Origin of the sequence: Pseudofulvibacter geojedonensis (assembly GCF_042675745.1) — a bacterium.
GTDB classification, from domain to species: Bacteria; Bacteroidota; Bacteroidia; order Flavobacteriales; family Flavobacteriaceae; genus Pseudofulvibacter; species Pseudofulvibacter geojedonensis.
The window spans coordinates 1-57,671 of the sequence record NZ_JBHTJM010000005.1; the positions used below are offsets into that span (position 1 = coordinate 1).

General features: G+C 30.5%; 50 protein-coding genes (1 of these 50 running past the window's edge). 11 read left to right on the forward strand and 39 right to left on the reverse strand.

From position 1 onward, the window contains the following. Nucleotides 1–250, forward strand: a 250-nt coding sequence (locus tag ACFQ1O_RS03745; protein ID WP_377713493.1) for a T9SS type B sorting domain-containing protein, incomplete at its 5' end; no start/stop codon positions are given. 373 nt (nt 251–623) lie between these two features. Here ACFQ1O_RS03745 and ACFQ1O_RS03750 read toward each other — a convergent pair. Beyond that, a complete protein-coding gene (locus ACFQ1O_RS03750) occupies nt 624–2,000 on the reverse strand; it encodes a M28 family metallopeptidase (protein WP_377713495.1) in 1,377 nt (458 codons plus the stop codon). Nucleotides 2,001–2,178: 178 nt separating this feature from the next. On the opposite strand from ACFQ1O_RS03750, the gene ACFQ1O_RS03755 reads away from it, so the two are divergent. Both ACFQ1O_RS03755 and ACFQ1O_RS03760 read left to right on the forward strand, forming a co-directional pair. Further along, nucleotides 2,179–2,544 (forward strand): BlaI/MecI/CopY family transcriptional regulator, encoded by a 366-nt coding sequence (locus ACFQ1O_RS03755; protein WP_377713497.1) that lies wholly within the window; start codon nt 2,179–2,181, stop codon nt 2,542–2,544. Between the two features lie 3 nt (nt 2,545–2,547). Further along, a complete protein-coding gene (locus tag ACFQ1O_RS03760) occupies nt 2,548–4,338 on the forward strand; it encodes a M56 family metallopeptidase (protein WP_377713499.1) in 1,791 nt (596 codons plus the stop codon). A gap of 71 nt (nt 4,339–4,409) precedes the next feature. Here ACFQ1O_RS03760 and ACFQ1O_RS03765 read toward each other — a convergent pair whose 3' ends face one another. Further along, the gene (locus ACFQ1O_RS03765) at nt 4,410–5,252 is read right to left on the reverse strand and encodes a hypothetical protein (protein WP_377713501.1); all 843 of its coding nucleotides are present in this window, start codon (nt 5,250–5,252) and stop codon (nt 4,410–4,412) included. 265 nt (nt 5,253–5,517) lie between these two features. On the opposite strand from ACFQ1O_RS03765, the gene ACFQ1O_RS03770 reads away from it, so the two are divergent. Beyond that, nucleotides 5,518–6,621, forward strand: a complete 1,104-nt coding sequence (locus ACFQ1O_RS03770) for a DUF4407 domain-containing protein (RefSeq protein ID WP_377713503.1) — start codon at nt 5,518–5,520, stop codon at nt 6,619–6,621. Between the two features lie 17 nt (nt 6,622–6,638). Here the strand turns inward: ACFQ1O_RS03770 and ACFQ1O_RS03775 are convergent, their stop codons facing one another. From ACFQ1O_RS03775 to ACFQ1O_RS03835, 13 genes are all read right to left on the reverse strand, one after another. Next, nucleotides 6,639–8,384, reverse strand: coding sequence for a DUF6119 family protein (locus tag ACFQ1O_RS03775; protein WP_377713505.1), 1,746 nt, complete (start codon nt 8,382–8,384; stop codon nt 6,639–6,641). A gap of 120 nt (nt 8,385–8,504) precedes the next feature. After that, the gene (locus tag ACFQ1O_RS03780) at nt 8,505–9,281 is read right to left on the reverse strand and encodes a GH25 family lysozyme (protein WP_377713507.1); all 777 of its coding nucleotides are present in this window, start codon (nt 9,279–9,281) and stop codon (nt 8,505–8,507) included. A gap of 25 nt (nt 9,282–9,306) precedes the next feature. Next, nucleotides 9,307–10,926, reverse strand: a complete 1,620-nt coding sequence (locus tag ACFQ1O_RS03785; protein WP_377713509.1) for a hypothetical protein — start codon at nt 10,924–10,926, stop codon at nt 9,307–9,309. Nucleotides 10,927–11,016: 90 nt separating this feature from the next. Further along, nucleotides 11,017–12,555, reverse strand: a complete 1,539-nt coding sequence (locus tag ACFQ1O_RS03790) for a hypothetical protein (protein WP_377713511.1) — start codon at nt 12,553–12,555, stop codon at nt 11,017–11,019. Nucleotides 12,556–12,692: 137 nt separating this feature from the next. Beyond that, the gene (locus ACFQ1O_RS03795) at nt 12,693–14,024 is read right to left on the reverse strand and encodes a hypothetical protein (protein ID WP_377713513.1); all 1,332 of its coding nucleotides are present in this window, start codon (nt 14,022–14,024) and stop codon (nt 12,693–12,695) included. A gap of 259 nt (nt 14,025–14,283) precedes the next feature. Next, on the reverse strand, nt 14,284–15,147 hold the full coding sequence (locus tag ACFQ1O_RS03800) for an abortive infection system antitoxin AbiGi family protein (protein ID WP_377713515.1): 864 nt from the start codon (nt 15,145–15,147) through the stop codon (nt 14,284–14,286). 219 nt (nt 15,148–15,366) lie between these two features. Next, entirely contained in the window at nt 15,367–17,061 is a 1,695-nt protein-coding gene (locus ACFQ1O_RS03805; RefSeq protein ID WP_377713517.1) for an AIPR family protein, read from the reverse strand. Nucleotides 17,062–17,264: 203 nt separating this feature from the next. Then, the gene (locus ACFQ1O_RS03810) at nt 17,265–18,500 is read right to left on the reverse strand and encodes an NAD(P)/FAD-dependent oxidoreductase (protein WP_377713519.1); all 1,236 of its coding nucleotides are present in this window, start codon (nt 18,498–18,500) and stop codon (nt 17,265–17,267) included. Nucleotides 18,501–18,640: 140 nt separating this feature from the next. Next, on the reverse strand, nt 18,641–18,931 hold the full coding sequence (locus tag ACFQ1O_RS03815) for a four helix bundle protein (protein WP_377713521.1): 291 nt from the start codon (nt 18,929–18,931) through the stop codon (nt 18,641–18,643). 106 nt (nt 18,932–19,037) lie between these two features. Further along, nucleotides 19,038–20,051, reverse strand: a complete 1,014-nt coding sequence (locus ACFQ1O_RS03820; protein WP_377713523.1) for a 4-hydroxyproline epimerase — start codon at nt 20,049–20,051, stop codon at nt 19,038–19,040. 1 nt (nt 20,052) lies between these two features. Then, nucleotides 20,053–21,576, reverse strand: coding sequence for an aldehyde dehydrogenase (NADP(+)) (locus ACFQ1O_RS03825; RefSeq protein WP_377713525.1), 1,524 nt, complete (start codon nt 21,574–21,576; stop codon nt 20,053–20,055). 60 nt (nt 21,577–21,636) lie between these two features. Next, on the reverse strand, nt 21,637–21,906 hold the full coding sequence (locus ACFQ1O_RS03830; RefSeq protein ID WP_377713527.1) for a DUF1272 domain-containing protein: 270 nt from the start codon (nt 21,904–21,906) through the stop codon (nt 21,637–21,639). 19 nt (nt 21,907–21,925) lie between these two features. Continuing rightward, complete coding sequence (locus ACFQ1O_RS03835; RefSeq protein WP_377713529.1) at nt 21,926–22,855, reverse strand: dihydrodipicolinate synthase family protein; 930 nt, start codon at nt 22,853–22,855, stop codon at nt 21,926–21,928. Between the two features lie 144 nt (nt 22,856–22,999). Between ACFQ1O_RS03835 and ACFQ1O_RS03840 the strand changes: the two genes are divergently transcribed. After that, nucleotides 23,000–23,860, forward strand: coding sequence for an AraC family transcriptional regulator (locus ACFQ1O_RS03840; protein ID WP_377713531.1), 861 nt, complete (start codon nt 23,000–23,002; stop codon nt 23,858–23,860). Between the two features lie 16 nt (nt 23,861–23,876). On the opposite strand, the gene ACFQ1O_RS03845 is transcribed toward ACFQ1O_RS03840, so the two are convergent. The 17 genes from ACFQ1O_RS03845 to ACFQ1O_RS03925 form a co-directional block, all read right to left on the reverse strand. Continuing rightward, the gene (locus tag ACFQ1O_RS03845; RefSeq protein WP_377713533.1) at nt 23,877–24,251 is read right to left on the reverse strand and encodes a hypothetical protein; all 375 of its coding nucleotides are present in this window, start codon (nt 24,249–24,251) and stop codon (nt 23,877–23,879) included. A gap of 66 nt (nt 24,252–24,317) precedes the next feature. After that, complete coding sequence (locus ACFQ1O_RS03850; RefSeq protein WP_377713535.1) at nt 24,318–24,692, reverse strand: MmcQ/YjbR family DNA-binding protein; 375 nt, start codon at nt 24,690–24,692, stop codon at nt 24,318–24,320. Between the two features lie 5 nt (nt 24,693–24,697). Then, entirely contained in the window at nt 24,698–25,225 is a 528-nt protein-coding gene (locus tag ACFQ1O_RS03855; RefSeq protein ID WP_377713537.1) for a hypothetical protein, read from the reverse strand. A 12-nt stretch (nt 25,226–25,237) separates the two neighbouring features. Further along, entirely contained in the window at nt 25,238–25,837 is a 600-nt protein-coding gene (locus ACFQ1O_RS03860; protein WP_377713539.1) for a DUF4230 domain-containing protein, read from the reverse strand. After that, nucleotides 25,837–26,586: a cyclase family protein gene (locus tag ACFQ1O_RS03865; RefSeq protein WP_377713541.1), complete on the reverse strand. Its 750-nt coding sequence runs from the start codon at nt 26,584–26,586 to the stop codon at nt 25,837–25,839. Before ACFQ1O_RS03865 ends, ACFQ1O_RS03860 begins: the two co-directional genes overlap by 1 nt. A 148-nt stretch (nt 26,587–26,734) precedes the next feature. Further along, complete coding sequence (locus ACFQ1O_RS03870) at nt 26,735–28,819, reverse strand: tetratricopeptide repeat protein (protein WP_377713945.1); 2,085 nt, start codon at nt 28,817–28,819, stop codon at nt 26,735–26,737. A gap of 3 nt (nt 28,820–28,822) precedes the next feature. Further along, nucleotides 28,823–30,721 carry a histidine kinase dimerization/phosphoacceptor domain -containing protein gene (locus tag ACFQ1O_RS03875; RefSeq protein ID WP_377713543.1) on the reverse strand — a complete coding sequence of 633 codons (1,899 nt, stop codon included), beginning with the start codon at nt 30,719–30,721 and terminating at the stop codon, nt 28,823–28,825. A 60-nt stretch (nt 30,722–30,781) separates the two neighbouring features. Continuing rightward, entirely contained in the window at nt 30,782–32,962 is a 2,181-nt protein-coding gene (locus ACFQ1O_RS03880; RefSeq protein ID WP_377713545.1) for a tetratricopeptide repeat protein, read from the reverse strand. Between the two features lie 21 nt (nt 32,963–32,983). Continuing rightward, complete coding sequence (locus ACFQ1O_RS03885; RefSeq protein WP_377713547.1) at nt 32,984–34,840, reverse strand: tetratricopeptide repeat protein; 1,857 nt, start codon at nt 34,838–34,840, stop codon at nt 32,984–32,986. Nucleotides 34,841–34,897: 57 nt separating this feature from the next. After that, entirely contained in the window at nt 34,898–38,017 is a 3,120-nt protein-coding gene (locus ACFQ1O_RS03890; RefSeq protein WP_377713549.1) for a ligand-binding sensor domain-containing protein, read from the reverse strand. A 13-nt stretch (nt 38,018–38,030) separates the two neighbouring features. Continuing rightward, complete coding sequence (locus ACFQ1O_RS03895; RefSeq protein ID WP_377713551.1) at nt 38,031–39,956, reverse strand: tetratricopeptide repeat-containing sensor histidine kinase; 1,926 nt, start codon at nt 39,954–39,956, stop codon at nt 38,031–38,033. Nucleotides 39,957–40,279: 323 nt separating this feature from the next. After that, entirely contained in the window at nt 40,280–41,017 is a 738-nt protein-coding gene (locus tag ACFQ1O_RS03900) for a T9SS type A sorting domain-containing protein (RefSeq protein WP_377713553.1), read from the reverse strand. 184 nt (nt 41,018–41,201) lie between these two features. Continuing rightward, entirely contained in the window at nt 41,202–42,389 is a 1,188-nt protein-coding gene (locus ACFQ1O_RS03905) for a sensor histidine kinase (protein ID WP_377713555.1), read from the reverse strand. A gap of 77 nt (nt 42,390–42,466) precedes the next feature. After that, nucleotides 42,467–43,603 (reverse strand): radical SAM family heme chaperone HemW, encoded by a 1,137-nt coding sequence (gene hemW, locus ACFQ1O_RS03910; protein ID WP_377713947.1) that lies wholly within the window; start codon nt 43,601–43,603, stop codon nt 42,467–42,469. Between the two features lie 11 nt (nt 43,604–43,614). Then, nucleotides 43,615–44,145, reverse strand: coding sequence for a YfiT family bacillithiol transferase (locus ACFQ1O_RS03915; protein ID WP_377713557.1), 531 nt, complete (start codon nt 44,143–44,145; stop codon nt 43,615–43,617). A gap of 1 nt (nt 44,146) precedes the next feature. Beyond that, entirely contained in the window at nt 44,147–44,701 is a 555-nt protein-coding gene (gene ruvC / locus ACFQ1O_RS03920; RefSeq protein WP_377713559.1) for a crossover junction endodeoxyribonuclease RuvC, read from the reverse strand. Nucleotide 44,702: 1 nt separating this feature from the next. Next, nucleotides 44,703–45,344 (reverse strand): outer membrane beta-barrel protein, encoded by a 642-nt coding sequence (locus ACFQ1O_RS03925; RefSeq protein WP_377713561.1) that lies wholly within the window; start codon nt 45,342–45,344, stop codon nt 44,703–44,705. Nucleotides 45,345–45,421: 77 nt separating this feature from the next. On the opposite strand from ACFQ1O_RS03925, the gene ACFQ1O_RS03930 reads away from it, so the two are divergent. From ACFQ1O_RS03930 to ACFQ1O_RS03945, 4 genes are read left to right on the forward strand one after another with little or no spacing between them, the layout of a single operon-like run. Continuing rightward, nucleotides 45,422–46,411, forward strand: a complete 990-nt coding sequence (locus ACFQ1O_RS03930) for a hypothetical protein (protein ID WP_377713563.1) — start codon at nt 45,422–45,424, stop codon at nt 46,409–46,411. After that, nucleotides 46,408–47,529, forward strand: coding sequence for a glycosyltransferase (locus ACFQ1O_RS03935; RefSeq protein WP_377713565.1), 1,122 nt, complete (start codon nt 46,408–46,410; stop codon nt 47,527–47,529). The genes ACFQ1O_RS03930 and ACFQ1O_RS03935 overlap by 4 nt, the downstream gene beginning before the upstream one ends. A gap of 59 nt (nt 47,530–47,588) precedes the next feature. Further along, nucleotides 47,589–48,467, forward strand: a complete 879-nt coding sequence (locus ACFQ1O_RS03940; RefSeq protein WP_377713567.1) for a hypothetical protein — start codon at nt 47,589–47,591, stop codon at nt 48,465–48,467. Nucleotides 48,468–48,480: 13 nt separating this feature from the next. Further along, nucleotides 48,481–49,218: a Bax inhibitor-1/YccA family protein gene (locus ACFQ1O_RS03945; protein ID WP_377713569.1), complete on the forward strand. Its 738-nt coding sequence runs from the start codon at nt 48,481–48,483 to the stop codon at nt 49,216–49,218. Between the two features lies 1 nt (nt 49,219). On the opposite strand, the gene ACFQ1O_RS03950 is transcribed toward ACFQ1O_RS03945, so the two are convergent. Next, nucleotides 49,220–49,726 carry an acyl-CoA thioesterase gene (locus tag ACFQ1O_RS03950; protein WP_377713571.1) on the reverse strand — a complete coding sequence of 169 codons (507 nt, stop codon included), beginning with the start codon at nt 49,724–49,726 and terminating at the stop codon, nt 49,220–49,222. 105 nt (nt 49,727–49,831) lie between these two features. Further along, the gene (locus ACFQ1O_RS03955; protein WP_377713573.1) at nt 49,832–50,779 is read right to left on the reverse strand and encodes an HU domain-containing protein; all 948 of its coding nucleotides are present in this window, start codon (nt 50,777–50,779) and stop codon (nt 49,832–49,834) included. Between the two features lie 128 nt (nt 50,780–50,907). Here ACFQ1O_RS03955 and dprA point away from each other — a divergent pair, with 128 nt between their 5' ends. Then, the gene (gene dprA, locus ACFQ1O_RS03960; protein ID WP_377713575.1) at nt 50,908–52,011 is read left to right on the forward strand and encodes a DNA-processing protein DprA; all 1,104 of its coding nucleotides are present in this window, start codon (nt 50,908–50,910) and stop codon (nt 52,009–52,011) included. Between the two features lie 126 nt (nt 52,012–52,137). Here the strand turns inward: dprA and trpS are convergent, their stop codons facing one another. Next, nucleotides 52,138–53,106 carry a tryptophan--tRNA ligase gene (gene trpS / locus ACFQ1O_RS03965; RefSeq protein ID WP_377713577.1) on the reverse strand — a complete coding sequence of 323 codons (969 nt, stop codon included), beginning with the start codon at nt 53,104–53,106 and terminating at the stop codon, nt 52,138–52,140. A 116-nt stretch (nt 53,107–53,222) separates the two neighbouring features. Between trpS and ACFQ1O_RS03970 the strand changes: the two genes are divergently transcribed. After that, entirely contained in the window at nt 53,223–53,972 is a 750-nt protein-coding gene (locus tag ACFQ1O_RS03970; protein ID WP_377713579.1) for a lysophospholipid acyltransferase family protein, read from the forward strand. 76 nt (nt 53,973–54,048) lie between these two features. Here ACFQ1O_RS03970 and ACFQ1O_RS03975 read toward each other — a convergent pair whose 3' ends face one another. The 4 genes from ACFQ1O_RS03975 to recA form a co-directional block, all read right to left on the reverse strand. Continuing rightward, nucleotides 54,049–55,947, reverse strand: a complete 1,899-nt coding sequence (locus ACFQ1O_RS03975) for an outer membrane beta-barrel protein (protein ID WP_377713581.1) — start codon at nt 55,945–55,947, stop codon at nt 54,049–54,051. 2 nt (nt 55,948–55,949) lie between these two features. Next, on the reverse strand, nt 55,950–56,489 hold the full coding sequence (locus tag ACFQ1O_RS03980) for an RNA polymerase sigma factor (protein ID WP_377713583.1): 540 nt from the start codon (nt 56,487–56,489) through the stop codon (nt 55,950–55,952). A gap of 9 nt (nt 56,490–56,498) precedes the next feature. Then, a complete protein-coding gene (locus ACFQ1O_RS03985) occupies nt 56,499–56,918 on the reverse strand; it encodes a hypothetical protein (protein WP_377713585.1) in 420 nt (139 codons plus the stop codon). A gap of 157 nt (nt 56,919–57,075) precedes the next feature. Next, nucleotides 57,076–57,671 carry the 3' portion of a recombinase RecA gene (gene recA / locus ACFQ1O_RS03990; protein ID WP_377713587.1) on the reverse strand. 409 nt of this gene lie beyond the right edge of the window, so 596 of the gene's 1,005 nt are visible here — the last part of the coding sequence; the start codon falls outside the window, past its right edge — the gene reads right to left on this strand; its stop codon occupies nt 57,076–57,078.

Consider the following 57,671-nt stretch of genomic DNA (forward strand, 5'->3'; position numbering starts at 1 on the left):
CTTCTCTCCTAACAGCGATGGAGCTAATGACACTTGGATGATTCACGGTATAGATGGTATTCCAATCTCTCAGATTTACATCTTCGATAGATTTGGTAAACTATTAAAACAATTAGATCCAGATGGAGCTGGTTGGGATGGTACCTATAATGGTAGCCCTATGCCTTCTACAGATTACTGGTTTAAAATTATATATATAGAAAATAATCAGCAAAAAGAATTTAAAGCTAACTTCTCGCTTAAAAGATAAATAGCATTCTTTTAGATGAAATAAAAAAATACCCGATATCGGGTATTTTTTTATTCAGTAAACTTACGTATATTTATAACACGCTTAATTACAAGCATATAAAGTAATTTTTTTGGGGTGAAAAAACCACTAGTTTACAAACTAATGGTTTTTTTTATAATAACAAATTGTACCTTAAAGCTAACGTAGTTATCAAGAAAGTGTAGTGGCTTACCTGTTATTTACCAACTAAGAACCACAGGAGATATTTATACCCTTTTCTATTTAGCTAATCTTATATATAGTATTTGAATTTGACAATCTAACATTTGAAACTAAAAAAGCCACCTCTAATGAAATGGCTTTCTATGTTTTGAAATGTTTTTTTAAATATTTATTCTTTTATAAACTTTAACATTTTCTCTTTACCATTATCTAAACTAAGCTTTATTAAATATGCTCCATTCGCCAACGATTTAATATTAACTTCTGGTTTGTTTCTATCTAATTTAGTTTTTAAAACTTCTTGACCGTTGATTGCTTTAATGGAAATATCAATATTAGAATAAGTATCATTTAAACCTTCTATTTGAATAAGCTCTTTAGCAGGATTAGGGAATACTGTAATATTTTTTAATTCATAATCTTCTGAAGACAATACAACAAAAGCTATACAATCTGATGTTTTAGTACAATTACCTTTGGTTATCTGAACAGCATAAGTCCCACTAGATGAAGGTGCAAATGTTTGATTTGTAGCTCCAGCTATTGGGGCATTAGAATTATTACAATCTACCCATTGGTAAGATGTAGCAGAAGTTTCGTTAGCGGTTAAATTTGATGCGTTTTGAGCAACTGTTTTATTAATGAAAATTGGATTTACCATAGTTGCCATAGATGCAACGACCAATTTAAACATTTCATAATAATAAGGATAATTGAACAAATTATCTCTATCGTTTGATGTGTGATAACCAGTAGTTTTATCATTATTATGCCATGATTCTCCAAACAAAAGAGCAGAATAATCTTCATTCCAGAAAGAACCATGATCACTTGCCCCTGTTCCTGGATTAACCACATTAACATTTAAATTAAATCCGTAAGTTGTATCATTTAACACTGCTACTATTTGATCTTTAAACGCTACTGAACCAGCAATATTTCTAACATCAATATCAAAATCATTATCATCATCACCATCAAAAGCCATCATATCTATGTTCATAACACCTAAAACATTTGCCCCTGCTGCTTTTAAAGCTTGAGCATGAGCTCTACTTCCTCTCAAACCTATTTCTTCTTCATCCCACAAAGCATATATTAAGGTCTTATCTAAACAATGAGGAGCTAACATTCTTGCCAATTCAATTACGGCTGCCGTACCACTTGCATTATCGTCTGCACAATAATTAGCTACAGAATCATAATGGGCTCCAATAATATAAATATCGTTAGGATTATTAACACCAGTTTGAGTTGCAATAATATTTCTACCGCCCGATGAGTAATTATTTTCAACTACTGTTAAACCTGTAGCTTCTAATCGCTCCTTAATATAATTGGCTGCTAAATTATTATCATTATCACTAACTCTATGGGTAATAGTTACGGGAGATCCTCCAACTGTAGTAGCTTGTTCTCCAGATAATTCTTTTACCAAAGTAGTTATATTGGCATTATTCGTTTGATTAACTAAATCTAAAATTGATTGTTGAGCATTTACATTAGCTAAAAAACAAATAGCTAATAATAGTAGTAGTTTTTTCATGTTTACGTTTTTTTCGGGGTCATCAATTTACAAAAAATAAAATCCATTATAAAATTATAATACATAAGCCTTTAAATTCTATACAAATGTTATAAGAATAACCAAAAAAACACCTCTACATTTGTAGAATATGATTTTATTCTCTACATTTGTAGAGTAAGTTCTAATACTGTAGAATATGAAATTGAGTAAAACAGAAGAAACATTAATGAATAACTTATGGAAGCTAGAAAAAGCTTTCATGAAAGATTTATTAGAAGCATATAAAGATCCTAAACCAGCTACAACTACATTAGCAACGCTTTTAAAAAGAATGAGAGAAAAAGGTTTTATAGATTATACCTTATATGGTAAATCTAGAGAATACTATCCGTTGATAAAAAAAGAAGATTATTTTTCTAGTCATGTAAATAGTTTGATAAAAAACTTTTTTAACAATAGCACTTCACAATTTGCCTCATTTTTTACCCAAAAAACCAATATGAGTAAGGAGCAATTAGAAGAGTTGAAATCTATTATAGACAACGAAATTAAAAAGAAGTAACTTATGGGAGTCTATTTATTAAAATCTGCTGCTTGTTTAGCTATTTTTTTGATCTTTTATAAACTGTTATTAGAGAAAGAATCTATTCACAAATTAAAACGTTATTACTTACTAGTAAGCTTACTGCTATCTTTTATAATACCCTTAACTAGTTATACTTCTTTTGAATATGTAAAGGCTATGGAAGTACTACCTAATTCAAATACAATCTCTATAATTGAAGATATTCCAGAAGAGAAAACTCTAAGTATAGAGATTATATTTTTAACTATTTACGCTTTCATATCGGGAATATTTCTATTCTTCTTTATTAAGAACCTTTGGTTAATGGCAAAAAAGATACAGGCAAATGAAAAAAACACTTCAGAAAACACAACCAAAGTGTTATTAAAAGAATTGATAGTTCCTCATACTTTTTTAAAATACATATTTATAAATAAAACGGAATATAACAATAATAGTATTCCTAAATCAGTAATAGCACACGAAGAAGCACATGCTAAGCAGAAACATAGTGTAGATATTTTATTACTAGAGTGTTTACATATACTATTTTGGTTTAACCCACTTATTTATTTATACAAAAGAGCTATTAAACTAAATCATGAGTTTTTAGCAGACGAAGCAGTTATAAATAAAGGATATGAAACTAAAGCCTATCAACAAACTTTACTAGCATACTCATCACATGCTACTCTAGAATACTCGAATTATTTCGGGTTGGCTAATGCCATCAATTATTCATCAATCAAAAAACGTTTAACAGTCATGAAAACTAAAACCACAAAAAAAACGGTTTGGCTACGTAGTTTATTAATACTACCTCTAGTAGCTTTATTACTCTTTAGCTTTAGCACTAAAGAAATTATTTATCAGGAAAAAGCAACCAAACAAATGGTAGCTGAATATAATAAACTTGCAAAGAAGTACAATGCGCAAGATAAAAACAACAGAGTTGTACTCTTAAAAGATATACAAAGGTTGGAGTACATTTATAAATTAATGACTCCTGAGCAAAAGAAAAACGCAGAACCTTTTCCTGATTGTCCACCACCGCCTCCACCTCCGCCTCCATACCCTGAAGACGCAGATTATTTCATCAATGATCAAAAAGCATCTATAAATGAGGTGAACGAAATAAATCCTGAAAATATTCAGAGTGTGTTTGTTAGTGGTAAAGACAAACCCGGAAAACCTAGGTTAGATGTTTTTACCAAAGACTATAGAGGTGTTGTTGCTCCTAAGCCACCTAAAATCCTTAAGCTTCCTAAAAATGATGGAACTAAATTTTTACCAGCTCCAGAATACCCCGCAGATGCATACTGCTATATTAATGGTAAAAAAACTTCTATGAAAGAAGTAAAAAAATTAGATTCTGAAACTATAAAAAGAGTTATTATTAGTGGAAAAGACGAATCTGGAAAGGTCTTAAAGAAACCCATTTTAGAAGTATATACAATCGACTATAAAGGGCCAGAACCAAGCCCATCAAAATACACAAATAGACCTGGAGCTAAAATAAACGGTAAAGTTTGTGAAGGCTGTATGTTACAAATGACTAAAGAACAATTAAAAAACTCTTATTTATCATTACAAGAAAATGGTAAAATAATTATGCAATTTAGAGTTAAAGCTCCTAAAAAACCTACTGTAACGTGTATTGGTAGCATATTAAATGACGAAGCAATAAAAGTTATCGATAATGCTAATAAAGGTCAAATAATTCAATTATTTGATATTAGGGTAGATGGCTTAAAAACAAAACCACCTATTTTAATAACCTTACTAGACTAATCTTTTACTTTTAAATATTAAATAAGTGTCCTTTTATGATTAATAAAAGGACACTTATTATTTTCTGATTGTTACTTTTTAGGTACTGATGAACTCTTTGCTAATTCTGGCACAGATTTATACACATAATCTCCATGATAACCTGTAAAATATTTGGCTACTTTTTTATCCCAAGTTTTTTGATCAGCCTTATTTTTAAATCGAGCTTTGTTTAAATTCCCCATTTCTTCTAGTGCTTTTTCTAAATCGGCTAAAGAATTTACTACAAAAACTTCTACATAATCGCGCCTGTCAGACCCCCAAGCATGTGCATATGGGTAATACCCCTTTATATACTGGTTTTTATGAATTACTTCTTTTAAAAATCCATCTCGCAATTCATTAAACTCTTTATCGGTTCCTTCTTCTGAAAATGCAAAATGACTTTTACGGACGTAAAACAATACGGGGTCATTGGAAACCTCAGCCCTTTGTTTAGCTCCAGACATAGTAACATAAATTTCATCGGAATGTTTATCTGCATAATAAGCACTTCGCTTTTTAAAATAGGCCTCTCTTTTTGTTTTATCTGGCCAAGCAGCTTTAATTAACTCGCTATTTTTTTCTCCAGCTTTCTCAATATCTGACCACGACTTATACAATTGCACATATACCAACTCTGTATTGTCGGCTGTCATGTGATGTAAGCCATAATTAGTAGCTAATATGTATTCATTTTTAGAGGTGACCTTATCTAAGAATTCTTTTTCTACAGCTTTCCAGTCTTTCATAGAAAAATCTTCCTGATCCATATTCCAATGCATCGTAGTAACCGTTAAATACATGGGGTTTTCCTTTTCTTGAGCTAATAATGGATAAATGCTAAATAGCATAAAAATCAAGAAAATACCGAGCAGTTTACTTGTCTTTTTCATAATTCTAAATTTTATGGTTAGTATATACTTATTGGTTATTTACTAATCTGGTTTAGAGTTATGCCGATGCAAAAGAATTGTATCGAAGACCGCGGATGCAAATGTACGAAAATATAAAGGTTTTCTTGTTATAAAAAAGAAAATCACACATCGCAAAATATTAATTAACAGTGTATTACGATTTGTATAAACAAAATATTTTCATTTTTAATGTAACAAATCAACACATTTAGCGTTCTAATACATATCATCAATCAATCACATCATGTTACAACGCTTTTTTATTATCTGCTCTGGAGCAGATACCCTACTGTTATCTCATTGTTCTAACGGAGAAAAAAACAAATACGCTGGTATTGGCGCTACTGTATTCTTTACAGCTTTAATGGCTACTATTGCAGCTAGCTATGCTTTATATACCGTTTTTGATAATTACCTTACTGCTGTTTTTTTTGGTATAGTTTGGGGTTTGCTTATTTTTAATCTAGATCGTTTTATTGTATCTACTATCAAAAAGAGAGAAAGTTTTCTTGACGAATTATTACAAGCTACACCTAGAATTATATTGGCCATTATTATTGCGGTTGTAATTTCTAAACCCTTAGAGTTAAAAATATTTGAGAAAGAAATTAACCAAGTGTTGTTGACTGAAAAAAACCAAATGACCTTAGATAATAAAGACCAAATTGCTTTACAATATACACCTAAAAAAGAAGCATTATCTAATGATATAACTGCTCTTAAAAACGAAATAACAAGTAAAGAAGCAGAAGTAAATGCTTTATACAACACCTATATAGCTGAGGCCGAAGGTAGAGAAGGAACCAAACTATTAGGTAAAGGGCCAGTTTATAAAGAAAAACGAGAAAAGCACGATACTGCATTGCAAGAATTACAAAGTTTAAAAGAGGATAACCAAGCAAAAATAACAGCTAAAGAAGCAGAGCTATTAGCTTTAGACAGCGAGTATAAAAACCAAGTAAGTACATCGCAACCTATTATTGACGGATTTGATGGTCTAATGGCACGTGTAAACGCTTTAGGCAAGTTGCCTTGGCTACCTTCGTTTTTTATTTTCTTGTTGTTCTTAGCCATAGAAACCTCTCCTATTATTGCTAAGTTATTATCTCCTAAGGGTGAGTATGATTATAAACTAGAAGATGCAGAAACAGCTGTTAAAACATGGGTAACTCAAAACATAAAAGAACGTGAAGTTATTTTACAGACAGATCAAAACTTAAATAACAAAATATACAACGATATAGCCGAAGAAGATGAACTGTATAGCTACAAACGAAAAAAGGCTCGCGAATTAATGCAAGCCCAAGCCGATGCCTTTTTTGAAAAACAAAAAAGAGGATTGTTTTAGTAAAATATTTTAAACATTTAAGAAAAACAAGCGTCATTTTTTATTATTTCAAATGACAAATCATAATATTCTGTTCTCATTTCTGTATAACATTGAATTAAAGAAAGTTTAGCAACATTTGATCTATATTTATTAATTTTATTTTGTAATGGTTTGTTCTTTAAGTGACTTGTAATACACATTACATACCTGATATTATCAGTAGTTTTGAACAAACTTAAAAACTCATTTTCTGATAGATTTCTATTTTTACCTTTGGATTCTAAACTTTTATATACAGCTCTTAAATAATTATTTTGATTGTCCTTTAAATCATTTTTCAATCTTCTTGCAGAAGAAATTATTTGACTATAAAGTTCTCTCATTTCCGTACTAAACCCATACTTTACATGACAAATATAAAGAGTATTATTATTAAAATGTATTATATCTCCCAGTTCAATTGAATTGGGAGATATTGTATCTAAAACCCAATAACCTTCTTTATCATACTTATCATTATAAACCCCTTCATTTTCTCTTTTACCACTTTCCTTCTTTCCCCATTCTTCATTTAAAACCTGATTTTTTAAATCATTAGCATTTAAAATTTCTGTACACCGATCATTCATTTCATTTATAAAGATTTCGCGTAATTTATACCATTTAGAATCTAAGTATATATAATTCCCTAAACCTTTAATATTTATCTCTGTATTTAGGTGATAAATTAATGCTGTTTTTAGTATTGGAGTACTATTTTGATTTTTATAAGTGTAAATGTAAAAGTTGTATATTTTATTACTAAAGTTATTTAAATTTTTATCAAACCCCTCTTCATTTAAATAAGTTAAAATAATTTTTAAAATTTCACTTTTATCAGCTGTTCTACTAATTTTTTTATATTTCCTTTCTCCTTCTTTTAACTTTATTTCATACTCATCAGCACTATAAAAATCTTCAATTTTATTAGGATAGCAAATATCAAAATTAGAAACTGTATTTGAAATAATATCATTTCTTTTATTGAATAATTCATTAATTATCGCAGGTTTCAATGAATTAGCAATTTGATCCTTGTTAGTTATTTCTTTATAAGAACTAAAGAAATCATCAGCTTTTTGAGTTTCAATATGTTCCAATATTTGAATTAAAAGACCTAATTCTTGAAAAGAAAGTTTTTTATTAATATTAAAACCATTTGATATATTTAAAATTATATTGGGGGACCTATTAGTCAAAAATTGATTAAAATAAAGGTCAGCTGTTTCACTTGATAGTTTTATTTTTAGTTCAGTAGGAATTTTACCAAACTTTATATAATCCATCAAACGATAATTATCTTTAAATTGCTCAGACATTCCGGCTCTTAAACCTGTTACACCTCTAGTTTTTATCGTTATAATTTCATCTTCTACAGGTTTCATTATTCTTGAATAAGTATTTAGTCCATATGATGAATCAAGAAATGGTAAAATATATTTATAAAAGGCTCCTCCAATTATTGCGAAAATCCCTGAAGGAGTACTAACTAATATTAATACAGAAGGAATCTGGTACTCAAGAGTTATTCCATCTACATATTCTTTTGGAAAAAACTTTGCCCATTCAGATTCTTTCTCAATTGATTGAATAATTATCAATTTTGAATCATAATCATTAACCTTAATATCTCTTATTATGGAAGGCTTTTTATTTAGTGACAAATGGTTAGAAATTCTATCCGCTACTGATATTAATTCATATACACTCTCAAGCTTATATATTGTTGGGTTCTGTTTCAAACTATTCTACTTTAAATAACTTAGGTCAATCTCCTCAAATCTAATCAAAATAAACAATGTAAGAAATGACTTAGATCAGTGAATTTGAAAATTCACTATTTACAGTGATAATCACAAAAGTTAATTTACTTCTATAAAGCCCTTTAAATCTGACAAACTACCATTAAAAACATCAAAATCGTTTAGGTTTGTGCCAATTTTATAACTAGCCGTTTTTTGCCACAAAATCCAATTATTTTTTTTCCATGCAATTGGCAAATCTGGTTGAGACTTATTGTTATAATTGGCTATCCATAAAGGATAGGTAGCAAACAATGATTTGTTTAAATATTTATTACCTGTATTAATATCTGTATAAATAATTACTTTTCTATTTAAAGCCTTTTCTACCGCATTTATAAACACTAACAGAGTTGATTGAACTTGTTCTACAGATTGTGTTTGGTCTATTCCTCCTTCTTCAAAATCTATAATTGGTGGCAAATCTGTTTTCTCTATGGAGGCCAGTGCCTGTATAAAGTTTTTAGCTTGAGCCTTTGGATCATCATTAGACCTGTAAAAATGATACGCTCCTCTAATAAATTTCTTTTCAGAAATCATATTCCAATTATGTTTAAAATCTGGATCTATATAAGTAATCCCCTCGGTTGCCTTGCAAATCACAAAGCTTAAACTATCTGATTTTTTGCTTAAAAAACCTATCTCATCTCCTTGATATTTAGAAACGTCTATTCCATATACAAACTTTACTTTCTCTTTAGTAGCATCCACCGTATCTAGAATTTTTTTAGGTTTAGAAGCCGATTCTTTATCTATCGGATTCACTTTTTTAGATTGACATGACAACAAAATCACACCCAAAAAGAGCATCCAAAAACAGTTCTTATATTTCTTCATTAGTAGTTATTTTATATTGAATAAATTACTCGGTTGGTTTTGGTTTAGAGCTATCCCACTGTGCTCTTCCTAACAACCAACTAAAATCTCCCGATAATTGCTCTCCACTACCTAACTTTCCGTTTGTATAAGAATTATAAATTCCAGCACTAGAATGACAACCTATACAGCTTTCGGTACCATAAATTGTAATATCACTAGTAGGATTATTTTCCATTAAATTAGAAGCAGATTGATTCCCTTTTTGAAAAAAAGTTTCCATAGTTATATTGGTTAATAAGGCAATATTGGTATCTCCACCAGATTTATCGGTTACAGAAGTAGGCAGCACATAATTATCATCATCATGTGGAGGTGAAGGCACATTTTGATTTAGCGGATACTGCGTATCTATTAATTCATAATACTGCCAAACACTATTTTGCTGTCTGAAATAGGTTTGCATACGCTCATTAATTCGCTGTACACGAGAAGGAATATTTACCATTCTGTGAGCTTGCGTTTTCATTACATTACTATTAGCATAATATCTTGCCTTGGTAGAATCTTTATACTTGGGAGGAGAAGTTCCTTCTATTTGTGCACCTCTAGTAGTTACTTCCCAAAAGTTACCGTGTTTATCTGTTTTAAACTCATACCTACTATTATGAGTTACATCTACATTAGCTGGGCAAATTTCGCACTCAGCATTACGTAACGATGGTGGGATTCTTACCGTTTTACCATCTTTCTCTATTTGGTTCTCTCTTAAATTATCTACATGCTCAAAAGTAGACCACACCCATTGCTTACCTGTTGGTGTTTTTTGACTAATATGGAATCCAATCATTCCCAAATCTTTTTTAACCAATTCGTTAGTTTCTTCGTCTACAATATATCCTTCGTCTGTAAAATAGCGCTCTTTATAATCTGTATCTTCTAAAATTTTCCAAGCAAATTTAATTTCTATAGCTCCTAATTCATTGTTTTCATAATTTCCTGCCGGAAAATCTGCTTCAGGATTTTTCTTGGTATAAGCCAACTGTCCGTTGATATTATATAATTTCTTATCTACTATATAATCATACTCTTCTTTATTCATCAAAACTTCATAAACAACTACGTTCCCATTCTGATCGAATAATTTACCCGCAAATGCTTGGTCTACCTCATCTGCAATATTCTGATCCCTTTTTGCAGTTGGCGTAGTTGATAGTAACAACAACCTAGCATCTGTAGCACTTAGTATTTCTTTACTAATACCTAAACCAGACGCTGTTCTTGGACTACCCCAAGAAGAAGGAGCTAATCCGTCTTTACGATATACCTGAAAAGCTTCTTTCCAACCTAACCAGGTTGCTTCACCTTTGTCTGTAAAGTTTGGCATTGCATTTCCTTGTTCATCTCTTGGCCAGTTAATAGCTACCAGCGCTTGCCAACTGTACTCGTTAAAAGCTTCGTTTAATTTATAGATGTTTTTCTCCTTTTTTAATTTTTCTTGTAGTAGTGGATCTACATCTACTGGTATATTAGGCGAAAATGTTACTGGAGAAGGAATTTCTGAATACACTTCATTATTATGGTGATGCTCTTTGTCTTTACACGAAGTAATTAAAAGTGCTAGCACTACAGCAAAAAATAGTGAGCTATTTAAAAAAGATTTCATTTTTAGAGGTTTTAGTTAGTTTTAAATAAGATTTTACCTTGAAAAAAAGCGGATGCTCCCTAAGTAGCTTCCGCTTTTTCTATTTTTTAATTATTTCACTTCTGCGCTTTCTTTACCTGAAGCTGCTATTGCCTTATCGTCCATTAAATTTCCTTGTATACTCCACGTAAAATCTAATTTAACTGCGTCTTTAAAATATGGTGCTTTTAAATCAAAATACTGGTCGGTAATATACAAATGACTAGAACTATCTGTAGTAGTAATTCCTGGAATATATCTTGCCTGTCCGTGACAACTCATACAATTGGTTTGCATACCAAACTGATTTAACTTACCTCCTACTCTTTGGTCTATACCATAAGCCTGAATGTATTGATCTCCAGTAGAAAAAGTACCTCCGATAGCCACATTATCTTTAATAACTTGGTACGGACCAAAACTAGCTTCTAAATATGGGTTGTATGCATATAAAGAATTGGCATTTTTACCCGAACCACCGTAATAAGGCTGTACAGGTTTTACCATACTATAAGCAATAGCCATAGCGTAATGTTTAGCAGCACTATCTAATTGATCTGGCTGTAAGTCTGCAATAGTATTTGAGCTAGGTTCAAATGGTAATTTTGGAGTTGGAGACCACCAAAATGTTTGCCATGCCCATCTTTTTATTTCTCTAGTAGTAACGTGCATTGCCCTAAGAATTAAAAAGTCTCCTTTTTTAATATCTCTTGATTTAGCAATAGCTTCATCTGCCTTAAAATTAATGAATTCATTAACTGAATAGATCTTTTTAGCGGCATCTGTATTACCTGTTAGAGTTACATAAACAAAGGTATTCCAATCATCTTCTCCAAATTTTCTTTCCGGATTATTTTGTTCTCCTGGCCAAACAGATATTTTATAACAATCAGCACATTTTTCTGGAGCTAAATCTGCTTCTGTAAGTGGATCAAAAACTGGTTTTAAGGTTACGCCACTAGTTGGAAAATCTGCTATTTCAGGAAAATTAGCACCCGACTCACTTAAAGCATTTAAAGTACTTTCGAAAAACAACTTGTTATCAAAAATATGATTAGCAGCAGAGGGATCGTACTTTACAAAACTCACAATATCTCCAGTAGATGTAGTTATACTTTTACCAGTATGAAATTGACTAGGTGTTTTTAATTTTCCACGGTTTCTTTGAATACTCTTTAAAGTCACCTTTTTTTCATTTATAAGCTGTTCTGTTAAAGCTCTTTTAATATCATCTGGCGTATACCAAGTTTCAAATCTTCTTAATTTCTGATTGTCGTAACTCTCTCCTGTGTATGCAGTTAATGCATGCCAAATATCCCATCCGTGGGTAATAATATCTGGATTGTTTTCAAAATTACCCGCCTTTACATTATCGTATTTGGGGTTGCTTATCCATTTATTAATAAGTAACGAATCTGTAGGGAATGATGTTCCGCTAATTAACTTTTTAGGCATCGGATCTGCAATAAAAGAATTCGAACTTATTGGTGCTTCTGTAACATTTACAGCTATATTCTCTTCTACTACTACTTCTTCTTTACAGCTGGTAAATACCGTTGCTGCTAGTAGAACCCCTATAGCTAAACTATTGGTTTTTATACTTTTTAACATTTTAAATTGGTGTTAGTTGTTTAATAAAACCAAATATAGGGAGTGAGTTAAACCTAGTTGCGAGTAGAAATACGTGTTTTTTACAAAAAGGCTTACAAGTTCATGTAAGCCTCTGTCTTTTTAAGAATATCTTCTAATTAAGAATTTAACTCAAACGGGGTATCTCCTCCGTAAATATGGATCTCTCCTGGTCCGCCAGCAAAGTAACTTGTAAAGTTCAATGCTGCTGGTGTAGCAACCGTATATACTTTTAAGCAAGTTGTAGCGTTTTGCTCTTGAGTTGTTGCATTAGCTGCACCTGTAGCATTAGGATTTCCTTTTACAGCACCCGTTAATACTTGTGCAAATTGGGTATGCGCTCCGTAAGAAATAGCTTTGTTGTTGTACGTTACTTTATTAGCATAATTGGCATATACAGAGTTTACATCTTGAATGGCTCCTGCTCCTGTTGCTTTATTGTTTAAAACATACTGACCGTCGCAATTAAACACAAAACCATTAGCTACCGCCGCAATTGCATTATCGCTAATTTGCATACCGCATGATGGAATAATATGAACGTTAATACCCGATACCGTACTTGGTTCATTGTCTATATTTCCTCTTAACCTTACATCTGCATGATCTAAGCAAATTTCTACACCCATTTGTGTAGTTGTGGCAGTTCCTTCTTGATTAAAAATAGCGTACTCATCATCTAGTTTTTGCTTGGCATCTCCAGCAGATAAATCTATTATTGGGTAAGCCACCATTTGCTCGGTTACTACTGTAGAACCATTGGTTGTATACAATAAAAAGTCTTCGTTAGAGCAATAATACTTTTCTGTTGTCATGGTATTAGCAGTAGCAGCACCATCAGGTGTGCTCACTTTAGCGTTACTAACTATAATACTTCTGTTACGTACTTCGCAATTTGGATAAGCGTGACAGTTTTTAATAAAGTTAATAAGCATATCGAAAATAACTCCTTGTAAAGGCCCGTACGATTCTAACCAATTTTTAGAAAGATTGGCTACTACATCGTTTCTAGTAGTTGCACTGTCTGATGCATACACCGCATCTATATCTTTTACCAGTGTGGTAATGCAAGACCCAAAAACAAAAGTCCAATCTTGGTAGTTATCATTTACAAAAGTAGCTTCTAACTGTTGCTTTAAATAGGTTAACGGATCGTTAGACTCGTCTGTATAGATATAAGGGCCGTGAACTCCATGAAAGTAAAACTCTGGTGCTACAAAAAAATTTAGTGTAGTTCCGTCTGACTTTGGTAAATTATTAACCGCAGTATCTACTGCGTTTTTCATAATAGCAATACGCGCATCTATATCTGCATAAATATCTTTATTGGCTAAGTAATAACCGGCTACAGCACCTGGCCCATTAGGGTTTCCTATATCTACCACATCTGCTGGTGTAGTAGGTACGGCATAGCCTATAAATCTAATTTTTTGGTAAGCATTCTGACTCATGATATATTGGTTTTATTAGTTCTAGTTAATACAACCAAATATAATGAGCTAATCTCGCCTAGTTATGAGTAGAAATACGTGATTTAAACCTTGTATAAAAAGACTGTGAAGTTGTTTCTAACGGTATCGGCTATGAGTAGTTACGGTTGTGTTTAGATGAAAATTAGCAAATAAATCACAACCCATTGAAGTTGTCCGATGATTTCCCCCAAGGAAAAATCAGCCAGCAATGAATTATACACATTGTTAGGTGTAGTACTTACAGGTCCTCAATTATTTGTTCAAGCGAAATTATTCTTGAATTTAATATCATTAAATCATTGTAAGAACTATTTTGTCCAAAAATTTCTCTCAATTTTTCTATCATTGGTGGTATTTCATCTTCTTTCTCGACGACAATAAACTTTATATCCTTTGGCTTAAATGTTAACTTTTTATGCTTAGCCAATCGCATATTTATATATCGGCGCTTAACTTCATCGGTGTAAAATTCACGCTTATAAATGTCCTTGATTTCTATTTTTTGTAATAATTCTTTCGGTGGTACGTAACGCCACTCTCGTTCATCATAAAATTTCACTTGCCTAAATTCATTACCGTTGCTATATCCAGTTCCGCTATACGGTTTTACGTATTTAAGAAAATGACCTAATTGTTTAGACAACTCTTCATTTTTTTCGCGCACTTGTTTGCTCGCTAAATATTGACCGCTATTAACTAAATCTATTTCTTCATCTTTGTATCCATACTCTTTGAGTAATTTCTGGTTTTCTTCGCTGTTTTCGATGTCAAATATATTCTCAAGATTTGCAGAAAGAGTATTTAAAACCTTAGCTGTTTCTGACTTTGCGTGAGTGTATAAAACTGGGCTTAAACCATTTTTTAATCCCCATTCCTTTGATAATCCAATAGAATAACTTCCATATTTTTTTCGGTGTTCACTTATTTGTGATAATGGAATGTCACAGAAGCAAGACATTGGTAGAACTAACTCGCTTTTTGATTTTAATATCTTTCCATAAGTTTCTAAACTATATCTAATAAAAATTCCGTTTCGAAGAATGCTGACAAGAAAATCTTTTTCTCGCGTAAAGTGAAAAAGTGTGTTAGAGCTTAATTTCATTAATTATTTCCAAAGTTTTTTGTATTACCCCTGACGGTTTGTATATGGCAAGTAGGGCAGTAGAAAGCACTGAACTTTAAAGCTAACTCCGAGCCAAAGTGTTGTATTTGGTTTTTAATTTATTCATTTTTTAAAAGCCAAATCAACGATTTGGCGGTGTTGGTAGATAGTTCCAAACTTTCATAAAACCACTGAACACCCTATTTGCTATATACAGTGTTACAGGCTGGTTTCTTTTAGAGTTGAACCATAAATCTCTTTAAAACTATCATTTATATTTCTTCTTGTCAGTCTTACATAATCACTTTTTATTTTGCTTGACATTGTTTTTACAAACACACTGTTTTTAAAAACGTTTTTATAATCTAAGAAACCATCATTTTTTGCAGTATATTCTTCAAGATCAAAGTTTATGTCTGGAGTTATTAAATTCCATAATTTTTCAATTGACTCTTTCAGTCTTTCATTATTTTCAGTAACAAATGACTTAGGATCCTTCAAGATTTCAACACCTAGTTCATCTTCTTCCAATAGGACTTTTATAACATTAGTGAAAAAGAAAATTGCTAAACCATAATTTCTGATTTTTTCATTATCAAGTAGAGATGCATTACTTTTTACAATGCTAAACACGAGGTAGGCTAAATAAATTTTGTCTGCGGAGATATTTCTTGAAAAAATAGAATTATAGTCATCTCCAAAAAGTTTCTGTTTTAAATGTGTATTGTGGGGCTTGTTTTGATAAAATGCAGCAATTAGTTGCGCAGCGAAATCTTTGTCTATAACTGTATTGAAACTGCTAACATCTTCGCCTCGTTTTCTATTATATAAAACTTTATTGTCGAATAACTCCTCAAATTCTTTTTGTAATGATTTTTGAACCGAATCATTAGATCTTAAATCTTTTATGCTTATTGAATTCTGATTATTCGCATAATAAGTAATGTCTTTTACTAATGACGAGTTTGGATCTAGTTCAATGATCTTTGTTAGGATTGATAGATTTTTTGTTAGATGGGATTTGTTTTCATAAAGAGTTAGCATTGATTGACAACCATTTATTACTGCATAATTACCGATTGTAATTTTATCTTCATTTTCACCGGTTTTCAATGACTCACATATGATCGTGATTCCATTGTGATATAGAAAAAAGTTATGATGTTCAGATTGATTAGTTATGCTACTTTTAATAGATTTATTTACTCTGGTCTTACCGACACCATATCTTACATTTTTATAAAATAAAGTTCTGTCTTGAATTCCTTCAAGTTTGACTAGTTCCTTTGCAGGAATGGAGTAAACTTTTGCTTTTACTTGATTTGGTAAATTATACTCTATTAAAGATTTATTTGTAAGATAAAGGTCTTTGTCAGGGAAAATAACTTCATTGTCTGCAAAGTATGTGTATTTCTCCAGTAAGCTTTCACAATCCCAAAATTCATAATCATCAGTAATATTTATATATTCATTTGCGTGTGTGTTAAACTTCTTATTTGTTATAAAAACAAGAATGACTTTGTAATGAGTTTTTTCAATTAAACTCATTCCATTTACAAGAGCTTTTAGTTCACGGCTTGCTGTGCTTTCAAGTAAGTTTTGTAACGTTTCTTCATTTTTAAACCATTCTTTAGCGCCAACAAAGTTTCTCAAATCATTATCACCTTGCTCTTGGAAGTCATTGGGCGAAAATTTAGACTGGATTAGGTATACAATTTCTTCCTCATCATCTAAAAAAATCCCATCTATTCCTTTGTCATTTTTTTGATCACAAACGCATCCAATAGCGTCATCTTTATCAATTCGAAAGAAATTTTCCAAAAACCAAATTATGAATGCAGAAGAATCTGATCGTCCGTTATTATAGTTTTGTATTTCAGATCTTAGTTTAGTAAAAAATATTTCTAGTGTCATAATAGTTGTTTTATCACTTGCCTGTAACTAACATATAAACGTAATTACATTTATATCTTTATATGCGTATTGACTATATTTTCTAAAAAAGCTATAGTCCATTTGCCCAAATGTAACCAAAATAAATAATGTAAGAAATAACCCAAAATAGTTAATTTGAAAAATCACTGTTTTTAGTGAGGATGTAAATTAAAAAAGAATGCCTATTGAAACATTTTTGTAGGCACAGAAGTAGACTTACCCAATAATAACTCAGAAACCAATTTACCGGTTGCTGGCGCCAAACTTAAGCCCATCATAGCATGACCTATTGCTATGGTTAGATTACTTAATTTTTGAGATTTTTTAATAATAGGCATACCAGAAGGTGTACAAGGTCTAAAACCAAACCAAGTTTCTTCTTTTTTAGGCATTGCAATCTGTAAATCTGGGTAAAAGTAGTTAATGGTATTTACAATACCTTTTACTCGATTGATATTAATACTCGTATCTTGGTTATGAGTAATTTCCATAGTCCCGCCAAAACGTATATCATTAGCCATTGGAGTTACCGCTACCTTGCCTTCACACAATATACTAGGAATATTAGGTTTTGCTTTTTTATTTTTAAGGGTAAAACTATAACCTTTACCCGGAAGCAATGAAATATTTTCTTGTAACTTCTTAGCAATTTCAGGACTCCAAGAGCCTGTTGCTAATACCACCTCATTTGTTACAAAAGAACCTTTATTGGTTTCAACCGCTGTTACCAAACCGTTTTGTATGGTAAAACCTTTTACTTCGGTATTGCCGTAAATATTCACACCTAACTCAGCTAACTCTTGCTTTAAAAACTGCATGAATTTTTGTGGATATAAATGTGCATCTGAAGTATAATGCACTCCACCTATTACATCGGTTGTAGTACCTGTTTCTAACTTCGTAACTTCTTCTTTAGATAAATAACGTACTCCTAAACCTAAATCTTCTGCTAACTTTCCTTCGTGGTGCATTTCTGCCGCTACCTTATCGGTTTTAAACAGCATCAATAAGCCTTTCTCTTCGTAAAAAAAAGAGTTGTCTTGTCTAGCAAACTCTTGATAAAGTTCCTTACTTAACAAAGACAAATCTCGTAAAGCCGGCATTGCCTTTTCTACATGCTTTTGGTTGGCGTGTTTATAGAATTGCCATCCCCACTTTAATAAATCGGAACTCAACCTTGGTTTTACATAAAACGGACTTTGGCTGTTAAACATCCACTTAATTCCTTGAGCAATCATTCCTGGTTGAGCCAATGGAATAACATGAGAAGGTACAATCATACCAGCATTACCATAAGAACAACCGTCGGTCATATCTGTTTTATCAAAAACAGTTACCTCCAATCCTTCTTTAGCTAAATAATATGCCGAACACAAGCCTATTATTCCGCCACCAATTATGCTAACTTTTTTACTCATGAAACTAATGAATTAATGTAATAATGGGTTAATTTGATAATGATTTAATGATATAATAAATGAATGATTTAATTGAATGTGGTGTTTTTTCTTGCCTTGGCTATTACTTTAGAAATTTCAATTGCTTCATCTAGTAAAGGCTAGATTGATTCTTCTTCAATTAGTTTACTATCTAATAATATTTCAAGCCAAAAAACGGTTTCATCTGCTTCTTCAGCAGTTATAGACATCTTAGCATAAAATTCTTTTTTAGATCTCGCTATACATGAAGCTCTATAATTCGCAGCGGTAGAAGTAGCACTTTTAATAAGTTGATATGTTATCACATTAATGGCAGGAGATTTTTTCTGAGTATTCAGTAATAGAATAATATCAATCGATAATTTTTTTGTTCTCTTTTTAAATACTTCTATAAATTCTAACTTACTCATACCTATATTAATTCATTATTCCATTATTCAACTAATTCACTGTCTCATTATATCATTATCCAAACATCTCATTATTCCTTTAACTCATTTCTACATTAACTAATTATTAGATAACCTGAAAACCAAATGCGTAGGGATCATCTTCTTCGTCTATTTTAATAGTATTATAGCCATACACTTTTGCCCAACCTTGAATACTAGGTACAATAGCTGTTTTACCATCAAGTATAGTTTCTTCTTCTATTCTACCAATAAACTTGCTACCAATAAAACTCTCGTGTATAAACTCCTCTCCTTTTTTTAACTTTCCCTTGGCATGTAATTGAGCCATACGTGCTGAGGTTCCTGTACCACAAGGGCTTCTGTCTATAGCTTTGTCTCCATAAAAAACAGCATTCCTTCCAGAAGAGCTAGCATCTAACGGAGTGCCCGTCCATAACATATGACTTACATCTCTAATGGTATCGTTTTCTGAATGAATAAACATATCTGGATACTTCTCGTTAATACGCTTACGTACCTCTTGGCTGTATTGAATAATCTTACTAGCCGTAAAATCTTGAATACCCGAAAAGTTTTGTTGCGGATCTACAATAGCATAGTAATTACCGCCATAAGAAACATCAAAAGTAAGTTCTCCTAATTCTGGGCAATCTATAGTTAAACCTTCTGCCGCTAAGTAACTTTTTACATTGGTAAGCTTAACCCAGTCTACCTTTTTACCCGTTTGCTGGTATTCTATATTTACCAAACCCGCTGGAGATTCCATTTTAATTTTTCCAGGAGTTTTTGGTGTTACCAAACCTTCTTCTATAGCAATAGTAATAGTACCTATGGTTCCGTGACCACACATAGGTAAACAACCGGATGTTTCTATAAAGAGTATCCCAAAATCATTTTCCGGATTGCTAGGCGGATATAATATACTACCAGACATCATATCGTGACCTCTTGGTTCAAACATTAAGCCTTTTCTAATCCAGTCGTACTCTTTTAAAAAGTGTTGGCGTTTTTCAGACATATTAGCTCCCACCAAATTGGGTCCGCCACCAGCAACTACTCTTACCGGATTACCACATGTATGAGCATCTACACAAAAAAAAGTCTTGTTTACAGCCATACTATTGCAATGATTGAGGTAATAATTCTTTTGGAAAATCTTGGTATGAAAATGGTCTTACCCAACGTCTGATAGATCCTATTCCTACTGCAGTAAATCTAGAATCTGAAGAAGCTGGATATGGTCCTCCATGAGTCATAGATTCGCAAACCTCAACACCTGTTGGTACTCCATTAAAAATAATTCTACCTACTCTGTTTTGTAGTGAATCTATAATATTGCTAAGATTGTTATAATCTTCTTTCTCAGCTAAAATCGTTCCGGTTAATTGCCCTTCTAATCCGTCGATAATTTCAATCAATTCAGCCTCATCTTTACATCTAACTACTACCGAAAACGGACCAAAAACTTCTTGGTGCATTTTAGGATTGCTTAAAAAGTCTTTCCCCGAAACAGTTGATACTTGTGAAGGAGCAAAGTTTTCTTCTACAGCTGCTTCATATTTACTTATCACTTCTAATCCGTTTTGAGAGCTTACCTCACTACCTAAACGAGTATAGTTACTCTTAATATTTGGATGCAACATGCATTGCGGATCAATGGCCGTAGTTTTTTGAGCTAAGTCTTGTATAAAAGTATTTGTTTCTGCTCCATCAATAGTTAATAATAAACCAGGATTGGTACAAAACTGACCTGTGCCTAAATTGATAGATTTTGCATAAGTATCTGCAATAGATTCTCCTCTATTTGCAATAGCATTCGATGTAATTATTACTGGATTAATACTTCCCATTTCAGCAAAAACTGGTATAGGTTCTGATCGCTTAGCCGCTAAATCCATTAAAGCTCTACCACCTCTTATACTACCTGTAAAACCTACTGCTTTTACTTGAGGATGCTTTACCAATTGTTCTCCTACTTCAATACCACTACTATTTAAGTTAGAAAACACACCATTAGGCATTCCTGTTTTTTCAGCAGCTTTTACAATAGCTGAAGCTATTAATTCTCCTGTACCTGCATGCATTGGATGTGATTTAACAATAACCGGACAACCTGCTGCTAGAGCACTTGCTGTATCTCCTCCAGCAGTAGAATATGCCAATGGAAAATTACTTGCTCCAAAAACTACAGTTGACCCTAACGGGATTAAAGTTTTTCTTAAATCTGGTTTAGGTATAGGTGCTCTTTCATAATTTGGTAAATCAATCGTATTTTCTCTCCAGTTTTCATCTTTTACCAAAGCTGCAAAAGATTGCAATTGGAATACGGTTCTACCTCTTTCTCCTTTTGCTCTTCCTTCTGGTAAACCACTTTCAGACATATAAACTTCTATCAATTCATTGTCTAAAGCCATAATCTCATCTGCAATGGCATTTAAAAACTCAGCTCTTTTTTCTCCTGGAACATTTCTAAACTCCTTGAATGCTTGATGAGCTAATTGCACTGCCTCATCTATCTCTTCTGAAGTTGCCTCTGTAAAAACATACTGATTGTTGATGTTTAGCTTCGGATTAAACGTTTGATACGTTGTTGTTCCTTTTGCTGAAAGTTGATTTCCTATATAATTTTTTCCTGATACCATAGTTTTTCTAAAAATGAAAAACCTAGAGGCAACTAGTACCTCTAAGCTTTTAATTGTGGATTAAGGGATGTTCTTTATTCTCTCTTTATGCGCTTCTACATCAACAGGCTTATACACTCGTTTTGTAGAAACTGGATATTTCTCTAATAAATTTGCTGGCCTAATGGGTCTTTTAGTAAAGTCTCCACCGCAATTAGGACACACATGTTCTAATACATTAGTTACACAATCTTCACAAAAAGTACATTCAAAAGTACAGATCAACGCATCTGAAGCATCAAATGGCAAATCTTTATTACAATGTTCGCAATTAGGTCTTATTTCCAGCATATCTCAAAGATAACTAATATTATACTACACTTAATTCCTTATACTCAGGAAGTGTAGGCCTTGTTTCTAAAGCTCTATTGATAATCGCTAATACTTGCTGGCGTTCTTCACCAATTAACGGCAAACGAGGAGCTCTAACATTTTCGGTTCCTATTCCAGTAGCTACCTCAGCTAACTTAATATTTTGCACCAACTTTGCATTAATATCTAACTCTAATACTGGTAAAAACCACCTATAGATTTCTAAAGCTTCTTCTATTCTTCCTGCTTTAGCCAAGGTATATATAGCTACTGTTTCTGCTGGAAAAGCATCTACTAAACCAGCTACCCAACCATCTGCTCCTAATAATAGGCTCTCTAATGCCAAGGTATCTACACCACTTAAGATTGCTAAACGATCTCCAAAACGATTCTTAATACGAGTCACATTAGAAATGTCTCTGGTAGATTCTTTTACCGCTTGAATGTTTGGACATTCGTTCAATAATTCTTCAAACATATCTAAGCTAACTTCTATTCCATAATCTACCGGATTGTTATATACAATTATTGGTAAATCGGTGCTATTAGCTACTGCTTTAAAATAAACCACCGTTTCTCTATCGTCTGCTTTATAACGCATAGGAGGTAGCATCATTAAACCACTAGCTCCATCTTTTTTTGCTTTTTGAGCAGCTTCTACTGCAGCCTTAGTAGTCTGTTCTGCTATATTAATTATTACAGGTATTTTTCCTTCTACTATTCTTACGGTTTCTCTAACTAGAACTCTTTTTTCATCATCTGTTAAAGTACTCGCTTCTCCTAAGGTTCCTCCTAAAATAATACCGTGAACGCCCGCTTCTAATTGAGCTTTAATGTTAACTTCAAACATTGCTAAGTCTAAAGTATCTTGATCTGTAAACTTAGTTGTTACTGCAGGCATTACCCCTTTCCAATTAATTGTTGCCATATCGTTTGTTTTAATAGTACAAAGATAGAAGCACAATGAGTCTTTATTATTCATCAAGAATACCCAATAATGATACTATATTACCTTAAATTATAATTTAAGTGTAATTTTTAATTAATTTTGAATCAATATTATATTGATAACGTGAAAGTTCTACCCTTTAAAATACCAAAATCTTCTACCGACACCTTAATTATTGAACAAGATTATGGTGAGGTTTTTTATGACAAGTTACACCAACATGAAGAGGTACAGTTATCTTATATTTTAGATGGAAAAGGAACTTTTATTGTTGGAGATACCATTAAAGAATATAAGCCTAATGATGTTTTAGTATTTGGAAGTCACGTACCTCACGTATTAAAAAGTGATATTGATGCTTGTGATTCGTCTTCTATGATTTCTATTTTCTTTACTTTAGATAGTTTTGGTCAAGATTTTTTCGAATTACAAGAGTTAAAAAAAACAAAACAGTTTATTGAGAAAGCCTCATTAGGTATTAAGTTAAAAAACAATCAAGAATTACTAAAAGATAAATTTATTACTCTAGCAAAAGAAAGTAACTTAAAACGCTTCATTAGCTTTTTAGAAATTATTGAAACCCTTATTGTATCTGAATACGAAACGGTTTCCTCTTTCTCGAAGAAAAAATTATATACAGATAACGAAGGAAGAAGAATGAGTGCTGTTTTTGAACTAGCCTTGAACCAATTTCAAAGAGACATTTCTTTAGATGAGGTGGCCAAAGTAGCAGCCATGTCTCCGAATGCCTTTTGCAGGTATTTTAAGCAACGAACTAATAAAACCTTTGTTCAGTTTTTAAACGAAATACGTATAGAAAATTCTTGTACGCTATTAGCTAGAAACAACGAATTATCTATAGCTGAAATTGCTTACCAATGCGGATTTAATAATATTTCTAATTACAACCGAAAGTTTAAACTCATAAAAAAAGTGACACCTAATGAGTTTAGGAAAAAGATGGTAACTGGGTCTACATACTAATTTAACAGTATAGCTTTTAAATTTCCGAATCAAACATTTTATTCACTCGCCATTCAGCCACTTTCTGAATCCTTAAAATTCTATTTGCCAAATCAGGGTTATAAGAACATCTACTCTCAGTAAAGCCAATCCAATCAGGAAAATAAAACTTCGCAAGTTTGTATAAAAATTTATTAAAATATTTTGGACCATAATCAGATATCTTACTTAAGTCACCAACTATTATACAAGTCCTATAATGAGTTACATATATAAAAGCACGAGTCAAATTATATGATGGGTTTGGCAAACCTTCATCCTCCCAGAAAATTGCCCAAGACATGCCCTCGATCTCCATTTTTGGATTTAAAATCTTAGATTCTTTTGGTAATGAATTTTTATTATAAATCATAGTTATCCAAAATCGAAAGAAAAGGTATATGTGAATTAAATATTCGATAAGCTTTACTATTTATCACTATTCAATAAACCCCAACTCTCGTTGCAGTTTTTTGGTCAAGCTTTTTACTACTAAATGGTAGGAGTGATCTATAAGTTCTTTTATAAAGTCTTCAGATAGTTCGCCATTGGTAATGTTTACCGTATTCCAGTGTACTTTACTCATATGATATCCTGGGATAATACTTTGCTCGTATTGCCCTCTTAATTCTAAAGCCCAATCAGGATCACATTTTAAATTGACAGAAGTATCTCCTTCTTCCCATTTTTTAAGAGATGTAAGGGCAAACATTTTATTCGCTACTTTAAACACCAGTACATCTTCATCGAACGGAAAAGATTCGGTAGTATGTGCTTTAGACAAACAATATTCTCTGTAGCTTTCTATGTTCATTTTATTTATTTAGAAAATTCGTAATTACAAGAACCTATACCATTTGTTATTGTTAATTCAAACTTCCCATATTCTGAATCAAAATATGGATAAGAATAACCCCAAACTTTTATTTGTTCATTATGTTTGTCATCTTCAAGACCATACAGGTTTACTTGTATTTCTCCCATTAAATCTGAAAATATCTTCGTGTACCATTGATCTTTATTTCTATATATAGTTAATATAAAAAATGACTCTGAATCATTTTCTAGTTTACTTCCTTTAAATGAATATCCAACTAAATCCATAGTCCACTCATCATTATATTTATATGATTTGTATTGCCCTCTTACAATTTGTCCACAAAACAAACTATCTAACAAACATTCTTTTTCTATAAACTCTTTTGCTTTTTTATCTTGAATTGACTTATGAACTAAAACACTATCTAACTTCAAAAGGTTTTTCTTTATTTTTATTGAATCAGCAGCTGTCTCAGATTTCCCTATCAAAACAAAAAACATTAAAAATAAAGTTATAACTCTCTTCATATTTTTTTTAATTTACTCTGGTAATTCTAAAGTTTTATAATCTAGTTTCCAACCAATAGTTGCTACAATGGCTTCCATTAGTAAAATACTCTCTAAAGCTTCTTTCTTTGCAGAATCTATTAATCCGCTTTCAGGAATTTTATCTAGAATATGAGCCTTAGCTTCTTTATTTAAGTTGGTTAAATCTTCTATCCCAAAACGGTTAAAAATGCCGTCTTTTTTATCGTAGTATTTAAAGTCGGTTTCTATAGACAATACTTCTGGTTCTGGAAACTGAGTAAGCTTTACTGTTTTGGAATTGTTTTGAGCTTCAATTATAATCTTACTCAAATCGTAACCAACAGAAGCCTTTGCATTAACCACTACCAATGCTTTTTTCTTACTCGGTATTAACTTGAATAAGTGTTCGGTAGTATTCTCGTAATGGTATATTTCTGAGAAATCTCCTTCTACCGTAATAAGCTTACACACCTTTTTTATCTTTTCTAATAAAATAACCGACTGTCTTTCGGTTAACTCTCGAGAGTTCTTTTTCTTGAATAAGTTAAACAACCAATAGGCAATAATGGCACCTAAAATAATTCCTAAAACCGCTTCTACTAAACTCTCCATTACACGTTAATTATTTTAAATAAAACAGGTTTACTTGGAGAGGCATCGTTATGAAACGGTGCTATTTGGAGATTTAATAAATACATTCCATCTTCTACTTCAGTAGGCACATAAATAAACTCCGTTATAGTAGCGTCTAATCGCAGCTCTCCTTTGGTGTTCCAAAAAGCATTATGGCTTAGTAGCTCACCACCATCTTTTTCTTTATCTACACTTGGCAAATCTATTAGCAAATGTTTTATTCCTAATTCTCTTAAATAAACGGCTCCTTTCTCTTCTATATAAGGTGGATTACTATTAGAATATTGTTTGTTTAATTTATCTTCTAGATTAGGTAATGTCCTGATAACAATAGCTTCTGGATGAGCTTTAATTGCTTCTTGTAATTGCTTTTTAGTAATGACTAAATCGTCATTTATTTTTTCTGGTTGAATACTAATTACTTCAGCTGTAAAAAAGAAAGTTTTTAACTGCTCATTAATACTGTAAAACTCTTTAGTAATATGACCTACACACTCAGTATGTGTACCATGAGCATGTGGGTTGAATTGTATATTATTAAAATTAGTTGAAGCTCCTTTGGATACACTTCCAACAAAATCACCCATAACAACCGGTTCAATTATCGGAGCGTCTAAATACCACGCATTTGGATTGTTTTTGGCAGCTTTTAAAGGCATTGAAATATCTATAGGTTTAGATAAATCTACTTGAAAATTGATATTGTTATGCTGTATGGTTGCGATCATTCACTTTATTTTAAAAACCAATCTATTCATAGCTTTTCTGTAAAGATATAGTTCTTTTTTAAAAAAGAACATACTGCTTAAGTTTGCTATGGTTTTAAATAGAGTTTTTTTATTAAACAAGGAGGAACATATTCGTTTTTACGCTGCTTTAATCTATTTTTTCGAAAACTATTTTAAAAACTGTTCCTGGCTGCTCTAATTGTTCTATGGTTCCTTTTAATTGCTTGGTAAAAGTTCTTATCAATCTTTTTCCTAATCCTTCACTCTTTACTTTTTCGGTTGTACCTTCTCCATCATCACCTATAATCATTTCAAAATTTTCGTTCTCAAGTTTTTTTAAATCAACTGTTATTTTTCCCTGATCTCTGTTATTAAAAGCATGTTTTAAAGAGTTGGTTATAATTTCATTGATAATTAAACCAAGAGGCACAAGAGTTCTAATACCCACTACAACATCTGAAATTTTTATATCTAGTTGAATGTCTTTTTTAACTACATATGTTTTCAGTAAATCATCTACTAATAGTGTGATATGGTCTTGTACATCTATATATTGCAAATCATCTGAACGATACATTTTTTCATGCAATAATGCCATAGAAACAACTCTATTTTGAGCCTCTGTAAACATCGAAACAATATTTTCGTCGTCTATTTCTCTAGACTGTAGTTTTAATAAGGTATTTACTACTTGGAGGTTGTTTTTTACTCTATGATGAATTTCTTTAAGCATTGCATTTTTTTCTTTATTCTGTTGTGTTAACAATGCATTGATAATTTTCTTTTTCTGGTTGTTCCTGTAAGCTAGAATAATTAGAATTAAAAGAATACCAGATAATATTGATACGAAAGTAATGGTTTTGCGATTTCGATCTAGCTTTACTTCTTGCAATTCATTTTTGGTTGATAGAAGTAATATTTTTTGCTCTTTCTTTTCTATTTCGTATTTAGATTCTTGTCTAATAGCTTCTTTTTCTGTTTCCTTATTATAGATACTATCTCGCATTGAGTTGTAGAGATCTTTCATTTTAAAGGCATCTCTCCAATTGTTTTCTTTTTGATAAATTTTAGTTAACAAATTAGATGGAAACATAATTGACTCTGGAAACCCTAAGTCTTGAGCTAGTTCTAAACTTTGCTGAGCCATTGCTTTTGCTGTACGTAATTTACCTTGCTCGAAATAGATTCTTGCAATATTACTCAAGGATCTAGAAATTTCTTTTTTATCGCCAACTTCCTTACTTATCTCTAAGCTTTTTTGATAGTAGTCTAAACTTTTTTCAAAGTTGTTTAGTCCTTCGTAAACAAAACCTATATTACCTAAAGAAACAGCTATTTCATTTTTTTGCCCTATTTCTTCTCTAAGTTTTAAACTTTTTTGATAGTAGTCTAAACTTTTTTCTAAATCGCCCTGATCTAAACAAACCTGGCCCAAACTGTTTAGTGAATAAGCTACTCCTATTTTATTTCCAATTTCCTGATGTATTTTTAAGCTTTCATTATAATATTCTAAAGCTTTTTTTGCTTCACCTTGTTCTTGATAAATTGAACCGATATTGGTTCTTAAAACAGCTATACCATTTTTATCATTTAACTTTTCGTGCAACCTTAAGCTTCTATGATAATACTCTAAGCCTTCCTTAACGCTTCCTTGGGTTTTATATATATAGCCTATGTTATTAAGTGAAGCTGCTATACTTTTATCATCTCCAATTTTTTCTGTAATAGCTAATCCTTTTTTATAATATTCGAGGGCTTTTGGTGAATTTCCTTTAATTAAATAAACACTTCCTATATTGGTGAAACTAGTTGCTACACCTTCTTCGTCGCCAATATCTCTATCGAGATTTAAACTTATTTCATAATATTCTAATGCCTTTGAGTAATTACCTTTAATATAACTTACATAACCTAAATTGTTGTTAGAAAGCGATAAGGCTCTTAAGAAACTGTTTTCTTCTTTATCAGAAAGATTTAAGGATAGGTTTTTTTTAGCAATAGATATTGATTTTTCACTTAAATATTCTAAGGTATCTATATTAGATAAATATAAGAGGTCTGCTAACTCTACATATGAATTCGCTAAAATAGTGTCGTGTTTAGCGTTTTTTATTAGTTCATTTAGTGAATCAATTTTTCTATTTTGATCTTCTGAAAACTGAGCAAATAGTATTTTTCCGCAAAAGCAGAGAAAAATAAAAAACGATATGTGTATTTTTTGTTTAATAGTGATTTTTTAAAATGTTATTTTATAAGCTGTTCCTTGTCCGATTATAACTTCTATATGGCCATCTAACTGCCTTGTAAATGAATTGATTAATTTAGCTCCCAATCCTTCTGTACTTTTCTCTTTTCTAAAACCAGTCCCATTGTCTGCTACATATAATTCATGTTTAGAGTTGGCTACTGAATTTAGCTGAACCGTGACAGTTCCTTCTTCTTGTTCTTTAAAAGCATACTTTAAAGAGTTGGTAATCAACTCATTAATAATCAAACTTAGTGGCATTAAGGTTTGAGAATCTAAATAAATAGATTCTATATCTATTTTTAAATTTATCTTTTTATCTACTGTATAATTTGAAACAATTTCATGAATAAGTGAGGTTAAGTAGTCTTTTGTATTAACTTGTTTTAAATCTCCCGATTGATACATTTTTTCATGCAATTTAGCCATAGAATTCACTCTACTTTGTGTTTGCTTGAACATAGCAATCATTTCTTCATCTTTCATTTTACTAGACTGCATTCTAAGCAAACTATTAACCACTTGTAAATTATTTTTTATTCTATGGTGTATTTCTTGCAGCATGTGTTTTTTGGCTTCGTTTTTCTTACTTATATCTGCTTTTTGACGTTCTAATAATTTATTTATGATTTGCTTTTTCTTATAACTATTAAAGTAAAACAAGGTTGAAAGTAAGGCCAAAAACAGTGCTATAGATATAAAAATTATAAAGTATTTTCTTCTTTCTAAATCGTATTTCTGTCGCTCAATTTCTTGTTCTTTAACGGCAACATCGTAAGCTGCTTTTTCTCTTATTAATTCCTTTTCTATTTCTGAACTACTAATACTATCTCTCATTTTATAGTATAGCTCTGTCATTGGTAACGCTTCTTTCCAGTTGCCCTCTTCTTTATAAATAGTAGATAATAGTAAGGCTGATTCTAATACATTTTCTGGATCTCTAGACTTCTCTGAAAGTTCTAAATAATTAAGAGCATTGGTTTTAGCAATTCCATTCTGGCCTTTTTTTATATATATTTTTACTAAAATTCTTAAAGCAGATAGTTTTCCGTGAACATATCCATGAGCTTCAAATATGTCTAAGGCTTTTTTAATTTCTATTAAAGCATTTTCTGTATCCTCTCTAAGTAAATTAACACTAGCCTTAATCATAAAAAGTTGGCCAACATCTACTTTGTTTTTAAACTGTTTACTTAGTTTTATATTTTGATTTATTAACTCTTCTGCTTCTTGATATCTTTCCTCTTCTAAGTAAATTGAAGCAAGATTAGACAAGAGCATCGAACTCATTATTTGATCATTATTTTTTTTTGCTATGGCAATTCCTTTTTCAAGAACACTTTCTGCTTTTTTAAAATTTCTTAATGACCAGTAAATGGTAGAAATATTTCCGTATATCTCTGGGTATTTTAATGAATCTTGTATTTTTTCTCTAATAGTAAGACTTTTATAATAGTGCTCTAAAGCCTTAGGATAATCTCCTTTATCATTATAAATAATACCCGTATTGTTTATAGAATTTGCATGGTATTGCAGCAAATATTTGTTGCGTTTATTTACTTTTTTATTGCCAATATTATCGGGTAAAGCCTTTAATGTATATTCATACATCCATTTGTTGTATTTATGCCATACCTCATCTACGTTAGAATTTTCTACAATAGCATTAATAGCTTCTAATTTAGATATTTCCTCTTTGCTATCGTAATAAATTTTAAGTGAGTTATCTATCAATTCTTTTTCACTTGATACTAATTTGGCATACTGCAAACTATCTATTAAGTAATAGTTTTTGTCTGCAAAATTTTGTGAAAAATTCTTATTGGGTAAGAGAAAAACTAATAGACATAATAGAACATTAAAAAATGTACTCTTAATATCAAAAAACATAAGTAAACAATTAGACTATATTAAAGATACAAAATAGCAATTTATCAAACTATCCTATTTTTAGAAATTTAGATCGTCTATGGCATGAAAAACTATTTTATAACCTAAACCAGTATGATTGATTTGTTCTACTTTACCTCGAAGTTGCTTGGTAAATATTTTAATTAATCGCGACCCTAATCCTTTTTTAGTATCCTTATTTAAGCCCATTCCATCGTCTTTAATTAACATTTCAAAACTTTGTTTTCCTAAGGCTTTTAGCTGAATGCTTATTTCTCCTATTCTCTTACCTACAAATGCATACTTTAACGAATTAATTACTACCTCATTGATAATTAAACCTAAAGGAACTAATGTTTTTATGCCAAAAGTAACCGGATCTATATTTATAGATAATTGAATATTCTTGTCTACAGCATATGTATTAACTAAATCTTTTGTTAACGATGTTAAATGTTCTTTAACATCGATATGTTTTAAATTATCTGTTCCGTACATTTTTTCATGCAAAGATGCTATTGTAATAATTCTTTTTTGAGTTTCTTTGAACTTGGCGACTATCTCTGGGTCTTTAATATCTTTTGCTTGGAGGCTTAACAAACTATTAACCGTTTGTAAATTATTTTTTACTCTATGATGAATTTCTTGTAGCATGGCTGTTTTCTCATCATTTTTTAAACTAATCTCTTCTTTTTGAGCTTTAAGAAGTTGATATATCTTTTTTTTCTTTTCATTCCATTTCCAATAAATAAACATCAACACAATTACCAGTACTAAAGCTAGAGAAATTAACACTATTGTAACTCTATTTTTATTAATATGGGCTTCTTGCAATTGCTTGTCTTTTTTTAGCAAATCGTTTTGAGCCGAAAGAACTTTTATTTCTTGTTCTTTTTTACTGATGTCAAACTTTGCTTGTTGCTTTAAAATACTTTCGTGAATAGACTTATTTCTAATACTATCATGCATTTTAACATACAGCTTTTGCATTTTATAAGCTTTTACAAAATCTTTTTCTTTCTCGTAAATAGTAGCTAGTATTTTAGCAGCAGTTTTTATTTCTCTTGGAAATCCTAACTCTTTAGACAACTGCATGCTTGTTAACATATAAGCTTTAGCTTTTTGAATATTGTTTTTATCTAAATAATATTTACCTAATATGTTTAATGTCTTTATTTGTCCTTCTTTTTCATTAATTCTATTAAGAATTTCTAACGATTCATTTAATAATAAAACTGCATTTTCTTGATGATTACTCTCGATATAAAAGATTGCTAACTCTCTTAATGAACTTGCAATGCCGCTCTCATCATCAATTTCTTTGTATAGATCTAACCCCTTTTTAATATATTCTAAACACTTATCATTATTTCCTTCATCTTTATAAATAAACGCCAAGTGGTTTAAAGTATTTGCGATAGAGGCCTTATTATCGATCTCATAATTTAAGGCTATGCTTTTTTCTAAATAGTCTTTTGCTTTTTTCTTGTTTCCTTGTGCTTCATATATTGCTGCTATATTATTGTGTACAGCAGCAATACCTCTTTTATCATTTAAGGATTCTAATACTTTTAAACTACTAAAATATGTTTCTAAAGATTTATTTATATCGCCTAAATTTCTATAAATAATGGCAATGTTGTTTAATGTATAAGCCTCTCCTTTTTTATTTTTAGCGCTTTTCTTTAATACTAAGCTCTTTTCATAATACTCTAATGCCTTAGATATTTCTCCTAAACTTTTATAAGAACTTCCTATATTGTTTAACACATTACTTTGTCCATTTTTATCTCCTATTTTTTCTAATGCTGCTAAGCTTCTAAAATAAACCTCTAATGCTTCTTTATATCTAGATTTTCTTTTTAACCTGTATCCCTCATTGTTTAATGTTAAAGCTTTAATGTTTATTAAAAGATCTTTTTCTTTAGCAGATAAATTAGGGGTCTCTATTTTTTTAGTTGTAAAATTAGTGAGCCATGCATTGTATTTAGGCCATATTTTTTCATTAGAAGAATAAGCCACCAAACTATTAATTATCTTAGCTTTTAAGGTATCTTGCGTAGCCCTATGAAAACTAACCAAAGAAGTGTCTATAAGAGTTTTCTCTTTTTCACTTAAAATACTGAGATCAATGCTATCTATTAAATAATAATTTTGATCTGTTTTTTTTTGTGAATAAAGTACCGAACCATAGAGAATGGCCAATAGTAATAATATGGTATTTATAAGTACTTTATTCATTTAGATTTTTATAAACTAGGCTTATAATTCATCATCTATTTTGAATTTTAGCAAGTAAAAAGCTCCTTTCTTATTTAAAATTTTTATAGAACCTCCTAACTGTCTTGTAAATATATTAATTAGTTTAGTTCCTAATCCGCTACTCTCATCTAGCGGATGAAAACCTATACCATTATCTCCAATAATCATTTCAAAGTCTTGATGACCAACTTTTTTCAACTCTAGTATAACACTACCTGCGTCTTTATGGGTAAATGCATATTTTAAAGAATTAGTAATTATTTCATTCACAATTAAACTTAAAGGCAATAGTGTCTTTATACTAAACTCTTCGTCAATAATATTCATTTTAGAATTGATGTCTTTTCCTAAACCATAGCTAGTAATAATGTCTGAAACCAATTCTGTTAGATGCTTTCTAACATTAATCAGTTTTAAATTTTCTGTACTATACATGTTCTCATGTAATTTAGCCATAGATAGGACTCTGCGCTGAGTATTTTTAAACATCTCTACAACTCTAGTATCTTCAACTTCATAAGATTGTAACCTCAATAAACTATTTACTACTTGCAGATTATTTTTTACTCGATGATGAATTTCTTTCATCATAACTTGCTTTTCTTCGTTTTGCTGACTTAAAAGCCTTGATGCTTGTTTGTTTTTATTTAAAACTCTTCTGGTAAAAAATGCTATCAGTGATATTAAGAATATTCCAATAATGGCAATACATAATACTATTTTATTATTTCTTAATGTTAACTTTTGCAAGTCGTTTTTAGCTGATAATAATGCGATCTCTTTTTGTTTTTGTTCTAAATCGAAAGAAGCTTGCTTGATTAAAATAGACTCTTCTATTCTATCGTTTTGAATACTATCTTTGAGTTTAGAATAATGTTGCTCCATTGCAAAAGCTTCTTTCCAATTTTCAACTCCTAAATAAACATCTCTTAAAAGTTTAGTAGCTTTTACTTGGCTTTCTAAAGCTTTTTCTTTCTGAGCCAGTTCTAATGCTTCTAATCCTTTTATTTTTGCTTCTTTGTACTTCTTCTGCTGTACATAAACATTTCCTAAATAGATTAATGATATAGCTGCTCCTTTATAATCATTATGCTTTCTTTCTAATTCTAAGCTTTTTGTGTAATAATCTATAGCCTTTGCATAATCATTTTTTCTAAAGTATACTTCTCCAATTAAATCGTATGTAATTCCTATTCCATAAGTTTCTTCTGAAAATTCCCTAACTCGAAGACTTCTTTCTAAATAATTTAACGCAGAGTCTAATTCTTTTCTATCAGAAAATATCTGACCCAAGTTTGTCAATGCCATAGCTACACAACGATAGTTATTATATTTTTTACAAAGCAACAATGACTTACTATAAAAGTGTTCTGCCTTTTTATAATTTCTTATATCGTGGTACAATGAGCCAAGATTGTTATAAGCTTCTGGCAATAACACACTATCTTTTATCTGCTCTTGTATAGCAATACACTCGTGATAATATTTTAAGGCTTGTACATAATTACCCTTTTCATGAGTAATAATAGCTTTATTATTTATTGTTGCCGCCAAATAACTAAATAACAGCTTATTTTCTGGTGTAAGTTTTTTACTTAAGCCGACTCCTTTTAACTTGTTAGTTAAGTATTGGTTCATCCAGCTATTGTAGCGGGTCCACAATTTTTCATCCCAAGAAAGCTCTATTATACTGTTAATATGTTTTAGCTTTAAAGAATCTAAATCTGTTTTATAATAATTGGTTAGTGCTTTATTAAGAATTAATTTATCTGCATCGGATAATTTATCAAGCTCTAAACTGTCAATAAGATAGTAGTCTTTATTGGCATACTTTTGCCCAAAAACAGAAATGGGCATTAACCAAAAAAAGATTGAAATAATAAAAAAAGTAATATACTGCGGGGTAAACCTCATTTAGTCTATTTTATCAAAAATTAATCTATAAACAACTCCTGGTTTATTTAATTGTTCTATTTCTCCATTTAGTTGTTTAGTAAATATATAAATAAGTTTTGTACCTAAAGTTGAGGTTTCTATTTCTTTGTCATAACCCTTGCCATCATCTCCAATAACCAACTCGTATTTATTACAATCATTCAGTTTTAGTGACACATATATTGTACCCTCTTTTCTATCTGCAAAAGCGTGTTTTAACGAATTACTTACAATCTCAATTAACAATAGACCTAATGGAGTTAATGTACTGATACCCATTTGAACATCTTTGATACTTATTTCTAATTTAATATCTTTATCTACTGCATAACTCTTGATTAAATTTTCTACTAGTGTTTCAAAATGATCGTGTATATCTACATGCTCTAAATCTGCCGAACCATACATTCGTTCATGTAACATTGCCATAGAAAGCACTCTTTTTCTAGCATCTTTAAACATACTTACAACTCGTTCATCTTTTACTTCTCTAGATTGTAAGCTTAATAGACTATTAACAACCTGAAGGTTGTTTTTAACTCTATGATGAATTTCTTTAAGCATGGCATTATTTTTTTCATTTTTTAAGTATAACAAATGCTTTTCTGCCTTTAAATTAACTTGATTAATTCGGATTTTAACTAAAAAAAATATTAGCGTTAATGCTATTAATGCCATTAAAAGATAAAACCATATTGTTTTCCAAAAAGGAGGAGGTATTTGTATTTTAATAACCTTCTCTTTACTCCATACTCCATCATTATTACTTGCCTTTACTTTTAACTGGTACTTTCCTGGATCAAGATTTGTAAATGTGATGTCTCTTCTTGTTTTTATATAATTCCATTTATCTTCAAACCCTTCTAATTTATAGGCATATTGATTGTTCTCAGGATTTGTATATTCAAGTGCAGCTAGTTCAAAAGAAAAAACATTGTCTTTAAAATTTATCTCTAACTCTTCTACTTCATTTATATCTTTATTAATCCTTCCATCTACTGAAGGAACAACAACTTCATTTAACACTCTAAATTCTGTAATAGCTACCTTAGGTTCAACTTTGTTATTTTGTATTTTATTAGGATAAAAAGCTGTTATTCCGTTAATACCACCAAATAAAAACTCTCCAGATTTATTTTTATAAAAAGCCCCCATATTAAATTCGTTAGCTTGTAAACCGTCACTATCTAAATATGTTTTAATTTCTTTGGTTTGCCTATTAAATTTAACAAGTCCGTTATTAGTACTAACCCATAAGTTATTATAATCATCTTCTAGCATTCCATAAGCAACTTCGTTTAGCAAACCATCTTTTTTGGTATATGTTCTTGTCTTTAATTCTAATTTGTGATTATTCTTTAATTGGTAATCTAAAACCTGAACCAAGCCGCTTTCTGTTCCTAACCAAAAGGAACTATCGGAATCTTTGTAAATACTGTATATATAATTGCTTTTTAATCCGTTGTTGGCGTTAACTGTATTATCCAATTTGTAAACGATATCAGATCTTAAATCAATTACATGCAATCCGTTTTCATAGCTAATCCATAAATGGTTTTTATCTAGGTCTTCAAAAATATAATTTACCCAACCTGTTACTATATCTGTAGGCTTAGCTAATGTATCTTTAAAGTGTTTTAATTCCTTAGTAGACGTATTGTAAAAATATACTCCTTGTGTCCAAGTGCCTATCCATATATTTCCATTAGATTCTTTAAAGACTACAGAATTAATTAACTTTTCTTGTTTGAGATTTTCATGCTCAAAAACATCAAAAGTATTAGTTTCTCTTTTATATTTTAATATTCCCCCATTACTAGTTGAAAACCACATATTTCCCTTTAAATCTTCGGTAATGTTATAGACTTGTCTTCCTGTAAACCCAGATTTATCCTTTTTGGTGCCTGGGTAATAAGCATAGGTTCTTGTTTCTTTATCAAGTTTATACAAACCATTTCCATAAGTTCCTATCCATAGATTATTATATTGATCTTCGCATAAACTAAAAACAGGGTCTGGTTCTACTATATTTAACTCTTTAAAATCTGTTTTAAAATGATCAAAATTAACATCTAATGTTCCTTTATTTACTCCTCCTAATACTGTTCCTACCCATAAAACATTCGATTTATCAATATATATGTCATGAATATGATTAGAACTTAGTCTTGGGGCATCAATTGATCTTTTAGCGTATTGAGTTATTGTATAATCATGCTTACTTTGGTAATCTATTTTAAATAATCCACTCCCCATAGTTCCTACCCAAGTAGAACCTTTTTTATCTTTGCAAAATGCACTTATTGGAACGGTATTAAATTCTTCATTTTTTTTAGACACTACTTTTGTAAGCTCTTTTTCTTTGATATTAAAAACATAAACGCCTAAATTAGAACCTAGCCATAAGCGATCGTTACCTTCTAAAATTGCACCAAAAGAAAAACCTATATTAGCATCTAGATTTATAGAAAAAGTCAATTCTAAATCATTGTTTAAATACTGATAAATTCCATCGTCATAAACCAACCAAATAGTACCATTTTTATCTTGAGTTATCAATTTTAAGTTTGGCAAACTTTTAGACTTTGCCTTTACTTCTTTAAACCCATTACCTTCTGATAAAAAAACACCTTTATTAGTTCCTACCCAAATTCTATCTTGATTATCAATCAGAAAAACATTTATATAATCTCCTTCTAGTGCGTTAGTTTTTGCGTTTAAATGGTACTCCTGAATAGAATTGGTATTTCTATTGAACTTATTCAATACTTTATTTGCTCCAAACCAAATTTCTCCATTAGAATCCTCATCAATAAACCTAATTTCTTTATCAAAAATATTAGTGTCAATATTATGACTGTCGTTAAATAATTTAAATTTATAACCATCGTATTTATTCAATCCGTCTTCTGTTCCAAACCAAAAGAAACCTCTTGAGTCTTGAAATATTTTATATATGGTGTTTTGTGAAAGCCCGTCTTTAGAAGAAAGATTTTTAAAATTAATGTTGTTGTATTGAGCAAAGCTATTAGTTACTAATAACAATAATAATAACAATACATAATGTTTAGTCGCATATAAACAATTTGCCCTTTTCAATTTCTATTCGTTTTTAAATTCTAGGAAATGTAATTCTATATAAAGTTCCTTTGTTAATTGTTTTTTCAAGGTTACCATTAATTTGTTTGGTAAATGATTCTATTAATTTAGATCCCAATCCTTTTTTTACCTTATTGGCTAAAAACCCAATGCCGTCGTCTCCAACCTGTAATTCATTTAGTTGATCTTTCTGATTCAATTTAACTATTATCGTTCCTTTCTTTCTATTTTCAAAAGCATATTTTAAAGAATTGGTTATCATTTCGTTTATAATTAAACTTAAGGGCATCATGGTTTGTGCATCGATTTTTAACTCATCTATAAATACGTCTAATTTAATTTTAGTCCCTATAGTGTAATTCTTAACAATCTCTTCTATAAGTAGTGTAATATGTTCTTTTGTATTTAAATTTTCTAAATCGCCAGATTGGTACATTTTTTCATGTAATTTAGCCATAGACCTCACTCGATTTTGAGTTTCTCTAAACATATGAACTACATTTTCATCTTCCATTTTACTCGATTGCATTCGCAACAAACTATTTACTACTTGTAAATTATTTTTTACTCTATGGTGAATTTCTTGTAACATCATTTTTTTTGCATCATTTTGCCTGCTTATTTCATTTTTTTGTCGCTGAAGCAACTTATTTATATACTGCTTCTTTTTATAGCTTCTAAATGATGTTAATGCTGCTATTATAGCCAATAATAAAGCAATAGATATAAAGATTATCGAATTTTTATTTTTAGCTAATTTTAACTCCTGCATTTCGTTTTTAACCGATAATAATTCAATCTCTTTTTGTTTTTTATTTAGGTCGTAGGCTGCTTTTTGTTCTATAATATTTTGCTCTATTTCTGAATTTTGAATGCTATCACGCATTTCATAATGTTTTACATTCATAGCAAAAGCATCTTTCCAGTTGCCTTCTTTTTGGTAAATTTTAGATAACATACTAGAAGTAATAATCAAATTTTCTGGAGCATTTAAATTCAATGCTATTTGATGAGCCTTAATTGCTTCATCTTTTGCTTTTAAAAATTCACCTTCTAAAAAATGTATTTCAGACAACTTAATTAAGGAATATATATAACCCGATCTAAAGCCTGTTTTTTCTGCTAATTGAGAACTCTCATTAAAATATTCAAGGCTTTTCTTAAAATCTTTATTTTCTAAATGAAAAGCGCCTAAACTATTTAGTATAACTATCAAACCTGCATTATTGCCTAATTTTCTAGTTAATGCTAACCCCTCTTCTAGACTAATTAATCCTTCTGCTTTTTTTCCTAATCGTTCTAAAGTAATTCCTCTGTTAGCAAGAGTTGTAGCTATAGCATTTTCGTCTTCTAATCCTCTTAATAGTTTTAATGCTTTGTTAATATAAGTTAGTGCTTTTTCGTAGTTTTTCTGTGTGGCATAAATGGCTCCTAAATTATTGTATGATTCTGAAAGGCCAAGACTATCATTTAATTGTTCTCTAATAGATAAACTCTCGTAATAATATTTTAAAGCTCTTTTTATGTCACCAGTTTCTGTGAAAAAATATCCTCTATTATTAATACCTTTTGCGTAATATTTAAAAAATTGTATTTCTTGTTCAGTGAAATTCTTTCTACTAAAATCATTAGGAAGTTCTGTAATATGATTTTTTATAAACTGTAACATCCACTCATTGTATTTTGGCCATATATTTTTATCCCATGAATTCTCAACAATTGAGTCTATGGCTTCTAGTTTCTTTAAATTACTTTTGGCACTATGATACTTAATGAGCGATGAGTCTAACAGTTTTTTTTCACTTTCTATAATTGAGTTGTAGTTTAAACTATCTACAAGATAAAATGACTTATCGGCATAATTCTGAGCCATTACTATTAAAGGAAAAAAAAACAGTAATAAAAAAAACTTCAGAAAAGCATTAATTTTTCTAGTCATAATAAACATTAAGTGAATATTTGGGTATTCTTAAATTTACAAAATATTCTGATTAACAAGAAATTAGAGTTAATTAATAATTAAACTCATACTAATTTAGCTCTCATCAAAAGTTAACTTATATAGTCTTGAATTATTTATTTAAGCATTGATAAACTCTAAACTAGAAATTAAACAACCTAAACTGTAATGGATACAACTCAATATAACAAAAGAAAAAAATAATTGACTATATAAGCTAAGAGCAGTCATTTTATTATGACTGCTCTTACATGATAAAAACTTATAATTAAGCCCTCTATAAGCTTAAAAAATTCCTTTAATTATTCTCTTTTAATAAATTTATAACGCATGATTTCATTATTGTAACTTAAAATTAAAACATACATCCCATTATTATACCCAGAAATATTGATATCCTTTATAGCCTCATTTATATTATTTTCTTTAACTAAAGCACCTAATAAATTGAATATTTTATAGTTATTGTATTTTGAGTTGTTTATTAAATTAATACTATTGTCTTTAACAACTATCTCTAACTTTCTCAAATTATTATCTTGGTTAGATAAGGTTGAATTGAACTCACTTGTCATTGTAATTCTAGTTCCCGATAAAAGATTCATACTTGATTGACTTGGCTTAAATACACGTAAATAAAACTCGTCATTAGCATTTATATTATCTATTACTTGCTCAAAGCTTCCTCCTAAAATTAGTGGTATATTATAATCTGCACATGTAACCTCTTCTAAATTATTTATATCACCTAGTGGTGCACGTAATATTTGAAAATCAATTTTAGCACCAATTGATATACTAGCACTAGACATACCTATAGTTACATAATTATCTCCACTCGATACAATATGTTTATAAAATATATCTGCATCTGTGGTACAAATAGGTGTTAAATTTGAAGCTGTTAAGCCTGCATTATTCATTAGATTTACAGATAAATCAGATCCGTCTATTACCAAAGCTGTAGAAATGGTATTCCCGTCTTGTGCATAACTTAATAGGTAAGATATGCAAATTAAAAAAGTAGTTATTTTCCCCATAATAATAAAAATTTTACATAAATATAAGAAATAACTTACTTAAAATCAAATATTTACACTTATAAGAAATAAATATGTGTAGTATTTTGGAGAGAAATATATATGACTTTATGAAAATTGATTGATATAAATAAGATAAGTATTATTAATCTTTATCATTTAAACTTTGTAGGCAAACAGAAGCCTATACCAAACCTCTACTAAATAATATTTTAAAAGTTGTACCAGAACTTACTTCTTTGCTAATAGATCCTTTTAACTGTTCAATAAAAACACTAATTAATTTAGTTCCCATACCTTCTTTTTGATTAGCATACGAAAAACCAGAACCATTATCTCCAATAAGTAATTCGCACCTATTGTTATTATCATCAGAAACTAGCCTAACACTAATAGTACCTTCTTTTTTCTCGTTAAAAGCATATTTTAGAGAGTTGGTTATAATTTCGTTTATAACTAAACTTAAAGGAATCATAATTTGAGTTGGAATTTCTATTTCTTCTATTTCAATATCAGTTTCTATCTTTTTATCAACGGTAAAATTTTCAACAATATCGTTAGTAAGCCTAGTAATATATTCTTTAGCATTTATAGATTGTATACTATCTATTTGATACATTTTCTCATGTAATGCAGCTATAGTCATTACTCTACTTCTCGTTTCTTTAAACATAGAAACAATATGTTTATCATTTATCTTAGATGCTTGCAAGCGTAATAAAGTATTAACCATTTGAAGATTATTTTTTACTCGATGATGCGTTTCATTCATCATCATTGTTTTTTCTTCATTTCTCTTCACTAAAACTTTATTAACCCTACGTAATTCTTTATCATTTTCATTTACAATTAAACTGAAATAATAAATACCTGCTAGAATAATAAATAGCGTTATCATCTTAATTGCCAAGCTAACCGTTTTTATTAATTCAGAATTTAATAAATAAATTGGTGTTTTATCTTTAAACAAATAATACAGCATATAAAAAGCAACTGAAGCAATTAATAAATAGGTGTATACTTGCCATTTTTTCCATTTAATATTTAATAAAAAAACGGGTAATAGTACTAAAATGAAATAGCCAAAATTACAATCGTATCCAATATAATGAGTTGCTAAAAAAGAATGTAATATTACTTCTACACTAATTAAAAAGTAAACTAATTGCGGATTTTTTCTCTTCTTTAACATGCAATACATAATTATAAAAAAGAATGTACTAACAACATTGTAGAACCCCATTTCATTAATCTTAACAGCAAAAAAAAATATTACTAATAAAATATGTACCATAATGCCTAATGCGCTGGCTAATATAGCTACCGATATAAAACGATTGGCTACTCGGTATTTCTCTGAAAAAAGATTCAATTAAAAAAGATTAGATAAACAATTCTAAATGTAAGGATAAAATCTTTTGAAATGAAAAAAATCTGTTAAGAGGAAGCTTATTGTAGTTTATCAACCACAAACAAGTCAGAAGCAATGCCATCACATAAAAACTTACCTTTACCTGTTGTTAGTAAGACATTTTGGTTATTTATATATAAAAGCCCTTCATTTATAAATTTTGCTGCTTTTGCTAGTAAATGCTTTTTAAAATTAGATCCAAATTCTTGTTCAACTTTTATTAATGAGATACCGAAAATAGTTCTTAAACCTGTCATTACATACTCATTAAAACAATCGTTTACAGACAAGATCTCTTTTTCTTCAGGAAGCTTATTTTGCTGAATTGCATTTATATACTTACTATTATTAGCCACATTCCAACTTCGCTCTTTACCATTAAATGAATGAGCAGAAGGACCAATACCTATGTAATTTTTTCCTGTCCAATACGAAGTATTATGCTTAGAAAAGAAATTTGGTTTACCAAAATTTGATAATTCGTAATGAATAAAACCATTGTCTTCTAGTTTTTGAACCAATAGCTGAAAATGTTCATTAGACACTTTGTCTTTTGGTGCCTGTAGCTTTCCTTTTTCAATTAATTTTTCTAAAGCTGTTTTAGGTTCTACTGTAAGCGCATAACTAGAAATATGATTAATTCCAAAACTCAATGCTTTATCAATATTATTTTCCCAGTTTTTAAGTGACATATTAGGTATGCCGTAAATTAAATCTACGGTAATATTGTTAAAATATTGGCTTGCTACACGCAAGCATTCATTGGCTTCTTCTGCATTATGAGCCCTATTCATCATTGCTAAATCTTCTTCAAAAAAAGATTGAACACCAATACTTAGCCTATTGACTTTTGTAGTAGATATTGCTTTAATTTTTTCTTCAGAAAGATCGTCTGGATTGGCTTCTAAAGTTATTTCTGGTTTGCTAATAACCTGATAGTTCGAATAAATTACATCTAAAATCTGTGTAATTTCTATTGCCGATAATAAGGATGGTGTTCCTCCTCCAAAATATATAGTCTCAACAAGATCCTTAACTTCAGGTTTTCGTAAAATCAATTCTTTTATCAATGCGGCAATCATTTCATCTCTTTTCTTTAAAGATGTAGAAAAATGAAAGTCACAGTAATGACAGGCTTGTTTACAAAATGGTATGTGTATATAAATTCCTGAGATAACTTTAGATTTTAATATTGCTCCTTTTTGGCATTTCTTATATGTGCTAAATGATGTTTACAATGCCACGCGTAAATACATAAATTCTCTTTCAAAGAGATTTTTTCATTACCATCTGGATGTATGAATGTTTTACACAAATCAGATTCTGATAAACTATTTAATAAATATGCCCAACGCCTGTGAATACTTTTTAATAAACTTAAAGATTCGTCAACATTATAATCTACGGTATCTGGCAATTCTGCCCATAGATCTTCTCTATAAGGCTTAATTGTTGGATTATCTTCTGTTAAAGCTAGTTTAAATCGCACAAAACTATTTATATGGCTATCAATACAATGATTGATTACCTGTTTTATATTCCAACCATTTGGTCTATATCTATATCCAAACTCTTTATTAGACAAACCTTCTATCTCACTTTCGATTTTTGTTGGAAATTCTTCTATCGTTTGAATCCATAAATTAATATGATTACTCGAAATTTCTTCAGGTAAGTTGGGTTTGCCAATTGGGTATTTGAGTTGTTCTAAATCCATACTATTTCTTCACTCTATCTGCGTTCTGACTTACAAAACTGGCCCAACTACCGTAGCTTTTCCCTCCAACTTGCTTCCCTCCATTAAAATGATGGCAAACAGCTGCTGCTAATCCGTCTGTAGAGTCTAAATTTTTAGGTAGTGTTTTTATATTTAATAAGGATTGAAGCATTCTAGCTACTTGCTCTTTACTTGCATTACCATTACCAGTTATGGCCATTTTTATTTTTTTAGGAGCATATTCGGTTACTGGAATATCTCTAGATAAACCTGCAGCCATAGCAACACCTTGAGCTCTCCCTAGTTTTAACATTGATTGAACATTTTTACCAAAAAAAGGGGCTTCTAAAGCAATTTCATCAGGATGATACGTGTCTATTAACTCAATTGTTCGTTCAAAAATAAGCCTCAGCTTAACATAAGGGTCTGAATATTTTTGCAACAGCAATTCATTTAATTGCAAAAACTCCATTTTCTTATCAATTACTTTTATGAGTCCAAAACCCATAATAGTTGTCCCAGGGTCTATCCCCAATATAATTTTTTCTTGACTCAATTTACAACCCCATTTCTGGCTCTTGACAATAATAACAATCTGAATTGATAGAGATGGTTACTCCAAAAGTTAAGTTAAACATAGATGCATTTATTTTATCTGTCAGTTCTGCTCCTTCATAATGTTGTTTTTGACCTAGATTGAAAAAGTTTGAAGCATCTGCAAAAACAGCTATTCGATCAGTTATTCCATAATGAACTGCTAAACCACCTAATACGTTAAAATTACTACTCTTATCATTATTAAATGGTTCAGATAAAGGTTTCATAAAAGACATTCCTGGGCCTGCATGCACAAATATTGCCAACCTTTCTGGCAATCTTATTTGGATATCATACAAATTATCCCATAAATTATAGTACAACTGAGCGTTCACTCTAGTTAAATTAGCTTTAAAATCTATCGAGCTATCATCTGCACCATACCTATTAAACCCTAAATCGACCTTAACTCCTAATTTTTTCATAAACATATAACGAACACCTGCGTCTACAGTTAAACCATTAATTCCTTTAGCCTTATATCCTGTAGAAAAATCGTCAGAAGGGCTGTTTATACCCACTCCTAAATCTAAAGTTAGGGTTTGAGCAGATACCATACTCACAAATAAAAGCAGTATTAGAGTGATGTTAAATTTATTCATTCTATTTAATTTTTTAATTTGCACTTTTATAGAACATTGTGTTCTTGCTTAGCTAGTTTCACAAACTTACAAAAATAATGAGCGTAAATAACAAAGCTCCATTTTCTGTTGTTACATATAAACGCATATTATTTGTGCTTATAAAACTGTCCATTGTTTTAGGAGCTAGTTATTTTGTTTATAATAAACTCACTCATAATGAAACATTAGATTTCAATTTTTTATTAAACAGCCTACATGAACATAACATTATAACCATTAAAAATATGGTTCTTTTAATACTGCTTTCTGTTATTAATTGGGGCTTAGAGTGTTTTAAATGGAAAGTTTTAGTAAGTAATTTTACACCTATATCATTTACTGAAGCTATAGAACAATCCTTGGGAGCCTTAACTGCTTCTATCATGACACCAAACAGAATTGGAGAATATGGTGCTAAAGCTATTTATTTTAAAAAACCATTCAGAAAAAAAGTATTGGGTTTAACTTTAATTGGCAACTTATCGCAATTATTAATAACTATTATGTTAGGTAGTATTGGTTTAGCTTATTTTGTTTATCAATTTCAACAAGAAGTAGATTACGATAAAATTGCAGCATTTGTTATTATTAGCATTACAATTATCTATTTATTATTTAGTTTCCAACCTCATAAAAAAATATCTATTAAAGGGTATTCTTTTCAAAGATTGAAAAACTTCACCAAAAAGTTACATCAAAAAACAATAGTCTTTAGCATATTATTGGCTTTATTTAGGTACCTTGTTTTTGCTCATCAATTTTACTTTTTATTGATACTGTTTCGTATTGAAGCTTCTTATATAACAGCAATGGCATTAATTACCAGCATGTATATTATTAGCTCGGCTTTACCAACTATTTTTATTTTTGATGCGGTTATAAAAGGTAGTATTGCTGTTTGGTTATTTAGTTTTATAAACGCAAATGAATTGACAATTGTTGTAATTACCACTCTCATGTGGTTATTAAACTTTGCGCTACCTTCTGTATTTGGGAGTTATTTTGTTTTAAATTTTAAGATGAATTTTTCAGACCCTGCAACATGATATTTGTTTTAAGCATCATACTATCTATTTTATGCCTGACGGTATTACTTTATTGTTCTCTAATTATACAATTCACTAAAGGATTTAACAAACTATCTAAACATAACGATAAAACCTTAATTTACTCCTCTTTTTCTATTATTATTCCGTTTAGAAATGAGGAAGACAACCTTCCTGAATTACTTAGTTCTATAAAAGAAATAAAATACCCCGATAAAAATTATGAAATTATTTTTGTTAACGATAATTCTTCAGATAGATCTGTAGAAATCATCCAAAGTTTTTCTATTAAAAATAGTATTATCATTAATAATGAACGTTTAACCAAGTCTCCTAAAAAAGATGCTATTCAAACTGCTATCAACTTAGCAAAACATGATTGGATTCTTACCACTGATGCTGATTGTTTTTTACCTAAGACCTGGCTTTTGTGTTTAAATAATTACATTCAAAAATATAGTCCTAATATGGTTGCTGGCCCTGTAAAAATTGCAAGCACAAACAATTTTCTACAACAATTTCAAGCAATCGATTTTTTGAGCATGCAAGGAGCTACAATTGGGGGGTTTGGCATACAAAAACCTTTTATGGCGAATGGAGCTAATTTGGCTTATAAAAAGAATATTTTTACAAAAATTAATGGTTTTAAAAGCCACTCGAACATTGCTAGTGGCGATGATGTGTTTTTATTAGAGAGTTTTCTGAATTTCAACAAGGAAAAAGTTCATTTCATTAAAAATAAAAATGCTTTGGTAACAACTAAACCTTTAATGAGCTGGAAAGCTATTATTAATCAACGCATACGATGGGCAGCTAAAACCAAACATTACAACAGCTCTTATACCAAAATTATTGGCCTGCTTGTTTTTCTGACTAATTTAGTGATGATTCTATTTTACTACTTAAGTTGGTTTATGCCTATACTATCTATATTTATAATTTTAAAATGGATAATAGACAGTATTCTTATTTTTAAAACAGCTAGACTATATGAGCAAAATATTTATATTCCATCATATGTTTTCACTTTAGTTATTCACCCTATTTTCACAATATATATTGCTACCTTAAGTTTTTTTAAAAGTTATACCTGGAAAGAACGTATTTTTAAAGCTTGAGTTTTCTTATTTTTCAAAAGAAAAAAAAGAAGTACCTTTATCAAAAATTTTACTCAACTATGAATAAGTTTCTATTCTTATTAGTATTTACTCTTTTTTCTTTATCTGCTTCAGCTCAAATTTCTCATACAATTGATGGCAAAACCTATGAATTAACCGAAGAAGTTACAGGTAAAACCTCTTTATTTTATGCTATTATAGATGGTGAATACCGTTATTTCATTAAAAAAAATGATTCTGTAACAGAACTCACAAACACCAAAGATAGTGATGGGAAATACCAAGAAGAGTATAAAGAAATTTTAGGTATAATTACTGCTGATGCCGCTATGGATATTTCTAGTGTAAAATTAACATTGCCTAGTCTAAAGACTTTTATAGACGAGTATAATAAAAAAACAGATTTAGATTATAAAATGCAAGCTAACAGACCTAAGGCTCAAGCAAGATTAGGTGGTTTTGCAGGTATTTCTAATAATCCGTTTGTAACCAACCCAGATAATATCATTACTCCAATTTTTGGGGCAGAGTTAGAACTATATGATGCTAAGGCTACAAGACATTCTTTAGCTTTAGGCTTTAAACAAAGTTTAAGTAATAATGATTTTAAATACAGTTCAAGTCAATTTTCTCTTGCTTACAGGTTTAGAGTTATCAACAAAGAAACTTTTTCTATATACCCTCAAGCTACCTTAGCTACATATACATTTTCTAGAACAGAAATTACGACTGTTAGCGAAGATGGATCTACTACTACAACTTCTACGGAATCTGGTTCTACTTTAGACGCTCCTATTATTTTAGGTGTAGGGACTGATATTAAACTAGGGAATGGTTATTTAACACTTTCAATGAACGAATTAGTCGCACTAATCAATATCGAAAATCAAGGGAATTTCCCGTTAGATTTGCGCTTAGGTTATAAATTTAATCTATAGAATTAAGAAGTAAATGCTACTCAACTACAAGTCATCTAATCCAGCTTTTACTTCTCATTTTTGGAATAACAAAATCTCAACCAATAAGAAAATGTCTCTAGGGGGTATTTTCTTAAAGTCTTTATTTTGTTTACTACTCGTAACCGCAAGTACTGCTTTTGTTTGGAAATTATTTTATGAAGGGTATACTATAAAGTGGTATACAACTGGTGGAATGATTACTGCAATTGTTATTAGTTTAGTAATATCTGTTAAAAGGCAATGGGCTGCTTTTTTAGTACCCTTATATGCTTTAGCCAAGGGATTATTTTTAGGAGGGTTTAGTGTATACATTCATAAACAATATCCTTATTTTCCTTTTCAAGCTGTTGGAATTACTTTCATTACTTTTTTTGTAATGATTGTTCTTTACAAAACTCGAATCATTGTTTTGACAAAAAGATTAAGAAGCATGATTATTGCTTCTACTATAACTATTTTCACGGTTTATATTATCACCTGGATTCTTAGCTTTTTTGGAGTTAATGTTAGCCTTATTTGGGGTGATAATTGGTTTGCTTTAGCCTTTAACATTTTTGCCGCACTAACTGCCTCTTTTTCATTATTAATAGATATAGACTATATAGACCGACAAAAAAACAAAGCCCCAAAAAGCAGTGAATGGATTGCTACATGGGGTCTTTTAGTAACCTTAATATGGTTATATATTGAAGTATTACGATTAATGCGTAGACTAGCCGTAAAATGGTAATCTAATCAAATAATGCTTTTAACTCTTTTGCATCATTAGGCTTCATTCTACCCGCCAATACTAAACTCATTTGCTTTCTACGCAAAGCTGCATCAAATCGTTGTTTTTCTAACTCTGTTTGTGGTTCTAAAGCCGGAACAGGCACAGGGCTTCCTGTAGTATCTACCGCTACAAAAGTATAAATACCCTCATTAGCTTTGGTACGCATACCAGATTCTCTATCTTCAATCCAAACATCTATATATACCTCCATAGAACTTGTAAATGCTCTAGATACTTTGGCTTCTATGGTAACTACACTTCCTGTAGGCACCGCTTTGTTAAAAGCTACATGATTTACTGAAGCAGTAACTACAATACGCCTACAATGTCTTCTAGCAGCAATACTGGCAGCTCTATCCATACGAGCCAATAACTCGCCTCCAAATAAATTGTTTAATGGATTAGTTTCTCCTGGTAATACTAGATCTGTAACAGTTGTTAAAGAATCTATAGGATGTTTTTTCATCTCTTTTGCTTTTTTATGCAAAGATAAAAGGTCTAAGAAAAACTTAGACCTTTTTTATTGTGAAATAACCAATAACTACAATATTGATTTTTTAATATTCTATAATTAATCTATCTTCTTAACCAACAACCAAGCAGCTTTATTATGATCGTTCTTTACTATTCTAAGATTTTTTAATGCTTCAGTCTTATTAGCATAACTACCATAAACCACTTGATGCAAGCCGTATTTATTCTGACCAATTTTTCTTGCAGAATAGCCATACTCTTTTAATTGTACAATCTTTTTATCTGCATTTTCCTCAAAACGATAAGCTCCAGCTATGATATGATACGGACCTGTAATAGGCTTTACTGCCTTTACTTCTAATACCACTTCTGGAATCGTTCCTAAATCAAATATTGAAGCTTCTTGAACACTTATTCTAGCAGCCTCTATATTTTGTTTTGCATTATGATTAGCTACTTCTTGTAATTTAAAATCGAAACCTTGCTTTGCTAAAAAACCTAGCATACCTAAACCTAAAACAGTTACAGCTGCATATTTTAAATATGGGCGTTTCTTTCTAGTTTCTGGAATAAAAGCAATAGGAGCTTTTTCTTCAATAACTTCTACCTCTTCTTTATACACCTCTCTTAAAACGGGTTGCTTTAAAGTAGTATCTAACCCGAAAGAACTTGTTAGGTAATTTACTTCTTCTATAGGAATGAATTGTAACTTCCCTTCAACACTTATAGAAAAATGACCAATTTTAGCTAAAGTAATTACTTCTCCTGATATTAACTTTCCTTTTAATTCAATTACTTCTTGTTGTAATTGATTCATTGCCTCTGTATAAGGAATAGAATTTACCGATGCTATATGATTAACTAATAAGCCATCATTCTGTTGCAACTGTTCATTGAAAGAAATTTGCTTTCTAGGTGCCAAAAATAAGTTTGATTGTGTATCTACCACAGCAGATTTAGTGCGCGTTAAAAAAGCTCCAAAATCTGGAACAATAACACATTCATATCGGTACAATAAATCACTTATGTATTGGATCATTTTCATAGTATCAATCAGTCTAGTTAGTTCTTAAACAAAATTACATTTTTTTCAATCTTTATATAAAAGCTTATACAATAGTTATTAACAATGCGCTTTTTTTGGTAACTTTAAACTGACTACCAATATTTTATATGACCGAAGAAAATTTAATATCTATACTTGCTTTACAAAAAGCTTCTTTAATTGGCGATTTAACTGCCAAAAAACTTATTAATCATTGCGGATCTGCAGAGGCTATTTTTAAAGAAAAGTCTACTCATTTATTAAAAATAAACGGTATTGGGCAAGCACATATTAATTCTCTTAAAAATAAAACAATTTTTAATCTTGCTGAGGATGAATTAAAATTTATAAAAAAGAATAATTTAAAATATTGGTATTATAAAAATATCGATTATCCAAATAAACTCAAACATTGTATAGATGCTCCTATATTGCTTTTCTATTCTGGAAACATTAACTTAAATAGCCCTAAAATAATTAGTGTAGTAGGAACCAGAAACTTAACCAATAATGGAAAATATTTTTGCGAAAAACTAATAGAAGAACTTAGTCTAGTAAATCCTATAATAATTTCTGGATTTGCCTACGGAACAGATATATGTGCTCAAAAATCAGCCATAAAAAACAACTTACAAACTATAGGTTGTTTAGCTCATGGCTTAAACCAAATTTACCCGAAAGTTCATAAAAAATATGTAAAACAAGTAGAAGCCAACGGTGGTTTTGTTACCGATTTTTGGAGTATTGACGAACCCGAACGCAATAATTTTTTAAAACGAAACAGGATTATTGCAGGATTATCTGAAGCTACAATTGTTATAGAAAGTGCAAAAAAAGGAGGTAGTTTAGTAACTGCAGATATAGCCAATTCTTATAATAGAGAAGTTTTTGCGGTTCCTGGTAGAGCTAATGACGAATTAAGTGAAGGTTGTAACAATCTAATCAAACATCAAAAAGCCCAATTAATTACTTGCGCTGCAGATATTATTTATCATTTAAACTGGTCTGTAGAAACGACAGCTAAAAAAGTTATTCAACCTCAACTATTTGTAGAATTATCAGATATAGAAAACACCGTATTTTCTTTTTTATCTCAACAAGAAAAAACACATTTAGATGCTATTTCAATTGCATGTAAGCTACCAATTTATCAACTTTCATCCACTTTATTAAACTTAGAACTTAAAGGTTTGATAAGGGCATTACCCGGAAAACAATTTCAATCTATATAAAAAAAGAGCAGTGATTTAACACTGCTCTCTTACCCCAAAAAAATACTTAGTTTTCTTAACAAAAAACTGAGTTCAAATATACATACAATTAAATGTTATAAATGAATTTATAGTGTTATAAAAAAGTTAATATCCTACTTTTTTTCTAACTCTCTGTAACACAGAATTTGCCACTACAGCTGCTTTATCTGCTCCAATTTTTAAAGCATCATCTATTTCATTAAGATTCTCCATATAATGATTATATAAAGCTCTTTCTTTTTTAAATTTTTCAATTAACAACTCATAAAAAGCTTGTTTGGCATGTCCAAAACCATAACCTCCACTTACATAATTGGTGTGCATTTCTGCAATCTGTTCTTCAGATGCTAACAACTTATACAACGCAAATAAATTACACGTATCTGGATTTTTAGGTTCTTCTAAAGGAGTGCTATCTGTTTCTATTTTCATAATCTGCTTACGTAATTTTTTATCTGGCAAAAACAAATTAATGATATTCCCTTTACTCTTACTCATTTTAGTCCCATCTGTACCAGGAACATACATAGTACCCTCTTGTACTTTAGCTTCTGGCAACACAAAAGTTTCACCTAATTTAGCATGAAAACGAGATGCTACATCTCTAGTCATTTCTAAATGCTGCAATTGATCTTTACCTACTGGAATAATTTCTGCATCATACAATAAAATATCGGCTGCCATAAGCATAGGATAAGTAAACAACCCAGCGTTAACATCTTCTAACCTGTCTGCCTTATCTTTAAATGAGTGCGCCAAGGTTAAACGCTGATACGGATAGAAACAATTTAAATACCAACTCAACTCAGTAACCTGAGGTATATTACTTTGCCTGTAAAAAACAGTTCTATTTATATCTAAACCAAAAGCCAACCATACCGCAGCTGTAGAATAGGTATTCATTCGTAACTCTTCTGCATCTTTAATCTGAGTTAATGAATGTAAATCTGCAATAAATAAATACGACTCGTTAGCCGGATTATTAGCCATCTCTATAGCCGGAATAATTGCTCCTAATAAATTTCCTAAATGCGGTGTTCCGGTACTTTGTACTCCTGTTAAAACTCTTGCCATTAGTCTTTTGGTATATTTTTATAAAATTTATACAAACTTATTGAAAGCATCAATCATAAAAAAGTTATTTTTGAAACTTGACATCAGAAAACTGATTTATTTTTTATTCGTAATTAGTGAACATATTAAACTACATAGGCAGAGCGTTGTACCGTATTTGGTTTTACTTGTGGGTAGCTATACCTATTTTAATTATGTTTCCTTTTTTATTAATTACATCTGCTAACGATAGATTATACCCTTATTTTTTTAAGCTAGCACGTATTTGGGCTAAAACTATTTTAATAGCCATGGGTTTTAAAGTAGTACTGCAAAAAGAAAAAGAAATAGAATATGGTAAAAGCTATATGTTTGTTTCTAACCACACTTCTATGACCGATATTATGCTAATGCTAGCTGTAGAGAAAAACCCTTTTGTTTTTGTAGGAAAAAAAGAGCTGTCTAAAATTCCAGTTTTTGGCTTTTTCTACAAGCGTACTTGCATACTAGTAGACAGAAGTAGCCCTAAAAGCAGAAAAGAAGTTTTTGATCGTGCACAAAAAAGATTGAATTCTGGTTTAAGTATTTGTATTTTCCCTGAAGGAGGAGTGCCCAAATCAGATATTTTTTTAGATAAGTTTAAAAACGGAGCCTTTAGATTAGCTATTGAACACCAAATACCTATTGTACCACTTACGTTTGCAGACAACAAAAAACGCTTTCCGTACGGTTTTTTTGATGGCGGATCCCCAGGTAAAATGAGAGTTACCATACACCAACCTATCCCTACCCAAGGAAAAACCTTAAAAGAAGATAGAGACACTATAAAAGAGCAAACTAGAAATGTTATTTTACAACAGCTAGAAGAATATACTACTGTGAACTAAAAAACAAAAAAGCCCTTAAATATAAGAGCGTTTTCTGTTCATCATCGCTTTTAAAAAGCAGATAAAACCTAACCAACTAAAACTTAAAACTGAAGCCTGAGTAAACTCCTAGTAAATACGGTCTAAAATTACCCGAATCATTACTAAAAGAGTTTAATTGATATTTAAATGTAGGCTCAACATTTAAATGAAAGGCTTTTGATATTTGATAATTAAAACCAACTCCAAAATTGGTACTAAAACTTGTCTTGTTTAAATTGTTTGCCTCGCCTAGATAGGTTGTAAATGAATTGGTTTCAGCATGTACCTCATTTTTATCTAAGAAAAATGTACTCATACCAGCTATTAAATCAATGCTTAATTTTTTATGAGATACTTTATACGATAATTCTAAAGGCACTTCAATATAACCAAACTTTTGACTTATACGAGCATCAAATAAATTTCGAAAAGATGATGGTATTTGAGAAACTGCAAAACCATCTGCACTAGCAATATTTAAATGAGTTGCTTCAGAGGTCATAGATACATTTTTTATGAAATCTATACTAGCTCCCTCGGCTGCAGGCACTACTGCTACATTTTCAGTATTATAACCCAACTCCACTTTATTAACGCCTGTTCTTACTCTAAGCTTTTTATTAAGGTTATAACTAACATTAACACCATAGCTCATATTCACCTTTCCTTTCTTTCTATTTCCTTTAAATTGTTCGTCTATAGGAGATCCAGAACTCAGACTATTATAATAAACAGGTGCTATATTAGGTCTAACTTGCCATTTTTTCCCTGTACTTTCTTCGTCGTCTTTCTCTTCTGCTGTCTCTTCAGTACTCTCTTGTTCAGCAATGGCTTCCTCAATGGTTTGTGACTCTTTTTCTTCTACTTCCTTTTCTTCTCCACTCTCATTTTTATCCTCCTTAGAAAGTTCCGAATCTGCCGTAGTGTTTTCAGAAATAGCACTTTCTTCAATAGAATTCTGATTTTTAAAAGTTGAATCTAATTTTTCTGTGTCAATTACATTATTATCTACAACACTTTTATTTAAAGATTTACCAATAACATTTTCTCCTTCCTTACCATTTGCTTCATTGGCAGCAACAATATCTTTATTGGTATTAATCGGTTCATTTAGAGACCTGTTATTGTTTAGCAATCCAGTTCCTCTATCTTCAACAAATCCTTTTTTATCTGTTGATTTAACTTTGCTATCAACTAACCCATTTTCCCTAACAGAAGCATTTAATTGCTTTTCTTTAATTAAATATTCTTTCTTATTGTCTTTAGGTGATGACAAATCCTCTTCTATATTCTTAAAATTCTTTTGTATTGTTGTATTAGAAACAACAGCATCATTAAGGTTATTTTTATCTACTATTGATTCCTTTTTAATTTTATTATGTTGAGTTAAAACTTCTTTTGGATCTTTAACTTGATTATAGTGAGGTGTTAAATTAGTCTTATTGTTCCTTACTTTATATAAATCATTAGTGTTTTTAGAGGCATTGCCCTTATTTACATACGAGTCTGAATGTTTTTCCACATTAGAAAAGCTTTTTTCACCTACCGGATTAATTGCTTTAGATTCCTCTAATACTATTGCATCTTTAGTATTTTGATATAATATATTATTATCACCACCTAGCAACTCTTTACTTTTAGAAGATGATGAATCTTTTAAATCATTCGTTTCTGAAGTATTTAAGGGTTGGTTTCTATTTTTTTCTGTATCAACTATTATTGTATTAGCATTTGGAATATCCTCAGACCAAAGATTCACAACTAAACTTATTAACAAAATAAGTGATGCTGCTACACCTGTAAAACGATACCAAATAGGTAGCACTCGTTTTTTTGGCTCTTTAGTCTTTTCTAGTTCTTCTCTAATATTTTCCCACACATGATCTCCAGGAGCTTCCTCAAAATTTTTGAGCTGTTCCTGAAACAGTTGGTCTATATTTTTACGTTCTCCCATAATCAAGGGGTTTGTTTGTTTTTAAATTGGTTTTCTTCAATTCTCTCCTTCAAAATTAATCTAGCTCTAGATAAATTCGATTTAGATGTCCCTACAGAAATATTTAGCATAACAGCTATTTCTTTATGAGAATAACCATCTAACACATATAAATTAAATACCAATCTATATCTGTCTGGTAATTCTTGAATTAATTGAAGTAAATAATCTATAGATACATCTTCTGTATCTACTTCTACTGGCTCTTCTTTAATATTATCATCTTTTATGACATCTAAAACACCTTCTTTTCTATAGCGTTGAAGCGCTGTATTGATAACAATTCTCTTCATCCAACCTTCAAAAGAACCGTTATTTTTATATTGCTTTATTTTCTTAAATATAGTCAAAAAAGCATCCTGCAGATTATCTTCTGCCTCAGGATAATTTTTAGAATATTTCAAACACAAGGTAAACAACTTACTCGCATATAGCTTATAAATTGCTCCTTGTGCTTGAACATCTTGTTTTCCACATTTTATGATGAGTTGTTCTAAACTCATAAATAAGCTTTAATCTGTTACAGGTACCTCTATTGTTTCATACATATCATTCCCCTGCTCATCTTTTCCCTTCCATACTTTGAATATGTATGTGTAGTTATGATTCACAACAAAATTAAATGACTGCTCAGACAATCCATCTGGAGCAACAAAATCTACACAATCTCCTTCTACAGAAAAAGCAGAAACAGCAATAGTTCTCTCGTTATCATTTGGATTAGATATAACACCGTTATACCCGTGACAATTAGTGGGTCTGTAAAAGGTAAATGGTATTTCATATGTTTCATTTAATGTAAAACTCTGAGGCAATTCAATACTTTCTACAGGTAATACATGAAACACAAATTGATTACCATCTCCATCATCTAAGTTACAACCATAACAAAAAAGTACTATTAATAGTATTCCAAGAATTTTTCGCATCATATATTATTATTTATTTTTTTATATCTCTCAGTTATTAGATGCATAAAGTTACAAAAGGTTGCGTACAATATCATTGTATATTTATTTTAACTAATATGTAAAACAAAAAAGCTCAACTTTTTAAGTTGAGCCTTCTTACCATACTTTTTATATAAATCTATTCTTTTTCTGCAATGGCAGTAACAATTTTCTCTTCTAATTCGTCCATTAAATCTGGGTTATCTCTAAGCAAATTTTTAACTGCATCTCTACCCTGACCTAGTTTAGTATCTTCATAACTGAACCAAGAACCGCTTTTCTTAACAATACCAAATTCAACTCCTATATCTATAATTTCACCTACTTTAGAAATTCCCTGACCATACATAATATCAAATTCAGCTAACTGAAATGGAGGAGCTACTTTATTTTTAACAATCTTTACTCTTGTTTTATTTCCTACTACAGTGCTATCAGAATTTTTAATTTGTGTAGACCTTCTAATATCTAAACGAACAGAGGCATAAAATTTAAGTGCATTACCACCTGTTGTTGTTTCTGGATTTCCGAACATTACACCGATTTTTTCACGTAATTGATTAATAAATATTACGGTACAATTGGTTTTACTAATACTCGATGTTAATTTACGTAAAGCTTGAGACATTAAACGAGCATGTAATCCCATTTTAGAATCTCCCATTTCTCCTTCTATCTCACTTTTAGGAGTTAATGCAGCAACAGAATCGACTACAATAATGTCTATTGCACCAG

What these genes read in the sequence shown, in the direction of transcription:
- ACFQ1O_RS03915 (WP_377713557.1), bottom strand. Translation starts at nt 44,145, where the DNA reads ATGGATTTAGAACAACTCAAATACCCAATTGGCAAACCCAACTTACCT.
- ACFQ1O_RS03930 (WP_377713563.1), top strand. Translation starts at nt 45,422, where the DNA reads ATGAGCGTAAATAACAAAGCTCCATTTTCTGTTGTTACATATAAACGC.
- ACFQ1O_RS03895 (WP_377713551.1), bottom strand. Translation starts at nt 39,956, where the DNA reads ATGACTAGAAAAATTAATGCTTTTCTGAAGTTTTTTTTATTACTGTTT.
- ACFQ1O_RS03845 (WP_377713533.1), bottom strand. Translation starts at nt 24,251, where the DNA reads ATGATTTATAATAAAAATTCATTACCAAAAGAATCTAAGATTTTAAAT.
- ACFQ1O_RS03795 (WP_377713513.1), bottom strand. Translation starts at nt 14,024, where the DNA reads ATGAGTCAGAATGCTTACCAAAAAATTAGATTTATAGGCTATGCCGTA.
- ACFQ1O_RS03765 (WP_377713501.1), bottom strand. Translation starts at nt 5,252, where the DNA reads ATGAAAAAGACAAGTAAACTGCTCGGTATTTTCTTGATTTTTATGCTA.
- ACFQ1O_RS03875 (WP_377713543.1), bottom strand. Translation starts at nt 30,721, where the DNA reads ATGTTTTTTGATATTAAGAGTACATTTTTTAATGTTCTATTATGTCTA.
- ACFQ1O_RS03805 (WP_377713517.1), bottom strand. Translation starts at nt 17,061, where the DNA reads ATGACACTAGAAATATTTTTTACTAAACTAAGATCTGAAATACAAAAC.
- ACFQ1O_RS03790 (WP_377713511.1), bottom strand. Translation starts at nt 12,555, where the DNA reads ATGTTAAAAAGTATAAAAACCAATAGTTTAGCTATAGGGGTTCTACTA.
- ACFQ1O_RS03800 (WP_377713515.1), bottom strand. Translation starts at nt 15,147, where the DNA reads ATGAAATTAAGCTCTAACACACTTTTTCACTTTACGCGAGAAAAAGAT.
- ACFQ1O_RS03945 (WP_377713569.1), top strand. Translation starts at nt 48,481, where the DNA reads ATGCTACTCAACTACAAGTCATCTAATCCAGCTTTTACTTCTCATTTT.
- ACFQ1O_RS03770 (WP_377713503.1), top strand. Translation starts at nt 5,518, where the DNA reads ATGTTACAACGCTTTTTTATTATCTGCTCTGGAGCAGATACCCTACTG.
- ACFQ1O_RS03985 (WP_377713585.1), bottom strand. Translation starts at nt 56,918, where the DNA reads ATGATGCGAAAAATTCTTGGAATACTATTAATAGTACTTTTTTGTTAT.
- ACFQ1O_RS03950 (WP_377713571.1), bottom strand. Translation starts at nt 49,726, where the DNA reads ATGAAAAAACATCCTATAGATTCTTTAACAACTGTTACAGATCTAGTA.
- ACFQ1O_RS03830 (WP_377713527.1), bottom strand. Translation starts at nt 21,906, where the DNA reads ATGCTGGAAATAAGACCTAATTGCGAACATTGTAATAAAGATTTGCCA.
- ACFQ1O_RS03880 (WP_377713545.1), bottom strand. Translation starts at nt 32,962, where the DNA reads ATGAATAAAGTACTTATAAATACCATATTATTACTATTGGCCATTCTC.
- ACFQ1O_RS03925 (WP_377713561.1), bottom strand. Translation starts at nt 45,344, where the DNA reads ATGAATAAATTTAACATCACTCTAATACTGCTTTTATTTGTGAGTATG.
- dprA (WP_377713575.1), top strand. Translation starts at nt 50,908, where the DNA reads ATGACCGAAGAAAATTTAATATCTATACTTGCTTTACAAAAAGCTTCT.
- ACFQ1O_RS03955 (WP_377713573.1), bottom strand. Translation starts at nt 50,779, where the DNA reads ATGAAAATGATCCAATACATAAGTGATTTATTGTACCGATATGAATGT.
- ACFQ1O_RS03780 (WP_377713507.1), bottom strand. Translation starts at nt 9,281, where the DNA reads ATGAAGAAATATAAGAACTGTTTTTGGATGCTCTTTTTGGGTGTGATT.
- ACFQ1O_RS03855 (WP_377713537.1), bottom strand. Translation starts at nt 25,225, where the DNA reads ATGAAGAGAGTTATAACTTTATTTTTAATGTTTTTTGTTTTGATAGGG.
- ACFQ1O_RS03820 (WP_377713523.1), bottom strand. Translation starts at nt 20,051, where the DNA reads ATGGCTGTAAACAAGACTTTTTTTTGTGTAGATGCTCATACATGTGGT.
- ACFQ1O_RS03850 (WP_377713535.1), bottom strand. Translation starts at nt 24,692, where the DNA reads ATGAACATAGAAAGCTACAGAGAATATTGTTTGTCTAAAGCACATACT.
- ACFQ1O_RS03815 (WP_377713521.1), bottom strand. Translation starts at nt 18,931, where the DNA reads ATGAGTAAGTTAGAATTTATAGAAGTATTTAAAAAGAGAACAAAAAAA.
- ACFQ1O_RS03750 (WP_377713495.1), bottom strand. Translation starts at nt 2,000, where the DNA reads ATGAAAAAACTACTACTATTATTAGCTATTTGTTTTTTAGCTAATGTA.
- ACFQ1O_RS03760 (WP_377713499.1), top strand. Translation starts at nt 2,548, where the DNA reads ATGGGAGTCTATTTATTAAAATCTGCTGCTTGTTTAGCTATTTTTTTG.
- ACFQ1O_RS03825 (WP_377713525.1), bottom strand. Translation starts at nt 21,576, where the DNA reads ATGGTATCAGGAAAAAATTATATAGGAAATCAACTTTCAGCAAAAGGA.
- ACFQ1O_RS03900 (WP_377713553.1), bottom strand. Translation starts at nt 41,017, where the DNA reads ATGGGGAAAATAACTACTTTTTTAATTTGCATATCTTACCTATTAAGT.
- ACFQ1O_RS03865 (WP_377713541.1), bottom strand. Translation starts at nt 26,586, where the DNA reads ATGATCGCAACCATACAGCATAACAATATCAATTTTCAAGTAGATTTA.
- ACFQ1O_RS03935 (WP_377713565.1), top strand. Translation starts at nt 46,408, where the DNA reads ATGATATTTGTTTTAAGCATCATACTATCTATTTTATGCCTGACGGTA.
- ACFQ1O_RS03835 (WP_377713529.1), bottom strand. Translation starts at nt 22,855, where the DNA reads ATGGCAACAATTAATTGGAAAGGGGTAATGCCTGCAGTAACAACTAAG.
- ACFQ1O_RS03980 (WP_377713583.1), bottom strand. Translation starts at nt 56,489, where the DNA reads ATGAGTTTAGAACAACTCATCATAAAATGTGGAAAACAAGATGTTCAA.
- ACFQ1O_RS03755 (WP_377713497.1), top strand. Translation starts at nt 2,179, where the DNA reads ATGAAATTGAGTAAAACAGAAGAAACATTAATGAATAACTTATGGAAG.
- ACFQ1O_RS03860 (WP_377713539.1), bottom strand. Translation starts at nt 25,837, where the DNA reads ATGGAGAGTTTAGTAGAAGCGGTTTTAGGAATTATTTTAGGTGCCATT.
- ACFQ1O_RS03885 (WP_377713547.1), bottom strand. Translation starts at nt 34,840, where the DNA reads ATGCCCATTTCTGTTTTTGGGCAAAAGTATGCCAATAAAGACTACTAT.
- ACFQ1O_RS03975 (WP_377713581.1), bottom strand. Translation starts at nt 55,947, where the DNA reads ATGGGAGAACGTAAAAATATAGACCAACTGTTTCAGGAACAGCTCAAA.
- trpS (WP_377713577.1), bottom strand. Translation starts at nt 53,106, where the DNA reads ATGGCAAGAGTTTTAACAGGAGTACAAAGTACCGGAACACCGCATTTA.
- ACFQ1O_RS03785 (WP_377713509.1), bottom strand. Translation starts at nt 10,926, where the DNA reads ATGAAATCTTTTTTAAATAGCTCACTATTTTTTGCTGTAGTGCTAGCA.
- ACFQ1O_RS03940 (WP_377713567.1), top strand. Translation starts at nt 47,589, where the DNA reads ATGAATAAGTTTCTATTCTTATTAGTATTTACTCTTTTTTCTTTATCT.
- ACFQ1O_RS03810 (WP_377713519.1), bottom strand. Translation starts at nt 18,500, where the DNA reads ATGAGTAAAAAAGTTAGCATAATTGGTGGCGGAATAATAGGCTTGTGT.